The sequence below is a fragment of the Pseudomonas sp. UYEF17 genome, assembly GCF_040546125.1.
In the GTDB taxonomy this organism is placed as follows: Bacteria; Pseudomonadota; Gammaproteobacteria; order Pseudomonadales; family Pseudomonadaceae; genus Aquipseudomonas; species Aquipseudomonas putida_Z.
The window spans coordinates 1-57,671 of the sequence record NZ_JBEPNE010000018.1 but is presented as its reverse complement, the minus strand read 5'-3'; the positions used below and the strand labels follow the sequence as shown (position 1 = coordinate 57,671).

At 63.1% G+C, this 57,671-nt stretch carries 42 protein-coding genes and 2 pseudogenes (1 of these 44 running past the window's edge); 18 read left to right on the top strand and 26 right to left on the bottom strand.

The window, feature by feature from the left end:
• From ABIB24_RS21970 to ABIB24_RS21960, 3 genes are all read left to right on the top strand, one after another.
• A protein-coding gene (locus ABIB24_RS21970; protein ID WP_025340287.1) for a ribonucleoside-diphosphate reductase subunit alpha crosses the window boundary here: on the top strand, window positions 1-2,262 show its 3' portion. The gene continues 618 nt to the left of window position 1, outside the view; 2,262 of the gene's 2,880 nt are visible here — the last part of the coding sequence; its start codon lies beyond the left edge, outside the window; it ends in the stop codon at window positions 2,260-2,262.
• Between the two features lie 245 nt (window positions 2,263-2,507).
• Window positions 2,508-3,758 (top strand): ribonucleotide-diphosphate reductase subunit beta, encoded by a 1,251-nt coding sequence (locus tag ABIB24_RS21965; RefSeq protein ID WP_024087598.1) that lies wholly within the window; start codon window positions 2,508-2,510, stop codon window positions 3,756-3,758.
• 66 nt (window positions 3,759-3,824) lie between these two features.
• Entirely contained in the window at window positions 3,825-6,422 is a 2,598-nt protein-coding gene (locus ABIB24_RS21960; RefSeq protein WP_354317231.1) for an HD domain-containing protein, read from the top strand.
• Between the two features lie 124 nt (window positions 6,423-6,546).
• Here the strand turns inward: ABIB24_RS21960 and ABIB24_RS21955 are convergent.
• Window positions 6,547-6,801 (bottom strand): annotated as a pseudogene (locus tag ABIB24_RS21955) (hypothetical protein); the annotation flags it as partial.
• 312 nt (window positions 6,802-7,113) lie between these two features.
• Window positions 7,114-7,728: a hypothetical protein gene (locus tag ABIB24_RS21950; RefSeq protein ID WP_354317229.1), complete on the bottom strand. Its 615-nt coding sequence runs from the start codon at window positions 7,726-7,728 to the stop codon at window positions 7,114-7,116.
• Window positions 7,729-8,407: 679 nt separating this feature from the next.
• On the opposite strand from ABIB24_RS21950, the gene ABIB24_RS21945 reads away from it, so the two are divergent.
• Window positions 8,408-8,944, top strand: coding sequence for a BRO-N domain-containing protein (locus tag ABIB24_RS21945; protein WP_354317227.1), 537 nt, complete (start codon window positions 8,408-8,410; stop codon window positions 8,942-8,944).
• 342 nt (window positions 8,945-9,286) lie between these two features.
• Here the strand turns inward: ABIB24_RS21945 and ABIB24_RS21940 are convergent, their stop codons facing one another.
• The 15 genes from ABIB24_RS21940 to tagH form a co-directional block, all read right to left on the bottom strand.
• Window positions 9,287-9,748: a hypothetical protein gene (locus tag ABIB24_RS21940; protein WP_354317225.1), complete on the bottom strand. Its 462-nt coding sequence runs from the start codon at window positions 9,746-9,748 to the stop codon at window positions 9,287-9,289.
• Between the two features lie 31 nt (window positions 9,749-9,779).
• Complete coding sequence (locus tag ABIB24_RS21935; RefSeq protein WP_354317223.1) at window positions 9,780-10,220, bottom strand: hypothetical protein; 441 nt, start codon at window positions 10,218-10,220, stop codon at window positions 9,780-9,782.
• Window positions 10,217-11,110 carry an Ssp4 family T6SS effector gene (ssp4, locus tag ABIB24_RS21930; RefSeq protein ID WP_038408275.1) on the bottom strand — a complete coding sequence of 298 codons (894 nt, stop codon included), beginning with the start codon at window positions 11,108-11,110 and terminating at the stop codon, window positions 10,217-10,219. The genes ABIB24_RS21935 and ssp4 overlap by 4 nt, the downstream gene beginning before the upstream one ends.
• Before the next feature lie 125 nt (window positions 11,111-11,235).
• Window positions 11,236-12,141 (bottom strand): type VI secretion system-associated lipoprotein TagQ, encoded by a 906-nt coding sequence (gene tagQ, locus ABIB24_RS21925; protein WP_025340301.1) that lies wholly within the window; start codon window positions 12,139-12,141, stop codon window positions 11,236-11,238.
• A gap of 71 nt (window positions 12,142-12,212) precedes the next feature.
• Entirely contained in the window at window positions 12,213-14,009 is a 1,797-nt protein-coding gene (locus ABIB24_RS21920) for a formylglycine-generating enzyme family protein (RefSeq protein WP_354317221.1), read from the bottom strand.
• Entirely contained in the window at window positions 14,002-15,204 is a 1,203-nt protein-coding gene (locus tag ABIB24_RS21915; RefSeq protein ID WP_025340303.1) for an ABC transporter permease family protein, read from the bottom strand. Before ABIB24_RS21915 ends, ABIB24_RS21920 begins: the two co-directional genes overlap by 8 nt.
• A complete protein-coding gene (locus ABIB24_RS21910) occupies window positions 15,204-15,908 on the bottom strand; it encodes an ATP-binding cassette domain-containing protein (RefSeq protein WP_274079071.1) in 705 nt (234 codons plus the stop codon). Before ABIB24_RS21910 ends, ABIB24_RS21915 begins: the two co-directional genes overlap by 1 nt.
• Window positions 15,908-18,907 carry a serine/threonine-protein kinase gene (locus tag ABIB24_RS21905; RefSeq protein ID WP_354317218.1) on the bottom strand — a complete coding sequence of 1,000 codons (3,000 nt, stop codon included), beginning with the start codon at window positions 18,905-18,907 and terminating at the stop codon, window positions 15,908-15,910. The genes ABIB24_RS21910 and ABIB24_RS21905 overlap by 1 nt, the downstream gene beginning before the upstream one ends.
• Window positions 18,908-18,921: 14 nt before the next feature.
• Window positions 18,922-19,641 (bottom strand): PP2C family protein-serine/threonine phosphatase, encoded by a 720-nt coding sequence (locus ABIB24_RS21900; protein WP_274079073.1) that lies wholly within the window; start codon window positions 19,639-19,641, stop codon window positions 18,922-18,924.
• Window positions 19,638-20,294, bottom strand: a complete 657-nt coding sequence (tagF, locus tag ABIB24_RS21895) for a type VI secretion system-associated protein TagF (RefSeq protein WP_354317215.1) — start codon at window positions 20,292-20,294, stop codon at window positions 19,638-19,640. Before tagF ends, ABIB24_RS21900 begins: the two co-directional genes overlap by 4 nt.
• A complete protein-coding gene (gene tssM / locus ABIB24_RS21890; protein ID WP_137164679.1) occupies window positions 20,291-23,800 on the bottom strand; it encodes a type VI secretion system membrane subunit TssM in 3,510 nt (1,169 codons plus the stop codon). The genes tagF and tssM overlap by 4 nt, the downstream gene beginning before the upstream one ends.
• A complete protein-coding gene (locus ABIB24_RS21885) occupies window positions 23,797-25,104 on the bottom strand; it encodes a DotU family type VI secretion system protein (protein ID WP_085692538.1) in 1,308 nt (435 codons plus the stop codon). Before ABIB24_RS21885 ends, tssM begins: the two co-directional genes overlap by 4 nt.
• A gap of 6 nt (window positions 25,105-25,110) precedes the next feature.
• On the bottom strand, window positions 25,111-26,445 hold the full coding sequence (gene tssK, locus ABIB24_RS21880) for a type VI secretion system baseplate subunit TssK (protein ID WP_025340310.1): 1,335 nt from the start codon (window positions 26,443-26,445) through the stop codon (window positions 25,111-25,113).
• Window positions 26,446-26,460: 15 nt separating this feature from the next.
• Window positions 26,461-26,958: a type VI secretion system lipoprotein TssJ gene (tssJ, locus tag ABIB24_RS21875; RefSeq protein WP_274079077.1), complete on the bottom strand. Its 498-nt coding sequence runs from the start codon at window positions 26,956-26,958 to the stop codon at window positions 26,461-26,463.
• 39 nt (window positions 26,959-26,997) lie between these two features.
• Complete coding sequence (gene tagH / locus ABIB24_RS21870) at window positions 26,998-28,356, bottom strand: type VI secretion system-associated FHA domain protein TagH (protein WP_274079078.1); 1,359 nt, start codon at window positions 28,354-28,356, stop codon at window positions 26,998-27,000.
• 396 nt (window positions 28,357-28,752) lie between these two features.
• Here tagH and tssA point away from each other — a divergent pair, with 396 nt between their 5' ends.
• The 14 genes from tssA to ABIB24_RS21800 all read left to right on the top strand — a co-directional run bounded on the left by tssA (window position 28,753) and on the right by ABIB24_RS21800 (window position 46,954).
• Window positions 28,753-29,790, top strand: a complete 1,038-nt coding sequence (tssA, locus tag ABIB24_RS21865; protein WP_137164681.1) for a type VI secretion system protein TssA — start codon at window positions 28,753-28,755, stop codon at window positions 29,788-29,790.
• Between the two features lie 72 nt (window positions 29,791-29,862).
• Entirely contained in the window at window positions 29,863-30,378 is a 516-nt protein-coding gene (tssB, locus tag ABIB24_RS21860) for a type VI secretion system contractile sheath small subunit (RefSeq protein ID WP_025340314.1), read from the top strand.
• An 11-nt stretch (window positions 30,379-30,389) separates the two neighbouring features.
• Window positions 30,390-31,886 carry a type VI secretion system contractile sheath large subunit gene (gene tssC, locus ABIB24_RS21855; protein ID WP_085706379.1) on the top strand — a complete coding sequence of 499 codons (1,497 nt, stop codon included), beginning with the start codon at window positions 30,390-30,392 and terminating at the stop codon, window positions 31,884-31,886.
• Between the two features lie 185 nt (window positions 31,887-32,071).
• Window positions 32,072-32,560, top strand: a complete 489-nt coding sequence (locus tag ABIB24_RS21850) for an Hcp family type VI secretion system effector (RefSeq protein WP_025340316.1) — start codon at window positions 32,072-32,074, stop codon at window positions 32,558-32,560.
• Between the two features lie 70 nt (window positions 32,561-32,630).
• On the top strand, window positions 32,631-33,071 hold the full coding sequence (locus ABIB24_RS21845; protein WP_025340317.1) for a type VI secretion system amidase effector protein Tae4: 441 nt from the start codon (window positions 32,631-32,633) through the stop codon (window positions 33,069-33,071).
• Entirely contained in the window at window positions 33,068-33,508 is a 441-nt protein-coding gene (locus ABIB24_RS21840; RefSeq protein WP_354317209.1) for a hypothetical protein, read from the top strand. Before ABIB24_RS21845 ends, ABIB24_RS21840 begins: the two co-directional genes overlap by 4 nt.
• On the top strand, window positions 33,502-34,017 hold the full coding sequence (gene tssE / locus ABIB24_RS21835; RefSeq protein ID WP_025340319.1) for a type VI secretion system baseplate subunit TssE: 516 nt from the start codon (window positions 33,502-33,504) through the stop codon (window positions 34,015-34,017). Before ABIB24_RS21840 ends, tssE begins: the two co-directional genes overlap by 7 nt.
• Complete coding sequence (gene tssF / locus ABIB24_RS21830; protein ID WP_085600961.1) at window positions 34,014-35,876, top strand: type VI secretion system baseplate subunit TssF; 1,863 nt, start codon at window positions 34,014-34,016, stop codon at window positions 35,874-35,876. Before tssE ends, tssF begins: the two co-directional genes overlap by 4 nt.
• Window positions 35,840-36,889, top strand: a complete 1,050-nt coding sequence (tssG, locus tag ABIB24_RS21825; RefSeq protein WP_502945832.1) for a type VI secretion system baseplate subunit TssG — start codon at window positions 35,840-35,842, stop codon at window positions 36,887-36,889. Before tssF ends, tssG begins: the two co-directional genes overlap by 37 nt.
• On the top strand, window positions 36,882-39,557 hold the full coding sequence (gene tssH / locus ABIB24_RS21820; RefSeq protein WP_354317204.1) for a type VI secretion system ATPase TssH: 2,676 nt from the start codon (window positions 36,882-36,884) through the stop codon (window positions 39,555-39,557). The genes tssG and tssH overlap by 8 nt, the downstream gene beginning before the upstream one ends.
• An 11-nt stretch (window positions 39,558-39,568) precedes the next feature.
• Window positions 39,569-41,506, top strand: a complete 1,938-nt coding sequence (locus tag ABIB24_RS21815; protein ID WP_354317202.1) for a type VI secretion system Vgr family protein — start codon at window positions 39,569-39,571, stop codon at window positions 41,504-41,506.
• An 11-nt stretch (window positions 41,507-41,517) separates the two neighbouring features.
• Window positions 41,518-41,952: a DcrB-related protein gene (locus tag ABIB24_RS21810; protein WP_085692535.1), complete on the top strand. Its 435-nt coding sequence runs from the start codon at window positions 41,518-41,520 to the stop codon at window positions 41,950-41,952.
• Between the two features lie 9 nt (window positions 41,953-41,961).
• On the top strand, window positions 41,962-46,362 hold the full coding sequence (locus ABIB24_RS21805; protein WP_137164687.1) for an RHS repeat-associated core domain-containing protein: 4,401 nt from the start codon (window positions 41,962-41,964) through the stop codon (window positions 46,360-46,362).
• Window position 46,363: 1 nt separating this feature from the next.
• Window positions 46,364-46,954 (top strand): hypothetical protein, encoded by a 591-nt coding sequence (locus tag ABIB24_RS21800; RefSeq protein ID WP_274079084.1) that lies wholly within the window; start codon window positions 46,364-46,366, stop codon window positions 46,952-46,954.
• A gap of 1 nt (window position 46,955) precedes the next feature.
• On the opposite strand, the gene ABIB24_RS21795 is transcribed toward ABIB24_RS21800, so the two are convergent.
• The 9 genes and pseudogenes from ABIB24_RS21795 to ABIB24_RS21755 form a co-directional block, all read right to left on the bottom strand.
• On the bottom strand, window positions 46,956-47,852 hold the full coding sequence (locus tag ABIB24_RS21795; protein ID WP_075046102.1) for a LysR family transcriptional regulator: 897 nt from the start codon (window positions 47,850-47,852) through the stop codon (window positions 46,956-46,958).
• Window positions 47,853-48,065: 213 nt separating this feature from the next.
• Window positions 48,066-50,102: a pyridoxamine 5'-phosphate oxidase family protein gene (locus ABIB24_RS21790; protein WP_137164688.1), complete on the bottom strand. Its 2,037-nt coding sequence runs from the start codon at window positions 50,100-50,102 to the stop codon at window positions 48,066-48,068.
• A gap of 27 nt (window positions 50,103-50,129) precedes the next feature.
• Window positions 50,130-50,759, bottom strand: a complete 630-nt coding sequence (locus ABIB24_RS21785) for a glutathione S-transferase family protein (protein ID WP_137164689.1) — start codon at window positions 50,757-50,759, stop codon at window positions 50,130-50,132.
• 197 nt (window positions 50,760-50,956) lie between these two features.
• Complete coding sequence (locus ABIB24_RS21780) at window positions 50,957-51,508, bottom strand: UPF0149 family protein (protein ID WP_137164690.1); 552 nt, start codon at window positions 51,506-51,508, stop codon at window positions 50,957-50,959.
• 91 nt (window positions 51,509-51,599) lie between these two features.
• Window positions 51,600-52,589 carry an asparaginase gene (locus ABIB24_RS21775; RefSeq protein WP_137164691.1) on the bottom strand — a complete coding sequence of 330 codons (990 nt, stop codon included), beginning with the start codon at window positions 52,587-52,589 and terminating at the stop codon, window positions 51,600-51,602.
• A complete protein-coding gene (locus ABIB24_RS21770) occupies window positions 52,586-53,740 on the bottom strand; it encodes a hypothetical protein (RefSeq protein ID WP_274079086.1) in 1,155 nt (384 codons plus the stop codon). Before ABIB24_RS21770 ends, ABIB24_RS21775 begins: the two co-directional genes overlap by 4 nt.
• Window positions 53,741-53,750: 10 nt before the next feature.
• Window positions 53,751-54,647 (bottom strand): nitrilase family protein, encoded by an 897-nt coding sequence (locus ABIB24_RS21765; protein WP_274079087.1) that lies wholly within the window; start codon window positions 54,645-54,647, stop codon window positions 53,751-53,753.
• Window positions 54,648-54,791: 144 nt separating this feature from the next.
• A pseudogene (locus tag ABIB24_RS21760) lies at window positions 54,792-55,385 on the bottom strand (FAD-dependent oxidoreductase); the annotation flags it as partial.
• A 230-nt stretch (window positions 55,386-55,615) separates the two neighbouring features.
• Window positions 55,616-57,259, bottom strand: a complete 1,644-nt coding sequence (locus tag ABIB24_RS21755; RefSeq protein ID WP_025340336.1) for an acetolactate synthase large subunit — start codon at window positions 57,257-57,259, stop codon at window positions 55,616-55,618.
• Window positions 57,260-57,671 lie beyond the last annotated feature (412 nt).

The following is a 57,671-nucleotide window of genomic DNA, read 5'->3' as shown; positions in this document are numbered from 1 at the left end:
ATGACCGCCCGTACCCTGGTCGAGCGCGAGCCGAACTACTCGTTCGTTACCGCCCGCCTGCTGATGGACACCCTGCGCGCCGAAGGCCTGGGCTTCCTGAACGTGGCCGAGAGCGCCACCCACCACGAAATGGCCGACCTGTACGCCAAGGCCCTGCCGGCCTACATCGACAAAGGCGTCGAGTTCGAGCTGCTGGACCCGGCCCTGAAAGGCTACGACCTGGACCGCCTGGGCAAGGCCATCGACCACGAGCGTGACCAGCAATTCACCTACCTGGGCCTGCAGACCCTGTACGACCGCTACTTCATCCACAAGGATGGCGTGCGCTTCGAGCTGCCACAGGTGTTCTTCATGCGTGTGGCCATGGGCCTGGCGCTGGAAGAGAAAGACAAAGAAGCCCGTGCCATCGAGTTCTACAACCTGTTGTCGTCCTTCGACTACATGGCCTCGACCCCGACCCTGTTCAACGCCGGCACCCTGCGCCCGCAGCTGTCCAGCTGCTACCTGACCACCGTGCCGGACGACCTGTCGGGCATCTACCACGCGATCCACGACAACGCCATGCTGTCGAAATTCGCCGGTGGCCTGGGCAACGACTGGACCCCTGTGCGTGCACTGGGCTCCTACATCAAGGGCACCAACGGCAAGTCGCAGGGCGTGGTTCCGTTCCTGAAAGTGGTCAACGACACCGCCGTTGCCGTCAACCAGGGTGGCAAGCGCAAGGGCGCCGTGTGTGCCTACCTGGAAACCTGGCACCTGGACATCGAAGAATTCATCGAGCTGCGCAAGAACACCGGTGATGACCGTCGTCGTACCCACGACATGAACACCGCCAACTGGATCCCTGACCTGTTCATGAAGCGTGTCTTCGATGACGGCAAGTGGACCCTGTTCTCGCCTTCGGAAGTGCCAGACCTGCACGACCTGACCGGCAAGGCCTTCGAAGAGCGCTACGAGTACTACGAAGCCCTGACCGAGTACAACAAGATCAAGGTGTTCAAGACCATCCAGGCCAAAGACCTGTGGCGCAAGATGCTGTCGATGCTGTTCGAGACCGGCCACCCGTGGCTGACCTTCAAGGACCCGTGCAACCTGCGTTCGCCGCAGCAGCACGTGGGCGTGGTCCACAGCTCGAACCTGTGCACCGAGATCACCCTGAACACCAACAAGGACGAGATCGCGGTCTGCAACCTGGGCTCGATCAACCTGCCGAACCACATCGTCGACGGCAAGCTGGACACCGCCAAGCTGCAACGCACCGTGAACACCGCCGTGCGCATGCTCGACAACGTGATCGACATCAACTACTACTCGGTGCCGCAAGCGCGTAACTCGAACTTCAAGCACCGCCCGGTCGGCCTGGGCATCATGGGCTTCCAGGATGCGCTGTACCTGCAGCACATTCCGTACGGCTCCGATGCTGCCGTCGAGTTCGCCGACAAGTCGATGGAAGCGGTCAGCTTCTACGCCATCCAGGCGTCCTGCGACCTGGCCGACGAGCGCGGTGCGTACGAGACCTTCCAGGGTTCGCTGTGGTCCAAGGGCATCCTGCCGCTGGATTCGCAACAGATCCTGATCGAGGCCCGTGGCGCCAAGTACATCGACGTCAACCTGGAAGAGTCCCTGGACTGGGCCCCGGTGCGCGAGCGCGTCAAGAAAGGTATTCGTAACTCGAACATCATGGCCATCGCGCCGACCGCGACCATCGCCAACATCACCGGCGTGTCGCAGTCCATCGAGCCGACCTACCAGAACCTGTACGTGAAATCGAACCTGTCGGGCGAGTTCACCGTGATCAACCCGTACCTGGTCCGCGACCTGAAGGCCCGTGGCCTGTGGGACTCGGTAATGATCAACGACCTGAAGTACTACGACGGTTCGGTGCAGCAGATCGAGCGTATCCCGCAAGAGCTGAAGGACCTGTACGCCACCGCGTTCGAAGTCGAGACCAAGTGGATCGTCGATGCCGCCTCGCGTCGCCAGAAGTGGATCGACCAGGCCCAGTCGCTGAACCTGTACATCGCCGGCGCCTCGGGCAAGAAGCTGGACGTTACCTACCGCATGGCCTGGTACCGTGGTCTGAAGACCACCTACTACCTCCGTGCCCTGGCCGCGACCAGCACCGAGAAGTCGACCATCAACACCGGCAAGCTCAACGCCGTTTCCAGCGGTGGCGACAGCGCCCCGGTCCAGGCAGCCGGCCCTGCGCCAGTGCCGAAGGCCTGCGCGATCGACGAGCCTGACTGCGAAGCCTGCCAGTAAGGCCAGGCCGAGGCTTCCTGCGGGAAGCCTCAACGCGTTTTCCGCACCACTGCGGACCCTGTGGGAGCGGGTTCACCCGCGATGAGGCCGGCACTCCCGCCGCCTCTCCACAGCCAGACACAACAAGCCGTGGCTACAAAGCCGCGGCCAGCCCTTTCGGGCACCTCAGATTTGCGTGCACCGCACCGCAACCAAGATCCACCGGCCATACTTGATAGATGGCCCTCAAGCAGGAGAATCTCACCATGCTGAGTTGGGACGAATTCGATAAAGAAGACGGCGAAGTAGCCGCCAAAGGCAACACCCCTGCGCAGGCCGCTGCCGCCGCCACCCTCGACAAGCTCGACAGCGCCGGTGGTGCCGCCGCCCTGGAAGCCCGTGCCGCCACCGCTGACGACTCCGACGCCGTCAAGCGCGCCAAGGCTGCCCTGAACGACCTCGACATCGCCGAAGGCCTGGCCGAGCTGGAAGGCTCCGGCGCCCGCGTGCGTGTTGACGAAAAGCGCATGATCAACTGCCGCGCCGACCTCAACCAGCTGGTACCGTTCAAGTACGACTGGGCCTGGCAGAAGTACCTGGACGGCTGCGCCAACCACTGGATGCCGCAAGAGGTCAACATGACCGCCGACATCGCCCTGTGGAAGAGCATGGACGGCCTGACCGAAGACGAGCGTCGCATCGTCATGCGCAACCTCGGCTTCTTCTCCACTGCCGACTCGCTGGTAGCCAACAACCTGGCCCTGGCCGTGTACCGCCTGATCACCAACCCGGAGTGCCGCCAGTACATCCTGCGCCAGGCCTTCGAAGAGGCGATCCACACCCACGCCTACCAGTACTGCATCGAGTCGCTGGGCATGGATGAAGGCGAGATCTTCAACATGTACCACGAGATCCCGTCGGTAGCGAAGAAAGCCGCCTGGGGCCTGAAGTACACCCGCGCCATCTCCGATCCGGAATTCAACACCGGCACCGTCGAAACCGACAAAGAGCTGCTGCGCAACCTGATCGCCTACTACTGCGTACTGGAAGGCATCTTCTTCTACTGCGGCTTCACCCAGATCCTGTCCATGGGCCGCCGCAACAAGATGACCGGCGTGGCCGAGCAGTTCCAGTACATCCTGCGTGACGAGTCGATGCACCTGAACTTCGGTATCGACGTGATCAACCAGATCAAGATCGAGAACCCGCACCTGTGGGATGCGGCGATGAAGGAAGAAGCGACCCAGATGATCCTGCAAGGGACCCAGCTGGAGATCGAATACGCCCGTGACACCATGCCACGCGGCGTGCTGGGCATGAACGCAGCGATGATGGAGGACTACCTCAAGTTCATCGCCAACCGTCGCCTGACCCAGATTGGTCTGAAGGAAGAGTACCCAGGGACTACCAACCCGTTCCCGTGGATGAGCGAGATCATGGACTTGAAGAAAGAGAAGAACTTCTTCGAGACCCGCGTGATCGAGTATCAGACTGGTGGGGCGTTGAGCTGGGACTAAAAAAAGGGAGCTAACGCTCCCTTTTTTATTACAAAATATTAGCCAAAACATAATGTAGGGACGCAAATGCTAGAGCTATCCACACTAGTTGAGAACTCGACTATATGGAAGGAGTGCTTCACACAAGATGAGTTCAAAGCTGATAGAGACCGTCTAAAAAACTCTTTCCTCAAATTTCGTGAAAGGGCAGCACAGCTCGCCGCTGAAATCCGAGCAGACCTTCCAGATCTAACAATCCATGATATCTCTCATCTTGACTCATTATGGGAAACTGCATCTCAAATAGTCGGTAGTGGATATTCACTCACACCGACAGAGGTCTATGTTTTAGGTGGAGCCATTCTACTTCATGACCTTGCAATGTCCATAGCCGCAACTCCAGGGGGGCTTGAAGAATTAAAAAAATCACAAAAATGGATCGACACTACCCACGCTAAATACAAGCAGAGACATGGTCGTTCGCCATCCCCTGAAGAAGTCATCTCCCCCGAAGAAATAATTTTCAAAGAAGTTGTCTTCGAAATACTTAGAAAGATACATGCCGAGAGTGCTGAAAAGCTTGCACTCACATCATTCAAGTACAAAAAAGAACATCTCCACCTAATCGAAGATGCAGAGCTAAGATTGGCTTATGGGGGAATAATAGGCGAAATTGCTCATAGCCATTGGTGGAGCATCTCTGAAATTGAGCGCCGCTTTATTGGATCAATTGGCAGTCCACCGTGGGCTACCGCGAGTGACTGGACTGTATCTCCACTTAAAATAGCCTGTATTTTGAGAGCTGCAGATGCTGCTCATTTGGACGCTAGACGCGCACCGATTTTCACTAGAACATTCAGAAAATTAAATAAAATATCAGCTCAACACTGGGACTTTCAAGAGAAGTTACTTAAACCATATCTAAAGGAAGATGCTCTGATCTTCACTAGCGGCCAAAGCTTTCCATTTATTGAAGCAGAAAGTTGGTGGGTGTGCCTTGACAGCCTGCGCATGGTAGATAATGAACTGAGAAGCATTGATGCCCTACTGTCGGATCAAAATATTGAAAGATTTGCAGCGAGACGCATTGCAGCCATCGACAACCCAGACCGCCTAGCAAAATATATTCGAACCGACAAATGGCACCCAGTAAATGCCACCGTTCAAATCTCGGACATTCCAAGTATTGTCAAGAGTATCGGAGGAGAAGAGCTCTATGGCGCCAACCCAGCAGTACCTCTGCGAGAGCTCATACAAAACTCATGTGATGCCATCAGAGCCAGACGGAGCTATGAGCAGAGAGACGCAACCTACGGCAGTGTGATAGTTTCATTAAAAACCGTTGAAACCGAGCACTACTTGTGCATAGAAGACAACGGAACAGGGATGTCAAAGCATGTTTTGATAAATTACCTATTGGATTTTGGGAAAAGCTTCTGGACATCTTCAGCCGTCCAAGATGAATTTCCCGGACTTATATCATCAGGGTTCTCTTCCACGGGAAAATACGGCATAGGCTTCTTCTCGGCCTTCATGATATCCGATCATATAAAAATTATTACGCGGCACGCAGATAAAGCAAAATCAGAGACAATTGTAGTCGAATTTGGTAGCGGCCTTTATGGACGCCCAATTCTACGTCCAGCAACTCAAGATGAATTTATCAGAGATGGCGGAACAATAATCAGCCTTAAACTTAGGGTTCCGCCCTCTGAGCGCGGAGGGATTTTGCATGTAACAAATCAGCCAAAGCCAATGAAGCTTTCTGAACTTTGCCTTGCTCTTGCCCCAGCGATTGATGTGGATCTATACATCGAGTCTCTTGAAAAACGTGAAAAAATAATATCAGCCAATGATTGGACGCACATCCCAGAGAGCGAACTCCTCAATAGAATCAATAAAATTATAAAGTTACAACGCAATTCGGACAAAGAATATGATCTGACCTGCAGCACCAACGTCCGCCCTATCTATGGGCAACACGACGAGATACTTGGAAGGGCCTGCATAACAACCAACAGGTTTCACGGAAACTCATTACCAGGCATACTTACTGTCGGCGGACTAGACTCTAATTATCTGAGTGGCATTACTGGAATCTTGTCGGGAAAAGCATTAAGAGCCTCAAGAGACTCTTCTGACGTTGCCATACCCCCGAAAAACTTAGCCAAGTGGGCAACAGAACAAGCTAATCTAGTCCCCAATATATATTTAACTCCGCAACAACAGGCTGACTGCGCAGGCTATATATATGCCTGCGGCGGAGACCCGAAAAACCTGCCACTAGCAGAACTAAACGGCAAATGGCTGAATATCGAAGAAATAAGAAAAACACCGAAACTTGAGAAGATTTATCTGGTCTCTCCTTATGAAGTTTATGGCGCAACGAAGAACCTAGAAAATGTCAAACTAAATTACGACATAATGATAATTGACATTTCCTCTTCGTACATAATCAACAATCGCTTGCGCTTCCACTTCAATAGCGAAAACACTCTATTTGACGACAATTCATTAAATTTTGCCTCCGACGTTTTTAATGCCTTAGGAAACGCATGGGATGTTGATCCAGAACAACTGTTCGATCAATATATTGAAAGTGACGAAGAAGAAATCCCTTTAGGAACACATGATCGAGGCAGCATAGTCTGCGACGGCATAATAATAATTAACCCCTCATTCTAATTCAACCTAACCCCTGGGGCTCTATTAATAATAGCGCCCCAGAAGCTTACTCAAATCCTACTTCCATCTCTGGCTTCAGCCCCACCCGCATAAATCCGTTTGAAATCTCGCGCTGAAAAACGTGTTATTTCGGGATGGTGCTAGTGTAGTGTTTCAGAAATACCGCTGAAAATAATTTGCCCAGCGCTCGTGCAGCGCGAGCGACTGAGGCAAGGATGTCCTTGGCTTTCTTATGCCACCGAAATGGCTTCGGGTTTTGGTTGCAGGTTTCCATGTGGTGTTCGATCGACGCCTCAAGATCCTTAACGCTGACATGTGCCTGGCCCTTGATCTACTTGTTGCTCAGCGTTGAGTAAAACCGCTCAACCAGATTCACGTAGCATCAGTCAATTGCTCCATCTCCATCTCTAGGTTCCGCTTTAAGCGGAGCCTTCTGAATAGTATCCCTCGTCAGCCGCCTTTGCGCTTGGAGCAACCGCGGCTGCAAGCATGTGAGTTTTGAGTTGGCGCCCTTTCCAACACAAAGTTAAAACTGACTAGAGATTTCAAAAATTATAGAAAATTAGTTCAACCCCTATGAACTTAGTGAAGCATCAAGCGGTCCAGGGCAATGGATAACTTCACCGAATACTAAAAAATCACGCTTATAGAGCGCCCTCAAGAGAGAGGCCATAAAAATAGATCAAAATTGCTAACGCCCACATTTATTCTCGCTGAAATTCGTGATAGCCACTCGAATAAGATATTGCAAGTCTTCAGAATATAAATTCATCATGCCTTTTTGAAAATCAGGGCTCTGCAGATATAATGCATGATATGTAAGCTGAGCAAGAAGCACACTTTCCCATTTGGCATCGTAATCAGTTAACGCACCTATTTGTTCTGCAGAAAACAAAAGAAATGCAACGTAATTTTCGTACTTTTCGTATCTGATTTTATTTTTCTCGAGCCGTTCCAATCCCTTTCTTCCGCCATAGCAGGACTGTGCGGAAAATTCAGGATTATCTATTGCGAGAGAAATATATTCTTTATAGATTATTTTTGCGGACGCGTTTTTTGATTCACGCAGCTGAATTCTTGACGACTCCTTTGATTCTTGCAATTGAACCCATGCAACACAGGCCGCAGCTATAGCAACTATTACAGTCAATAAAGCGCAAACAGCGCTGAGTTTTTCCGGAACTCTACTCGTGGATTGTAGCTTTAACACAGCAATCACGATATAGATCAGAAAAACAACAAAAAGAAGTCCAACAGAACCACTCAATAATTCCAAGCAACTCAAATTCCCCTCCAGCAATTTCACGCCCATACACTTTTATAAAGTAGCTTTAATAATCTAAGTCTATCTGTCTTTTGCCAGTTCTTGGCATCAGATCATCGAGCGTTACTCGACTAAACTGGCCAGATCAAACCCATTCATTTTCGACAACCACATGTCATCTGTACGATTATTGCGATGCGAATTATCGATACGTGAAATTTACCAATAAGCAATTTTCTTTATTTGTGAAGGCGTTATAAAACACCAACTGACGCAATAGCAGCATAATGATGTCACAGAAATAGTCGATAGAAAAGCCAGCCATTTAGCGTTACCAAAAATATTTGATCGCCTATCGAGTTTTTCAGAATGGTCCTACACTGTTATCAGTTGACCTTCTGCAGCCATCAACCTAAAGTCATTGCGGCGCCTAAGAAACGCCTCACGTAGCGGTCAATCCGCCCCGACAGATGCGGCTTTTTTCTGCCTGTGGTCTAATCCTGCGCGCAGAAAACGTGTTATGTCGGGAGCGGACTAATACAACACCCGCAAGGGGAATACGTCCGGTCCGCTACGTGGGATTTCTTAGCTCCCGACACCCAGCCCTAAGAAAGCTGAAATCACGTAGAGGTATTGGAAATGCCTACCAAATCCAACAATTCTAGGCGCTTCGCACATGCGTTTCGCCTGATCAATTCTCAGAGGATCACGGAGGCCTGCCATGACTGACCTTCAGACTCCCACCCTTTTCACCCGCCACAACCGCCCCCTCCACACCCTCTGGCTCGAATCCCAAGCCTGGTTCTGCGCCCACGAACTCGGCCGGCTGAGTGGTCACTTCTACGACGAACACTGCATGCGCAAGCTCGACCCGGATCAGTACCGCTCCGTGCAGTTGCTGCGCTATGGCAAGTACCAGGAAACCACGATGGTCAGCGAATCCGGGGCTTATACCTTGTTGGCGCATCACCATGTACCGGAGAACCGGCATTTGCGCTGGTGGCTGACGCATGAGGTGGTGGCGGTGCTGCGTGATCGGCAGGAGGACGGGGTGAAGGATGTTCCGCGACTGGGGCAGATGTGCTGGCCTGGGGGGCGGAGCGCGACGTTGTTGTATTGGCAGAGTGAGCCTTGGGTGAGGATGCGGGATATGCCGGTGGTGCTGGCTGGGGAAGTGCAACAGCTGCCGCCGGTAGAGAGGCCGAAGTTGAGTTGGCGGGAGTGTGCGCAGCGGGCGCTGCGGTTGCATGGGGTTTAAGCGGCGGGTTTGCCTGGGCGGGCCTCTTCGCGGGTGAACCCGCTCCCACAGGTACTGCGCTGGCTTCGAGCTCACGCTGTACCTGTGGGAGCGGCTTTAGCCGCGAACACCGGCGCAGCCGGTGCCATGCACCGCGTCGCCTGCTTCGCGGGCTTGCCCGCTCCCACAGGTACTGCGCTGGCTTCGGGGTCACGCTGTACCTGTGGGAGCGGCCGTGGCCGCGAACACCGGCGCAGCCGGTGCCATCCACCGAGGCGCCTGCTTCGTGGGCTTGCCCGCTCCCACAAATGCCGGTGACATCCACAGCTAGTTCATTTGCTTGCCTACAACACCACTGCCCTGCTACTTCCCCTCCCCAACCGGCTCCACCCGCTGCACCACGATCTGCATATGGCTCGCCATGTCGCTCAGTATCACCTCCCCTTCCTTGTACTCCGGGGTGATCATCAGCGAGCGGACAAAATGCTCGTTGCCACCTTCGCGCTTTTGCACGTTCTCGAACGCCACGATGATCGTGTCGTTGCGCCAGTTGCTGATGTCGAAACCGCCCGCAGCAACGAACTCACTAATGTCGCGCTCGTCGTTGAACACATTGGCAGGCAGGATCAGCAGGCGGTCCTTGAGAAACACCTGATAATACTGGCGAGGCCCCACCGGCCAGTTCTGCTCCACCACGTGTTCGATGCGCCAGTGATGGACGTTATTCTCATAGACCACGACACGCTCGACCTTATGGCCATTGCAAGCAACGAGAAAGGGCAATAGCAAACCACCGAGCCAGGTACGCGTTCGGCGCAGATTCATCCCGATCCCCTCGTTACATCAGAGAAAGGTGTCATTTGGAGGTTTTAGCCGCGCGACGGTTGATTTTTCGGATGTCCCGATACTCCACCAGGCGCACGCGCATCTCGCGGTAACGCTGGCTGTTGATGATCAGCAGAGCCAGCAAACCGAACACCAGGACGGAAATGTACGCCCCCATGTGCGGGCGATAACCGTAGCTGGGCAATGCGGCGAGCAAGGCAACCACGAGGATGCCGATCACACCGCGCACGCCCCAGGCAAAGCCACGCACCATGGCGATATGCGAGGCGGCGCTCACTACACCGGCTGCCGCCAGCACCATCACCGAGAGTTCAGGGTCTGAGCTGCGCATATAGGTGGAGAACACCAGCGAGACGGTGCCGCCCAGCGCCATACAGGAAAAGAAAAACTCGGCAATGAACACGCCGAAATAACGGGAAAGAAACGCTTGCAGCTCCTGGTCACGGGTCACTCGGTAATCTCCTCGTAAAGCCCCACGGCAACCGATTGGACGAAGCTACTGCTGCCAAAGCCCGACAAGCCGCCTATCGAGTCTTTGATCAAGGTACGCGTGGCATGCTGAATTTCGGTAGGGGTAAAACGTTTGATCGCAGTACCCGCCGCTTGCTTCAGCTTGAGCTGCTTGGCAGTGAGCGACGGATGCTTGATGAGCAGAAGCTCCTCGGCCAGCGCCTTGCGTTGCTGCCGCGACAGGCTATGGAACAGCTCCCTCCAGCCCTTGCCGGTAGCCGCTTTGCGAGCCTGCAGGAACCGCACGGTGTTCAGGCTCGATGCGCCCACACCTGCCAGCGCGACGCCGTCCAGTATGCTCATCACGGTCTGGACCGTGTCGTTACTGTCGAGCCAGTCGTTCTGCCCTGGGTCGAACACTTCGTTGAACACTCGGTACCCGCCCATCATGCACTGCCCGGTACCCGCAGCCGCGGCGGCATAACCGACCGCCGTCAACACCATGCTGGCGCCGCCAGTGAACGGTACGGCAATGGTGCCACTGAACATGACGACCCAACCAAGATAGGCCGAGAGGCAACCCAGACTGGCGTTCACGGCCTCTGCCATCACCTTGCGCTCACGCGCGCCGGTTTGCAGCTGGGTCATGAACTGTTCAGGTGACTTGTAAGGTGCTGCCTCCTGCAGAATCACACGCTTGGGGGCAATGCTGCAGATAGGCTTGAATTCGCGCAGGACGATCACGTTGTACTCGGCATCGATATAGACAACACCAGCACCCACGATACCCGGGTCGGCATCGATGGCCCTGAACAGCTTCTGCTGGTCGACGGTCAGCAGCAGCCGCTGACGCGCCATTTGCTGCCGGTAGCCGCCCAGGGCGCCGGACATCAGATCAGTCACGACAACTCTCCTTGATTCGAAAAGCCGCTGCGCCGGCCCACGCACGCCCCGTGCAGGTCAGGCGACCTGCCAGGGGCTGCACGTGCACCAGCGCGAGCGCAACGGAGCGTGGGTTACACGTTCGGGCAAGGCACCGGCGCCCAGTCACCCATGTCGGGGCTGCGGCACATCTTGTTGACCTGGTCGACGCCAGCATTGGCCACCTGCTGGGCTTCGGCTTTCTTGGTAGTGGCCTTCTGCAGGGTCTTCTCGGTGGCGACCGCCTCTTGCGGCACGTTCGTGTTCACCTTGACGGCCTGGGTCTTCTTCTTGCCAGTGGTGGTCTTGGGCGGTTCAGCCACGGTCGCTACGTCGGTACGGGCCACGCCAACCTGCTTGAGGTCCTGCTCGTAGGCCTGGGTGTAGTTGTCGAGGTTTTCCGCAACGCGGCCGTTGACGGTGGCCAGCAGCTTGTTCGACTCCTGCAGGCCCGAGACGATCTCGGCCAGGCGCTTGCGCCCTTCGGTGTCGTTGATGCGGTTGGCCTTGCGGCCGTCGATCAGGCTGGTGAACTCACGCTGGTAGCAGCTCTGCGAAGCCTTGGCATAGGCCGTGGTGCGGTCCAGGTCGGCAGCGCTCTTGTCGATGTCGGTGGCGTACGAGGCAATGCGCTGCTTGTCGTCACTGATCTGCTTCTGGCGCTCGGTGTAGTAACCGGCCGCACCGCCCACCAGGGCACCACCCGCCGCACCGATGGCGGCATTGCGGCCGCGGTTGTCGCCGTCGACCAGGGCGCCGGTCAAGGCACCGCCGAGGGCCCCGATGACGGCGCCTGTGGCAACCGAGCGGGTCATGTCACCGTCGGTGGAGCGCAGGTGCTGCACGGGCTCGTAGCAGCTCGGGTAGTACTCGACCTTGGTCGTGGCACCAACCTTGGACACCGGAGAGCTGGAGCAGCCCGCCAGCAGGACAGTGCTGAAACCGGCGGCGAGCAGCAGGGCGGAACGGGCATGGGTAGCCGTGAAGATGGTCTTGAACATGTCACTTTCTCACGTGGGTGGTTAAAACGGGGGGCCTCATGCCACCCCGCGCTTGCGTCAGGCAGAAGCCACTACGAAGGCCGCGCGGCGGCCGATGCCAGGAGCTCCTTGAGGATCGTTGCCGGGTCGGCCCGCCGGTTCTGGCGGTACTCCCCAACATGGCGAACGAACAGGGTCGCGCGGCTCACCAGGCTCTTGCCCAGGACCGGTTTGCGGTTGAGTTCTTCCTTGACCCGCTGGAACTGCGCCTGGATCACCGCATCGGTGTAGCGCGTACCACTGGCCAGGTTGTCGATGTAGATCGCCACGGCGCCATCGAGGGCGGCGCGGCCGTTGGCGATGGCTGCGGCGTACATGCTCACGGTGGTCTGGTCGCCACGCGCCTTGGCCTCGGCCTGGGTGTTGCGCAGGTTGGTCAGGCGAATGTTGTAGTTGTTGATGGTCTCGGCCACCAGCGCGGCAGACTGGATCAGGTTGCCGGCAGCCTCTTCGCGCTGGCGACCGATCAGCGAAACGCTGCGCTTGAGTTCTTCGTTGACCAGCCCCAGCTCGGCCTGCTGGCGCGGGTCGGCGGTGGCGGCGATGATGCTGTCCAGGCGCTTGGTCGGGTCCTGCACGGCATCAATATCGTCGGTCAGGCTGGCCAGGCGCCCTTCCTTTTGCCACTGCTCGAACAGTTCCTGGTAACGCGAACGGGGTGCCGACAAGGCGCCGATGGCCACCCGGAAGCCTGTGGTCTCGTTGCGCTGTTCGGTACCGTCAGCGCCGAACAGCGGGTACTCGCGGCGCATGCCGGTAAACAGCGTGCCCTCGCCTTCCAGGTAGTTGCCGCCCTTGACCACGAAGCCGCCATAGGCGCCTTGCAAGCGGCCGGCATGCACCAGCTGGAACGACTCCTGAACCATTTCGGCGGCATTGCCGATCACATCGAACAGCCCCAGCGGGTTCGGCAGCCGGGTACCGATCGGCATCAGGCGTGCGGCCTGCCCGGTGCCGCCAGCCACCTGGTTGAACACTGCCCAGTCGCCAAGCGGCCCGTCGCTGTCACTGCCCTGGACCTTGCGCGGGAACAGCCGCCCTTCCAGTTCCTGGCGGCTTACCGCAGAGCCGCCACGGGCAGCGAACTCCCACTCCACTTCGGTGGGCAGGCGCACAAAACCGACCCCGCCGTCCTCGGCCTTGCTGCCCCGGCCACTGACCGGCAGCAGGTCCCGGTGATGCTTGAGCAGCCAGGCACTGTAGACCGCGGCAAAGCGCTCGGCCTCGAAACGCGACAGCTTGACCTTGGGCAGGCGCCCCGCTGCCGTGGTATCGGGCTGACAGGCCGGCGCCGCCTCGCCGCTGGCCAGCGACTGGGCCTGAGCCATCACCTGGGCATACTGCCGGGCGCTGACCTCGTACTTGCCGATGAAATACATCATCGGCTTGAGCGGACCAGCCTGGTCGAGTACGGGCAGGTTGGGGGCGACAGCCTTCTGCCAGGCGGGCGAAAGGTCCTGGAGGCTGAACTGGCCATTGATGAAGTCACGCCGATATCCGGAAATGAACGACTGTTGGTAGCCGGCCTCGCCCTCGCTGAACGGGTAGCCGAGGTTGACCTCGCGGTCGTCCAGGCTGCCCTGGGCCAGCACGTAGACGCTGCGCAGTACCAGTTCGCCGCCGCATGGCAGCGGCAGGCTGACGTCGCCCGGCAAGGGCTTGGGGTTGTCCAGCTTGCTGGTGTCGACCGGCTGTGCCGGGGCGCTGGCGGCAGCGGCGTTGGCCGGCTTGGCCGAATTGGCAGGCGGCTCGTCGGTACCCGGCGAACAGGCCGCCAGGCCCAGCGTGGTCAGAAGCAGGGCCGTAGCCCCGAGGCGAAGTTCAGACATCACGAATTCCTTGACTGGCATCGATGCGCGTTACCCGCCAGCCACCCAGGGCAGCAGCGGCTGTGCTGGCCAGCAGCACCGCAGACAACGCAACGAAGTAATGCATGGGCAACAGATGGCTGGCGTATTCGCCTGGCACCTGCGTGAAGATCCGGTTGAGGCCCTGCTCGGCCAGCAGGTACAGGGCGCCGGCAACTGCGGCCGCCAGCACGCCGCTGTACAGCGCCTGCAGCACCACGAACAGCAGCAGCGCGGCCGTGCCGAACCCCAGCAGGCGCAGCACCGCCAGCTCACGCTGCTTGCGCTGTACCGCCGCCACCGCGCCAGCGGCGATGGCTGCCACGGCACCGGCCACGGCCAGGCTGGTGATGATCCAGAACACCAGGTCAAGGTTGCGGCTCAGGGCCTGCACCTGGGCGATCTGCGCTGCCTGGGTCGATACCAGCCACTTGCGTTCGGCAAAGTAGGCGCGCAGCGTCTCGACATCAGCCAGCCCACGGGCATACAGGCGAAACGCCGGGTATATCCGCTGCGCATCATTGCCTGCGGCCTCCCCCGGCCAGCCCAGCGCCGGCACGCCGCGCCCGTCGCGGTAGTCCTCGACCGCTTCGAGCAGGGCCAGGGAAGCAAACAGGCCATCGCGCTCGAACGCCGCCAACGGCAGCACGGCAGCTACCTGCAGGCGCGTCTGGCGCCATTGCACCTGGCCGGCCTGCTGCCGGCTGAAGCTGGCCTGTAGCTCATCACCGGCAGCGGCACCGAGCTTCTCGGCAGCGGTAAAGCTCAGTACCACCTGCTGCAGGCCCTGCGGCGGCGGCACCTGTTGCAACAAGGGGTCACCGGCAGCGGTCGGCAGCATCTCGACGGTTACCGCACGCCCCTTGGCAGGCAGCAGCAGCTCTGCAGTGGCGGCGATCTGCCGGGTCCGCGCGATGGCGAAGGCGACGTCCGGTCGCTGCCCCAGGGCATCGATGAAATCGGCGCGGAAACGGCCCCCGCCCAAGGGAATGATCTCGCGTACGCTCGGGTCGCGTTGCAGCCGCTCGGTCAGGCTGCCGACCAGGCCGAACTTGAGACCGAACAGCACCAGCAACGGCGCGATCACCGCGACCAGCGCCAGCACGCTGCACGCCGACAGCCGCGCATCGTTGCGGTAGTCCTGCCAGGCCAGGCCGGCGATCAGCCACGGGCGCATCAGACGGCCTGCGCCAAGGTGGCGGTGACGCCGCCGTCGGCATCGCGCCGGCAGGCCATGCGCAGCACGCTCAACCCGGCCCGGCGCGCCAGCGCTTCGTCATGGGTGGCGAGCACGCAGGTCACCTGGCGCGCCTGTGCCTCGCGCAGCAGCAACTGCATGACCCGCTCGGCGTTCACCGGGTCCAGCGCTGCGGTAGGCTCGTCGGCCAGCAACAATGCCGGCGCATGCGCCAGGGCCCGGGCGCAGCTGACACGCTGACGTTGCCCCAGCGACAACGCGGCAGGTTTCTTGGCCAGCTGGTCACGCACGTCCAGCGCCTCGGCCAGGCGTTCGACGCTGCCGTCCTCGCCCAGCCCCAACAGCTGCCGTGGCAGGCGGATATTGCCGCGCACATCGAGGAAACCGAGCAATCCGCCGGCCTGCAGCACGTAACCCAGCTGGCGGCTGCGCAGCGCCGCCAACTGGTCGAGGCGGCGCTGGCGCCACAGGCCAGCCACATCGGTGCCGGCGAAGACGAAGCCCTCGGCGGCATCCGGCGCCAGCACCAGCGCCAGCAGGTCGAGCAAGGTACTCTTGCCGCAGCCGCTGGGGCCGACCAGGGCCACCCGTGCCCCTGCCGCCAACTGCAGCCGGTCGATCTGCAGGCTGTAGCGCTGGGCACCCTGGCCGCGCGTCTTGTGCACCGCGTGCAGGTTGATCATCACGGCAGCGTCGACAGCGGTACACGGTACAGGGCATCGCCCGGCTCGGCCTTGCCGAAGCGCACCCAGTTGGCCATGTCGTTGTGGAAGGTTTCGTACAGGCGGATCTTCGAGTCCAGCTCGTCGATGAAATCCTCCTGTTCGGCCACCGACAGCGACAGCCACAGGTCCTCGGTCATGCTCAGGGACTTGCTGCGGTATGGCAGGCCTTCGAGGTATTCGCCCAGTACCCCGCCCTGGGCCAGGTTTGCGCCCTTGCGCAGGGCACCCGGGTCGCGGCTCATGTAGGCGCTCGCGCTGGCGATCTCGTTGAAGAAATCACCCGGCGAACTGCGGGTCTTGCGCGCAGCATCGACGATCAGCTTCAGCGACTGCTGCAGGTCATTGAGCTGCAGCTTGGTCAGCATCACGCACACCTGCAGGCTCGGCAACGCCGGGTTGGCCAGGTCATGGTCGGCGGCCCAGGCGCTGACCAGTTGCGGCGCCTGGCTGGCGCCGTTACGGCCGAGGAAGTCCATGTGCATGGCATAACCGATCGCCTGGGACTTCGCCGCCAGGCTCGCGCCCGAGCCCAACTGGGGCAACGGCTGTGGCTGCTGTTCACGCACCTGGTGCACCAGTTCGGCGAACGTCGAGCCGATCTCGCGCACGCGCTCGCCAAAGGCGCCCACATCGCCGCCCGGCACAGCCACGTAAAGGTCACCGATCTGCGGGTTGCTGTCGGCGGTAAGCACGCGGTACTGGCTTTCGGCAGCGCCATGGGTTTTCGCACCGGCCGGGGTGCGCAGGTGCAGGGCGTAGATCCTGATCTGCTTGCTCAACGCAGCCTGGCGAACCTCGGCCTCGTTCATCTGTGTGCTGCTGTAAGGGTCGTTCTTGCGCAGGGCACCGGCATCGCTGACCAGCAGGACGATGCGCCCGCCATAGCCCGACCAGTCCATGCCCTCCACGGCCTGCATCACGCCGGCAAAGGCATCTTCGTTGAACGAATGGCTGGAGACGCTGGTGGCCTTGACCTGCGCGGCAGCCTTGAGGAAGCGCGCCGGGTCGCGGCCCTCCTCCAGGCTGACCAGGGTCTTGCTCAGGTAGTCCAGGCCCGGGGTGCGCTTGACGCTGTTGCGAAAGCCCACCAGGCCGAAGCTGACATTGCCCAGCTCGCCCCGTGCAGCCAGTTGCGCCTGCAGTTCGCTGACCACCTGGCGCACGCGGTCGATGTAGGGTTGCATCGACACCGACGTGTCGACCACCAGGACGATGCCGGTACGGAAGCGGTTGTCCGTTGCCACGGCCGCACCGGCAGCCGTGGCCGCCTGGCTGCGAACGCTGCTGCCGGGGTCGATGGAGGCGACGTTGAGTAACTGCACCGGCTGGCCGTCGGCGCCGAAGCTTTCGCGGTAGTCGAAGATCGGCATCAGGTAGAACTGGTTCTGCGGCACCGCGCTGGCGGCTGGCTCCAGGGCCAGCACCTGGGGCACCTGGTCGGGCTCGTTCTGCGCCTTGAGCAGGTCGGCGCGGGCCTTGCCGGTGTCGTCGAGCAGTTGCTGCAGGTCATCGGCCTGGCGCATGAACATCACCGGTGAACGGCCGGAACGCTCGGTAAACTTCAGCACCAGGCTTTGCTTCCAGTCGCTGGTTTGCGCCGCAGGCAACCAGCCGTCGCGCTGGCCGCTGCTGGAGGCGCCAACTTCCAGCCAGGGCTGGCCGTCGATGTCCTTGCGCTGGTACACGTACAGCACCGAGAACGCCGGCAGCGGTTCACCCGCGCTGTCACCGGGCCGTGCGCGCAGTTGCGCTTCGGGCTTGCTCAGCACGCGTTGGAACAGGGTTTTCTTGCCCGGCATCAACAAAGGCCGGCCGTCTTCGCTGGCCGCTGGCGGTGGAGCGGTTGGCGCCAGCGGTTCGCTCGCGGTTTGCGCCACGGGTGGCTGCACATCCGGTTGGTCGCTGCCACTGCGCAACCAGAACAAGGTCGCGCCCAGGCCAAGCGCCGCGGCTATGGCCACGGCCAGCATGGCCTTGGCCGGCATGGCCGAGGCTGGTTTCGGCGGCGCAGCGGGCCTGGGCCGGGACGGCTCCTTTGCAGGCGTGGGTGAGGCGACCGGCTCGGCCGTGGCCTGCGGAATATCGATGGATACCGGCGTCAGCCCGCCAAGGTCAGCCTTGCCCGGCATCGCGACCGGCAATGGCCGGATCACTGTGCTGTCCTGGTCATCGGCAGGCAAGCGGTCGAGTGCGGCCAGCAACGCGTCGGCATTGGCGAAGCGTTGATCAGGGTCCTTGGCCAACAGCCCGCGCAGGATGTCCTGGTAGCGCCCGTGCTCGATGGGCAGCTCCGGTAGTGGCTCGGTCAGGTGGGCCAGTGCGGTCGACAACGCATCGGTGCCACGGTAGGGCAGCTCGCCGACAAGGATCTCGTACAGCACCACTCCAAGCGCATACAGGTCGGCGCGGCCGTCGATGTCCATGCCCCGCGCCTGCTCCGGGCTCATGTAGCTCGGGGTGCCTACGGCGAAGCCAGCCTGGGTGAACTGGGTGCGGTCATCCAGCGACTTGGCGATGCCAAAGTCCGAGAGCACCGCCGTGCCGTCGGCGCGGAACAGGATGTTGGCCGGTTTCACGTCGCGGTGCACCAACCCCTGGCCGTGGGCATAACCCAGCGCCTGGGCGATCTGCCGCACGTACAGCAAGCCCTGCTCGGGTGCAAGCCCGGCGGCGATGCGCTCCTTGAGGGTGCCGCTGGGCAGGTACTCCATGGCCATGTAGTACAGCTCGCCGACGTTGCCGATGTCATGGATGGTGGCGATGTGCGGGTGCGCCAGCCGCGCCAGGGTGCGCCCTTCGCGCAGGAAGCGCTCGCAGAAGGTAGGGTCGGCGGCAAGGCTCGCGGCCATCACCTTCAGCGCCACCTTGCGCTGCAGCGAGCGCTGGGTGGCCAGGTAGACGCTGGCCATGGCGCCCTGGCCAATCTCGCTGTCGATGTCGAATCCGGGAATCTGCATGTTCGGGGTGCTCTTCATTTCGCCTTCACCACCACGGCGGTGATGTTGTCAGGGGCGCCACGGGTCAGCCCCAGGTGCACCAGGCTGCGGACCACCTGATAGGGGTCGGCGTGGCCGAGCACGTCGGCGATCTCGTGGTCTTCGGCGGTCTTGTTCAAGCCGTCGCTGCACAGCAGGTAGGTGTCGCCCGGCTGTACCTGCACATCCACCGCCTGGAGTTCGAGCTGGTCCTCGACGCCGATGGCGCGGGTGACGATGTTGCCGCGCGGGTGCACGCGGGCTTCGGCCTCGTTGAGCAGGCCGCTGTCCTGCAGTTCCTGGACATAGCTGTGGTCATGCGACAGGCGCTCGATGCGACCATCGCGCAGCCGATACAGGCGGCTGTCACCGGCCCACAGGCCTACCGCCCGGTCGCCGCGGGCGGCCAGGATCACCACCGTGCTGCCCATCATCGCCACGCCCCGGCGCAAGGTCTCCTCGCGTACGGCGCTGTTGACCTGGGCCAAGGTGTGGCGCAAGGCCTGGGTGAAATCCTCCAGCCCATCGATGAGCGGCAACTGGCGCAGGCTGTCCACGGCCAGGCTGCTCACATAGTCGCCGGCGGCATGCCCACCCATGCCGTCGGCAACGGCCCACAGGCCATCCCAGGTCAGCTCCAGGCAGGCGTCTTCGTTGATCTTGCGGACCATGCCTACATGGCTGTAGCTGGCCGCGCTGTAGTGCACGCGGCTCATGCTGGTCTCGCCTCGCTGCCCAGCAGGAACGCGGCGAACTGCTCGCTGCGCGGCAGGCCCTGGCTACGCAGCAGGCCAGGTGCGATCTGCTCGCTGCCCAGGCCCCACCACAAGCTCATGCCTTCGCAGGCACATTCGGCCAGGGCCAACGCCCTGCCCTGCGGCGTGCTGCCGTCCAGCCGCTGCAACCCGCCCACGGCTACACGTGGCCCCTGCAGCAGCGGCCGGGGTTGGTCGAAAGGCTGCAAGGCTGCCTCGAAATGCTCGAAAGCCGCATCCGCTTCAAGCGTGCCCAGCAAAGCCGCCTCGACACCTTCGAACCACTCATCGGCCCCACCAACGATGCCTGCGATCGCCACCCCGGGCTCCAGCACCTGCGCCACGCTCAGCGGAAAATACCGCCCCACCCGGTCGATGCTCGGCATCAGCACGCCGACCACCGCGTCCGGGCCACACACCCCAGGCGCCATGGCAAAGCGCCACAACGGGCTGACCAGGTAGGCCTGCAGCCAGGCCTCGCCAAGCGCCTGCTGGCTGGCCTGGATACCGGCGGCCAGCCACTGGTCCCAGGGCTGGATGAAGGTCTGTGGCAAGCCACGGCTGACGAAGTCGCCGCGGCAGGCCAGTTTTCCGTAGAAACCCACGTCGTTCACAGATGCTCCGGCAGGCTGAAACCGCTGACCACTCGGCTGCGGAACGGGTTGAAGGCGCTGCTGGCACGCAGCTCGTACGACACGCTGGCGCCATCCACGCGCAAACGCAGGTTGAAACGCTCCGGCGAGCTGCCAGCCACCAGGTCGGCCTGGTCGAGCAGGCGGAACCACGCCCATGGGCCCTCCACGGTCAGCCCCGAACGGCCGCTGGCCGATGGCGGCGCGATCGACAGGCGAACCACGCCGATGCTGTTCGGGTTGGGCCACTGCAACGCCACCGGGCGGCTCGGGCCGTGGTCGTAGCTGACTTGCTGGCCGTCGAGATCGAGCAGGAACTGGGTGATGCTCGCGTCCATCGCCACCGGCTTGAGCTCAAAACGCACGCTTGGCTGCAGGCCGTTACCGCTGCGGAAGAACGCATCGCGGATGGTCGCCGCGCGCTGGAAGGTGTACAGCACATTGCCGCTGATCCCGAGCTTCTGCGCAGCGCCCGGCTGCCAGCTCCAAGGCGTGCTGGAAGTATTGACGTAGGGCTGCAGGTACTTGCGGAAGTAGTTGTCCATCACCCCGCCGACCCCGAAGAACTGGCCGAAGTCTTCCAGGGTGGCGTCACGCGAGCTGCCGGCCACCAGCGGGTAGCGGCCGCTGAGCGACTGGCGGTAGACATTCAGTACTTCGCTGGCCCAGGCGGCATTGAGCTGGTTGCGCACCCCGCCCATGACGATGCCATGGGTCGAGCCGAGTACCGAACTGACCAGGTTCTGCACCACCCTGGGCTGGCGCGCCGCGCCGAGGGCTACCCGTTGCGCCGCAGCCTGGGCCTGGTTCTTGGCCTCGCCGAGCAAGGCGTCGCCGCTGGCACCGACCATGGCGCTGACCTGCACGTACAGCGCATTGAGGTCGGTGAGCAAGCCGTCGATGGCGGCGGGCTGGCCTTCACCGCTGCCGACCAGCGTGGCCAGCTCGGCGAAGTGCGCGGTCACCGGGTCCTGCGTGCGGGCCGCGGGGCTGTCGACGGGCAGCGGCGCGTCGCCGAGCAGCCCGCCAAGGCGCTGGCGCAGCTGGTCGACACCGGCCTGCTCGGCCTTGTCCTGGACCTTGTCGAGCGTGGTCGGCTGCGCCAGGTTGGTTTCACGGGCCACCGCCTGCAGCAGCTGCTTCATCGGCGAGGTCGGCCCGGACAGCACCCGCAGCACGTCGGCGGCTTGGCCAACGCTGGTGACAGGCACGACGTCCAGGTCGTCGAGCAGGGCATCCCAGTGGCGGATGTAATCCTGGTAGTAGAGTTGCTGCACATCGTCGGCCAGGCGTTTGGCATCGCCCGCTTCGCCCGGCGCGCGGCCCAGTACCCAGCGTTCCTCGGCCAGCGTGGTGCTCTGCGCCAGGCTGGCGGCGAGAAATGCCTGGCGGTAGCCCTGCACGGTGAACAGCCCCGGCAGCGGCTCGCTCAACGGCTTGCCGCTCTTGAAGCGAAACACCAGGGCGGCATCACGCCCGGCAGCGTCGCTGACGCGGAAGTCTTCGACCCCGCGTGGCAGCTTCTGGCGCTTGACCCGGTCGTAAACACGCTGGGCCACCGGCAACTGCTGCAGCTGGCGACGGGTGTCGTCGATCAGGCGCTGGTCCAGGCGTGCGTTCGGCGGACGTTTCTCGAACAGCGCCGCCAGGTGCTGCCCCAGGGCTTGACGCAGGTCGGGCGCAAGGTCGCGGGGTAACTGGCGCTCCCAGTCGAGGGTGATCCAGGCCTTGATGAAGTCTGGGTCGTAGTGCTCGGCATCGGCCAGCATCAGGTAGGCCTTGAGCCCTTCATAGAGGTAATCGGATGGTCCCCCGGCATACAGCTGTTCCTCGATGCGGGTGACCAGGCGCGGGGCGAAAATGGCGATCAGCAGTTTGCGGTACAGGCTCTGCGATTCGCTTTCGAGCATGTCGCCCTGGTACAGGCCCAGGCCCTCGGCCCAGCTGGGAGGGTCGTCGGCCAGGTGGCGGACGGCGTTGAGCAGCGGCAGCACGTCGACCACGTTGCGCTGCGCAGGGCTCAAGCCTTGCACGCTTTTGCCCAGTGGCTGAAGGCGGCTGTCGACTTCGGCGATGTATTGCTGGTTGGCCCGGTAACTGAGGGCCCACAAGGTCCCGACCAGCAGCACCAGCGCCACGCTCACGGCCAGCGCACCACGGGCGATCCACCGGCGCCGCCGCTCCACCTTGGGGTTGCTGCCAACCAGGCCGCGCTCGGCGAAGGCCACGGCAGTGAACAACCGCTCGATGAAATAGCTGCGCCCGCTACCGCTCTGGCGTGCCAGGTGCGCACGGTCCAGGCCCATACTCTGGGCCATGCTGCCGATCAGCCGGTCGATGGGGCTGCCTTCCTGGGTGCCGCTGGTGAAGTACACACCACGCAGCAACGCCCGTGCCTCGAAGGCGTTGGGCTTGAAGATGCCGTCGAGGAAGGCCTTGAGGTTGCCACGCAGGGCGGCGAACTGTTGCACGAAGCCGTAGACAAGGTCGCGCCGGGCCGGGTCGCGTTCCTGTTGCAGGCGCTCGACCAGGCGCTCACCGAGCCGCCGTTCGAGCAATGCGAACTCGTTGTCGAACTGCGCCAACGGGCCGTCAGCGCCCTGCTCGAGAGTATCCAGCGGGAAGGTCATGCCCCACACCTGGGCGCGTTCGTCCTTGCCCAGGTTGTCGAAGAACTCCATGAAGCCCGGCACCAGGTCGAGCTTGGTCAGCATCAGGTAAACCGGGAAGCGCACGCCCAGCTGACTGTACAGCTCCTGGATGCGCGCGCGGATCGCCGCGGCGTGGGCGGCGCGCTCGGCGTCGCTGCCCAGCAGCAGGTCGGACAGGCTGATGGCGATGAATGCACCGTCGATGGGGCGGCGCGAGCGCTGGGTCTTGAGCAGGTCGAGAAAGCCCAGCCAGGCCGCCTTGTCGACCTGGGCGTGGCTGTCCTGGGTGGTGTAGCGGCCGGCAGTGTCGAGCAGCACCGCCTGGTCGGTGAACCACCAGTCGCAGTTGCGCGTGCCGCCCACACCGCGGATGGCGCCCTCGCCCAGTTGCGCGGCCAGCGGGAAGTGCAGGCCGGAGTTGACCAGCGCGGTGGTCTTGCCCGAGCCGGGCGGGCCGATGATCACGTACCACGGCAGCTCGTAAAGGTTGCGACGCTCGTCACCGCCCAGACGGGCCTTCTTCAACAGGGCCAAGGCCTCGTCCATGCGCTGGCGCAGCGCCGCCAGCTCTTCGGTGGTGGCCACGCTGGCAGGGTCCGGGGCGGTTTCTGCGGCCAGGCTCTGCATGACCTTGGCCGCCTGCCGGCGCGCCTGCACGATGCGCCAGGCGCGGTAGCCGCCCCACAGGGCGAACAGCAGGACGATCAGCAGCCAGCGTGGCGTGGGCGACGCCAGCATGTCCAGCAACGGCCCGACGAACCAGATGATCAGGCTCAGGGCGATCAGGCCCAGCAGCGGGATCACCCAGCGAATGACAAAACTGAAAAACGCCTTCACTCGACGCCCTCCGCCAGAACGGTGATTTCAACCCGGCGATTCTTCGCCCGGCCCTGCGCGGTGTCGTTCGACGCCAGTGGTTCGGTGTCGCTCAGCCCTTGGGCGCTGAAGCGCTCGGGTTGCCCGGTGCGCGCGGCGAGGATGCCCTTGACCTCTTCGGCGCGCGCTTGCGACAACGCCCAGTTGGACGGGAAGCGCAACGTCGCGATGCGCTGGTTGTCGCTGTGCCCGGTGACCCGGACATTGCCCTTGACCTTGGCCACTGCCTCGGCGATGCGCAGCATCAGCGGCTGGAAATCGCCCTTGATGCTGGCGCTGGCGCTGGCGAACAGCTCGTCACCGCGAATGGTCACCACCGAGCGGTCGACCGCGTCTTCGACTGAAACCCGGCCGGCCTTGATGTCATCGGCGAGGAACCCGGCCAGGCGCGGGCGCTCCACGGGCTTGGGCTGCAGCACCGGGCGGTCCATGGCTTGTACCGGGATTTCGCCCAGCGCGTGGATACCCCGGAACACCGGCTCGGCATCGGCGGCCAGCTTCAGGCGCAGGCCGAACAACAGCAGCAACAGCAATGCCGCGGCCACCGCCAGGCCCACCCATGGCGGCACGAACTGGGCCAGGCGGTCACGGCTGACAGCCACCCCACGCCAGTGTGGCGAGAGTTCGCGCTCACGCTCGCCACGGGCACTGCGAATTGCCGCAGCGGTGCGCTCGCGCAGCGCTTCGAGCTGGGCGCGGCCATCGTTCATGACCCGGTAGCGGCCCTCGAAGCCGAGGCTGGTGCACAGGTACAACAGCTCCAGCAGGTTCAGGCGTTCGCGCGGGCTCTGCAGGCAATGCTCCATCAGCTGGAACACCTTCTCACCACCCCAGGCCTCGTTGTGCACCGTGATCAGCAAGCTCTGGCGGCTCCAGTCGCTGGCACTGCCCCACGGCGTGCTGAGCACTGCCTCGTCCAGCGCGGTGCATAGCGCATAGCGCGCCAGCAGCACCTCGTTGCGCACCACCCCGGCGGCTTCGGCACGGGTCTCGAACTGGCGCAGATAGGCCAGCAACTGCGCCCGCAGGCTGGCCGGCGCCGAATGAGCGATGGTGTTGCGCAGGCGGGTAAGCAAGGCCAGCAACGGCCCGGCCGCCTGCTCGAGCGGGTTGACACCCACGCCCTGGCCAGGCGCCAGGGGCTCGGCCGGTACCTGCAACGGCGGCGGCTGCGGCGCTGGCGCGGTGGGTTGCGGGGCAGCGCGGCCACCGGGACGCGGCATGAACTGGGTACGGTCGTTGGCCTGCGGATCTTCCGGGTGCATCGCGGGTTATCCTCGAATGGCCCAGAAGGCCAGGCTCAGGCCGGGGAACTCGCCGGCGACGTAGAAGGCAAAGCCACCGGAGTGTTGCAACTGCTTCCAGTGCTCGCTGCCCCGGTCGAGCTCGAAGTAGGTGGAGCCGGCATGGAACGGGATCTGCCGGGGCGCCACCGGCAACGGCAGCAGGCCGATGCCCGGCAGTTGCAGGTTGACCAGGTCGCGGATGTGCTCCACCGAGCCGATCTTGCTCTGTTGGCCAAAGCGGCTACGCAGCGTCTCGCTGGGCACATCGGCACGCACCACCAGGACGAAACTGGCGCTGTCGAGCAGGCTGCGGTCGGCAAGCATGCCAACGTGGATGCCGTAGGCCTTCTCGACGATGGGAATGGCCACCGCCTTGCTGTCGATCAGCGTCGACAAGGCCTCGCGCAAGGCTGCCATCACTGGCGCGAAGGTCGCCGCCAGGTCGTCGTGCTGATACACCGGGAAGCTGTGCGGGCGGCGGCCATCGCGGGTGAAGGTGGCGAACTCGCCAGCCAGGGCCACCAGCTCGCTGTACAGCCGCTCGGGGTGCAGCGGGCTCAGCTGGTTGAGGTGTTCGACCAGCGGCTGGGCGCGGTTGACCAGTTGCAGCAGCATGAAGTCGGCAATCTCCGACGCCCCGCCATTGGCCGAGGCGACCACCCTGCCCGCCAGCGCTTCGCCACGTTGGTGCAGCAGGCCCAGCAGCTCGCCGCAGAAGCCGGACAGTTGCTGGCTGGCCGCCACGTCGAGTACCGGCGGGATGTAGCTGTCATCCACCACCAGCGCGCGGTCGGCGCGCTTTTCGCGGATGCGCAGCATGCCGAGGGCGGCGTAGTCGCTCAGGCCGTCCTCGCTGCGCAGCAGGCGCAGGGCGCGGCTGCCGAGGGCCAGCGGGGCACGGTTCTCGAACGGCGCGTTGTCGTCACGCACCTCGCTGACACGGCTGACATAGCGGGCGCCAGCGACGGCTTCGCCCTCGTCGACGGTGTCGCGGGCCCCCGCCCGCTTGAGTGGCAGCCCCAGGTGGACAACGCCATCGCGCAGATCGTCGGGCACTTCCAGCGGCGCAGGTGGCAGGTCGTCGCGGGGGATGTCGAACGGCGTACCGTCGGGCAGCAAGCCACGGGCGCTGAGAATCGCCACCTTGCCCTGGGCAAGCAGGCCCTGGTCGAGCAGCAGCTCGGAGAACCCCCACGCGGCCACGCTCAGCGGCCGGTTGCGGGCGTCGACGAGGTGTTCGAGGTAGCGATCATGCTGTTGGAAATGCTGGGTCGTGATGAACATGCCTTCCGACCACACCACGCGATTGTTCCAGGACATGGGGACTCCGATTGCCTAGCGGGCAGGTTCAGGTTGTGGGGTGGCCACGGCGCTGCGCACGGCACGCACATCGAGGCTGATCTGATAGTCCCGCGGCGGCACCGGCAGCAGGCTGCGCCACTGGGCCTGGTCGATCTCGCGGTAACCGACCACCAGGCCGATGTGGCGAGTGGCAGGGTCGAGCGGACGTTCCAGGCGCAACTGGCCGCCGGGCTGCAACAGCACTTCGTCCTGGTCGATCAGGTCGGCGCCGAGGGTGGCCTGGGCGCGCTCGGCCAGGGCGAAGTAGTCGGCGCGGGCAAATGCGGCGCTGTTCTTCAACTCGTACAGGCGCACCCGTACCGGCGCAGGCGTGCCGCCAGGGCCCGGGTTCAGCCCCTCGGCGGCACTGAAATACAGGGTCACGGCTGCGCTGTCCGGTGCACTGTCGGCAGCGGGGGCAACCGGCGTGTCCTTGCTGCAGGCAGCCAGCAGCACCAGGCTCAGGGCTGCGACCAGTCGTATTGCTTTCATCCTTGTCCTCTTGACGTACCGTGGTCTTCCTGGGTGCGCTCAACTACGTTGCAAACGGCTGCTGTGGGCCTCGTAGGCGCGGCTGAATTCGCGGCCGAACAGTTCCTGGAAATCGTCTTCGGCTTCACGGGAGATCTGCCCGTAAAGCTCGGTGAACTGCTGCCAGCAGTGGGCCTGGCGCGAGCCACCGAACAACTTGGCCAGCCCAGCCGCAGGTGCCAGGCGCTGCTCCAGGCGCGCCGGCTGGAAACACGCGAGCAGGTGCTTGATTGCGGCCTGCACGCCCGCCATCACCGCCAGCTGGTGGGCGCGCACATCATCGAAGCTTTCGCGCACGGCCTGGTCCGGCGCCATGAACGCCTGGTTACCGTGACGCAGCAACAGCAGCAACGCCTCGTCGGCATTGGGGGCGAACTTCAGCGGGTTGTTCTGCACCGGGGCGATGGTGGTCTGCTGCATGCGAAACTCGCCCTTCAGGCTGCTGCGTGCACGCAACACGTCGATCAGGCCCTCCACCATCAAGCGGTAGCTCTGGCCGATGGCCTCCATTTGCGCTGCGGCGTCGGCGGCGTCGATGCGCAGGTGCTCGATACCGGCGCCGCGCAGGAACGCCTGCAGCAACGCATCGCTGCTTGCGGCTGGCGCAGGTGCGGCGACTGGTTCGCTTGCAGCAGGCTGTACAGGCGCTGCCGGAACGGCTGGCGCAGGCGGCGCAGTCGGGGTCGGGGCCGGGGTCTGTGCCGGTGCCGGTGCCGAGCCGAACAGGTTCCAGTCTTCCGGGATCATCCCCGGCGCAGCCGGTTCGGCGGCCGGGGCAGGCGCCACCACCGGGGTTGGCGGGCGGAAGTCGTGCTGCTGAGCCGGCACATGGTCGGGCTGGCTGACCGGCGGCACGCTCGAGGGGCCGAGGAAGTCGAACAGGTCAGGCAGCGTGTCGTGGTTCGACGCACCTTGCAGGAACGCAGCCGGCGCACCGGAAATCGGCGGGGCGGGAACGGCCGGGGCCGCCACCTGGTTGGCCATCAGCGCCTCGAAACTGTGTACCTGGGGTTCGCCCTCCAGGGCGCCAGGCAGGTTCGCCTCGATGCGCGCCTGTATCTCGTATTCCCCAATACGGATAACTTCGCCATCCAGTAACTGCTCACTGTTACCGCGACGCAAGCGAATACCGGCACGAACTAATTCCACACCGTTCGTACTGTCATCGGTCAAAAAATATCGCCCGTCCTTGAACTGGATCACACAATGCCGGGCCGATACCAACCGCTCGGGGTCAGGAAGTACCCAGTCATTATCCGCCGCACGGCCAAGCGTGATGGCACCGGTTTCCAGCCGCATCTCCGGGCATTGCCCGGGAGTAATCTTGTGGTAACTAGTGATAGTTAGGCAAAGTGCCATCACGCCTCCATGCATCCATTTAAAACATCAATCCATCCATTTGAGTTGTTTCCCCACAACCACTCAAATACAGCTGCACCCCTTGATTTACGGGGGCTTCGTGCACACAACCGAACATACGACGGCTATTCAACGCTAATGCCGAGGCTAACCGAATGGAATCGGACGAGTGGTGCTCGGTAACTGCCAACGGATTCACAGCTGGCACTCGGGGGCGCGTAGCTTACCTTGACACTCGCGAATAAATAAACCATAAATGCGCAACTTCGAAGTGCCAAAATAATATCACCATGATATCACCCCGGCACTCTTTGGAAAGTTTGTGCGCCAGTTCACACTTGCAACTTCGCACAACAACACGCCCTCACCAAGGGCCGATATGGAGATCGAATTCTGGTGAACGCATCGCCGCTGCTCGCCGCTGTTTCCGCTGACTTTCCCTGCGGCGATGACCTCGAATATGACGCCGAGTTTCTGCAACTGGAGCGTGACGCCCAGGGCCGCCCCGAGCGCGTCATGGGCGACGCCGTCCAGCCTGCCGAGCCACCACAGTGGCGCGATATCGAGCAGGCAAGCACGACCTTGCTGCAACGCAGCAAGGACCTGCGCATCACCCATTTCCTGCTTCAGGCCAACCTGGCCCTGCACGGCCTCCCAGGGCTTGCCGCCAGCCTGGAACTGATCCGCGATCTGCTCGGCGAGTACTGGCTGCACCTGCACCCACAACTGGACGCCGCCGACGACAACGACCCTACGGTACGGGTCAACGCCCTGGCCGGCCTGGCCTGCGACACCAACATCGCGCTGCTGCGTGACGCCGTGCTGGTGCGCTCCCGTGCCTTTGGCCCGGTCACCCTGCGCGCGGCACTGCACGCCGCAGGCGTGCAGCATTTCGCCAGCGAACAGCTCAGCGCCGAGGAACTGGCCGCCGCCCTGCGTGACGCCGACGCCGACCAGCTGCAGCAATGCCAAGAGGCGCTGCGGCTGGCCCGCGAGGCGGTGGACGCCATCGAGAGCCGGGTCAACGACCAGGTCGGGTCGGCCAGCGGTATCGATTTGTCAGCCTTGCGCCAGCCGCTGCGCCAGGTGCAGCAGGTACTGGCTGACTACTGCCCCGACGGGGCGGGCCCAGCCCCGCAAGCCGATGACACGCCGGCTGCCGAGCGCGATGACGAGCGGCAGGCGACCGCCAGTGCCGCCCCGGGCACACGGCCGGCTGCCCGCCCTGGTGAAGTCAACAGCCGCGAAGACGTGCAGCAGAGCCTTGACCGCCTGCTGCAGTACTACGCCCGCCACGAACCATCAAGCCCGCTGCCGGTACTGCTGCACCGGGCGAAGAAGCTGGTCAATGCCGATTTCGCAACCATTGTGCGCGACCTGATCCCCGATGGCTGGTCGCAATTCGAGAACCTGCGCGGCCCCGAGGACAACTGACGTCCTCGGCCCGCATCAACACCGACGCCCGCAACGAACAGCGCCGCCGTACCGGCGACCAGGAGGAACAACGTGGCGAAAGACAGCTCCCAGAAATTCATCGCGCGCAACCGTGCGCCGCGGGTGCAGATCGAATATGACGTCGAGCTCTACGGCGCCGAAAAGAAAGTCCAGTTGCCGTTCGTCATGGGCGTGCTGTCGGACCTTGCCGGCAAGCCGGCCGAGCCGCTGCCAGCGGTGGCCGAGCGCAAGTTCCTGGAAATCGACGTCGACAACTTCGACTCGCGCCTGAAGGCGATGAAGCCACGCGTGGCCTTCAACGTGCCCAACGAACTGACCGGCGAAGGCAACCTGAGCCTGGACATCACCTTCGAGAGCATGGACGACTTCAGCCCGGCCGCCGTGGCGCGCAAGGTCGACGCCCTCAACCAGCTGCTCGAGGCCCGCACCCAATTGGCCAACCTGCTGACCTACATGGACGGCAAGACCGGTGCCGAGGACATCATCCTCAAGGCCATCAAGGACCCGGCCCTGCTGCAAGCCCTGGCCAGCGCACCGAAACCCGTCGACAACGAGCCCAAGGCCTGAGGAGACAGCCCATGAACGATCCATTGCGCGACGCCCAGGCCCAGCCGGGAGCTGCCACCCAGGACCCGAGCGAGTTCGCCGCCCTGTTGCTGCAGGAATTCAAGCCCAAGACCGAACGTGCCAAGGAAGCGGTCGAAAGCGCCGTTCGTACCTTGGCCGAGCAGGCCCTGGCGCAGACCAGCCTGGTGTCCAACGATGCCATTGGCTCGATCGAGCAGATCATTGCCGCCATCGACGCCAAGCTGACCGCACAGGTCAACCAGATCATCCATCACAACGACTTCCAGCAGCTGGAAAGCGCCTGGCGTGGCCTGCATTACCTGGTCAACAACACCGAGAGCGACGAGCAACTGAAGATCCGCGTGCTCAACGTCTCGAAGACCGAGCTGCACAAGACCTTGAAGAAATTCAAGGGCACTGCCTGGGACCAGAGCCCGGTGTTCAAGAAACTGTACGAGGAAGAGTACGGCCAGTTCGGCGGCGAACCTTATGGCTGCCTGGTCGGCGACTACTACTTCGACCAGTCGCCACCCGACGTCGAGCTGCTGGGCGAAATGTCGAAGGTCTGCGCCTCGATGCACGCGCCGTTCATTGCCGCCGCCTCGCCGACCGTGATGGGCATGGGCTCCTGGCAGGAGCTGAGCAACCCGCGCGACCTGACCAAGATCTTCACCACCCCGGAATATGCTGGCTGGCGCTCGCTGCGTGAGTCCGAAGACTCGCGCTACATCGGCCTGACCATGCCGCGCTTCCTGGCGCGTCTGCCTTATGGCGCCAAGACCGACCCGGTCGAGGCATTTGCCTTCGAAGAAGACACCGACGGCGCCGACAGCAGCAAGTACACCTGGGCCAACGCCGCCTATGCCATGGCCGTGAACATCAACCGCTCGTTCAAGTACTACGGCTGGTGCTCGCGCATTCGTGGCGTGGAGTCGGGTGGCGAAGTGCAGGGCCTGCCGGCGCACACCTTCCCCACCGACGACGGTGGCGTGGACATGAAGTGCCCGACCGAAATCGCCATTTCCGACCGCCGCGAAGCGGAGCTGGCCAAGAACGGGTTCATGCCGCTGTTGCACAAGAAGAACACCGACTTCGCTGCCTTCATTGGTGCCCAGTCGCTGCAGAAGCCGGCCGAGTATGACGACCCGGACGCCACCGCCAACGCCAACCTGGCCGCGCGCCTGCCGTACCTGTTCGCCACCTGCCGCTTCGCTCACTACCTCAAGTGCATCGTTCGCGACAAGATCGGCTCGTTCAAGGAGAAGGACGAGATGCAGCGCTGGCTGCAGGACTGGATCCTCAACTACGTCGACGGCGACCCGGCGCACTCCACCGAGACCACCAAGGCCCAGCACCCGCTGGCAGCGGCCGAGGTTGTGGTCGAGGACGTCGAAGGCAACCCGGGTTACTACAACTCGCGCTTCTACCTGCGCCCGCACTACCAGCTCGAAGGGCTGACCGTGTCGCTGCGCCTGGTATCGAAGCTGCCTTCGGCCAAAGGGGCCTGACAGACTTCGGGGCCGCTTCGCGGCCCTTTCGCGACGCAAGGCCGCTCCTGCACAGAGGGCCGACGTCGTGTGTTGAGTGAGAGACCGACGCAGCTTCTGTAGGAGCGGCCTTGCGTCGCGAAAGGGCTGCGCAGCAGCCCCAACTGCACCAAACCGCCAACCTGACGCGTAATACCGAGGACACCATGGCTGTAGACATTTTCATCAAGATCGGCGACATCAAGGGCGAGTCCCACGACAAGGCCCATAAGGACGAAATCGACGTGCTCAACTGGAGCTGGGGCATGTCCCAGTCCGGCAACATGCACATGGGCAGCGGCGGCGGCTCGGGCAAGGTCAACATCCAGGACCTGTCGATCACCAAGTACATCGACAAGGCCAGCCCCAACCTGATGGCCCACTGCTCCAGCGGCAAGCACATCGACAAGGTCAAGCTGACCGTGCGCAAGGCCGGGGGCGAGAGCCAGGTCGAGTACCTGATTATCAACCTTGAAGAAGTCATCATCAGCTCGCTGAGCACTGGTGGCTCGGGCAGCGACGACCGCCTGACCGAGCACGTGACCCTGAACTTCGCCAAGGTCACCGTCGACTATCAGCCGCAGAAAGCCGACGGCACCAAGGAAGGCGGCCCGATCAAGTACGGCTGGAACATCCGCTCCAACGTCAAGATCTGACCGACCGCGCCCGCGCCGCCTTGGCTGGCGCGGGCGCCTTCCCCCACCTCACCCGCTCACGGTGAACCCCATGGCCAAGCCTTCTTTCATCAACCTCTGGAATGCCTACCCGACCGACTCCTCGCCTTGCGACGGCGGCTGGGACAACCAGTGCGCCATCCGCATGAGTATCGCGCTCAACGGCGAGCACACCATCAAGGTGAACGCCGGTACCTACAGCGAACCACGTTGTGCCCATGGCCATGCCCGGGGTGCCGAATCGCTGGCCAACTGGCTGTGGAAGCACCATCTTGGCGCCCCGCTGCAACTGAGCGGCAGCGCAAGCGACCGCCTCAAGCTCGGCGAAAAGCGCGGCATCATCTTCTTCAAGGACTGCTTCGCCCGTGCCGGGCAGGCATTCGAAAACCGTACTGGCGATCACATCGATTTGTGGGACAGAGGCCGGGTCACGGGCTATTTCGCCGACCAGGCCCATCGTTCCAAGGCCGTCTGGTTCTGGGAGCTGAAATGAAACGTGCGCCCAAAGCCATGCCGGCCCTGCTGGTCGCGTTCGCCCTGAATGCCTGTGCACAGCCCCCCGCTCCCTTGTCGAACGCGGCGCCTGAGGTCAGCCTTGCCGGGAAAAAGCTCGTGCTGGTGAACCACGAAGGCCGCTGCGCGCTGCGCAAGGCCGATGCCTCGCTATTGCAGCTGGAAATGCCCTGGCCTTGCCAGCTCAGCCCGGAGCGAGATGGCGGCAAGCCTCGCGTGGAGCAGTTCAATGGCGCGCAGATCATCATTGTCAGCCATGTGCAGCCAGACCCGTCACAACCCGGCCGTTGCGAAAGCCAGTACCAGGCTGTTCGCCAACTGGGCGAGCGCCTGGAGCCTTCCATCCTGGCACGTGGCGCCAGCTGCTCGAACGGCCCTGTAGACCAGAAGAACTTCGTGGGGCTGTTCGAGTGGTAGCCGAAATCGCCGCCCGCGACCGTCTGCAGCCCTCGCTGCTGGACCGCCTGACCGACGACGACCCGGGCAACCCGCAGGAAGCGCCGGACAAGCGCGTGCTCAGCCTGCACCAGCTCAAGGCCTCGGTACTGCGCGACCTCGCCTGGTTGCTCAACACCACTTCGCTGCTCGACAGCGCCGCGACTCTGGGCACCCCGGCCGGGGCTTCGGTGATCAACTACGGCCTGCCGGCCCTGGCCGGCAACAGCGCCTCGAACATCGACCTGGCCGCCCTGGAGCGCATCATCCACCAGGCCATCGCTACCTACGAGCCACGCATCCTCGCCCATACCTTGAAGGTGCGTGCCCAGGCCGCACCCGGCGAGATGAATGCCAACGCCCTGAGTTTCGAAATCGAAGGTGACCTGTGGGCCCAGCCGGCGGCCTTGCCGTTGCTGCTGCAGACCGAGGTGGACCTTGAGTCCGGCCATGTGCGCGTGGCCCCTGCCGAACGCCGGAGGCGTGCATGAACCCGCGCCTGCTCGAGCTGTACAACCAGGAGCTGCAGCACATCCGCGAAAGTGCGGCGGAGTTCGCCCGGGAATACCCGAAGATCGCCGGGCGCCTGACGCTGTCCGGGATCGAGTGTGCCGACCCCTATGTCGAGCGCCTGCTCGAAGGCTTCGCCTACCTCACCGCGCGGGTGCAACTGAAGCTGGATGCCGAGTACCCGACCTTCACCCACAACCTGCTGGAGATCGCCTACCCGCACTACCTGGCGCCTACCCCGTCGATGACCGTGGTGCAACTGCAGACCGACCCCGACGAGGGTTCACTGGCCGCCGGGTTCCGCCTGCCGCGTGACAGCGTGCTGCGCGCCAACCTGGGGCGCAACTCGCAAACCCCGTGCGAGTTCCGCAGCACCCAGGACGTCACCCTCTGGCCCTTGCAGGTAGCCCGCGCCGAGTACTTCGGCAACCCTGGCGCGGTGCTCGGGCGCCTGGCCAGCAGCGTGCCGCAAGCCCGCGCCGGCCTGCGCCTGACCCTGCGCAGTGGCGCCGAGCTGCCGTTCGCCAGTTTGCCGCTCAGCCATCTGCCGCTGTACCTCAACGGCGCCGACGAAACCCCGTTCCGCCTCTACGAGCAACTGCTGGGCAGCGCCTGTGCGGTGTTCGTGCGCCAACCCGGCGCCGATTGGGTGGAGCGTATTCCGGTCGAACAGGCCCTGCGCCCGTGTGGCTTCGATGACCGTGAAGCGGCGTTGCCGGTGGTGCCCCAGGCCTTCCAGGGCTACCGCCTGCTGCAAGAGTACTTCGCCCTGCCGCAGCGCTTCCTGTTCGTCGATTTTGCCGGGCTGGAGCAGGCCGTACAGCGCTGCACCGGCCAGACGCTGGAAGTGCTGGTATTGTTCGAACGCTTCGACCAGAGCCTGGAGAGCAGCGTCGGCGCGAGCCAGTTCGTGCCGTTCTGCACCCCGGCGATCAACCTGTTTCCGCGCCGGGTCGACCGCCTGCACCTTTCCGATCGAGTGCATGAGCACCACGTGATCGCCGACCGCACCCGGCCCACCGATTTCGAGATCCATTCCCTGCAGCGGGTCACCGGCCACGGCACCGGGCCGGATCAGGAATTCCTGCCGTTCTATGCGGTGCGCGACCCGTCGCGCTACGGCCGCGACCAGGCCTACTACATCGTGCGCCGGGAGCCGCGGGTGCTGTCCAGCGACCAGCGACGCAATGGCACCCGCTCCAGCTACATGGGCAGCGAAACGTTCATCAGCCTGGTCGACGGCCAGCAGGCACCCTACCGCCACGACCTGCGCCAGCTGGGTATCAGCGCCCTGTGCAGCAACCGCGACCTGCCACTGTTCATGAGTGTTGGCGACGGGCGCAGCGACTTCAGCCTGGCCGACAGCGCACCGGTTGCCGGCGTGCGTTGCCTGGCCGGCCCGAGCCGGCCCAAGGCCAGCCATGCCCACGACAACCGCGCCTGGCGCCTGATCAGCCAGCTGTCGCTGAACTACCTGTCTCTGGCCGAGCACGGCCAGGGCGCCGCCGCCCTGCGCGAATTGCTGCGCCTGTATGGCGACCCGCAGGACAGCGCCCTGAACCTGCAGATCGACGGCCTGCGCGACGTCAGCAGCAAGCCCTGCACCCGACGCCTGCCGATGCCCGGGCCGATCGTTTTCGGGCGTGGCCTGGAGATCACCCTGACCTTCGACGAAAACGCCTTCCGCGGGACCGGCGTGTTCCTGCTCGGCGCGGTGTTCGAGCGTTTCCTGACCCGCTACGTGTCGATCAACAGCTTCACCGAAACGGTACTGCGCACCAGCGAACGCGGCGAGATCATGCGCTGGTCGGCCAAACCGGGGCGCAGGCCGACCTTATGAACACCTTGCAGGCCATGCAGGACGAGCCCTGGGCGTACGACTTCTTCCAGGCGCTGCGCCGCCTCGAAGCGCAATACCCCGAGCTGCCACGCTTCGGTCATTCCCTGCGCCTGGCCGACGAGCCTGTGCGCCTGGGCCAGCGCCTGGACTGCGGGTTCGCCCCGTCGACCCTGGCCTCGGTCAGCGCCGACGGCAACCAGCCGGCGCGCCTGGAGCAGTTCTTCTTCGGCCTCGGAGGCCCCAACGGGCCGCTGCCACTGCACCTGACCGAATACATGCGCGAGCGCCAGCGCAACCATGCCGACTCGACCAGCAAGGCGTTCCTCGACGTCTTCCATCACCGCCTGCTGAGCCTGTTCTACCGTGCCTGGGCCGAAGCCCGACCGACCGTCAGCCACGATCGCCCGGGGGATGACTACTGGGCCGCGCGCCTGGCGGCGCTCAGTGGCCGTGGCCAGCCCGAACTGCAAGGCCAGGGCGCGCTGGCCGACACCGCCAAACTGCACTGGTCCGGCCACCTGAGCGCGCAAACGCGCTACCCGGACGGCCTGTGCAGCATCCTCAGCGGGTATTTCGGCGTGCCTGTGACGCTGGAAGAATATGTCGGCCAGTGGCTTGAGCTGCCCGAACGCAGCCAGCTCGGCGTGCGCGCCAACCGCCTGGGCATGGACCTTTGCCTGGGCCGCTACGCCTGGGACCGCCAGCACAAGTTCCGGCTGTGCCTCGGCCCGCTCAGCCTCGACCAGTACCACGCCCTGCTGCCTGGCGGACAGGCCTTCGTCGAACTGGCGGCATGGGTCGCCGAATACCTGGGCCAGGAACTGGACTGGGACCTCAACCTGATCCTCGCGCAGGACCAGGTGCCTGCGCTGCAACTCAATGCCGGCCAACGCCTGGGCTTCGATACCTGGCTCGGCCGCCCTTCGCACGATGCATGCGACCTGAAGCTGGCCCGGTACTACGCCGACCAGCCGGCCGCCGCCCACCATACAAGGAACCAGGACCATGGGTGAAATCAGCCGCGCCGCGCTGTTCGGCAAACTCAACAGCGTCGCCTACAAGGCCATCGAGGCCGCAACGGTGTTCTGCAAGCTGCGGGGCAACCCCTATGTCGAACTGGTGCACTGGCTGCACCAGTTGCTGCAACTGCAGGACAGCGACCTGCACCGTATCGTGCGCCAGTTCGATATCGAGCCGGCGCGCCTGGCCCGCGACCTGACCGATGCGCTGGACCGGCTGCCACGCGGTTCGACCTCGATCACCGACCTTTCCTCGCAGGTGGAAGAAGCCGTCGAGCGCGGCTGGGTATACGGCAGCCTGATGTTCGGCGAGAGCCAGGTGCGCAGCGGCTACCTGCTGGTCGGCATCCTCAAGACACCTGGCCTGCGCCATGCCCTGCTGGGGCTGTCGAACGAGTTCGCCAAGCTGAAGATCGAGGCGTTGAGCGAACGCTTCGACGAGTACGTGGGAGACTCACCGGAAAACCACCTGGCCGCCACCGACGGCTTCAGCGCTGCGCAGCCTGGCGAGGCCAGCGGCGCCGTGGCGCCTGCGGCGATGGGCAAGCAGGAGGCGCTCAAGCGCTTTACCGTCGACCTTACCGAACAGGCCCGAAGCGGCAAGCTCGACCCTATCGTCGGCCGTGACGAAGAGATCCGCCAGCTGGTCGATATCCTCATGCGACGCCGGCAAAACAACCCGATCCTTACCGGCGAAGCGGGTGTCGGCAAGACCGCCGTGGTCGAAGGGTTCGCCTTGCGCATCGTCGCTGGCGACGTGCCGCCGGCGCTCAAGGACGTCGAGCTGCGCAGCCTGGACGTCGGCCTGTTGCAGGCCGGCGCCAGCATGAAAGGCGAGTTCGAACAGCGCCTGCGCCAGGTGATCGAGGATGTGCAGGCCTCGCCCAAACCGATCATCCTGTTCATCGATGAAGCCCATACCCTGGTCGGTGCCGGTGGCGCCGCCGGCACCGGCGATGCCGCCAATCTGCTCAAACCGGCACTGGCCCGTGGCAGCCTGCGCACGGTGGCGGCTACCACCTGGGCCGAGTACAAGAAGCACATCGAGAAGGACCCGGCCCTGACCCGTCGCTTCCAGGTGGTGCAGGTGGACGAGCCGAGCGAAGCCAAGGCGCTGCTGATGATGCGTGGGGTGGCATCGACCATGGAGCAGCACCACCAGGTGCAGATCCTCGACGAAGCACTCGAAGCCGCGGTCAAGCTGTCGCACCGCTACATCCCGGCGCGCCAGCTGCCGGACAAGTCAGTGAGCCTGCTCGATACCGCCTGCGCGCGCGTGGCCATCAGCCTGCACGCGGTGCCGGCCGAGGTCGACGACAGCCGCCGGCGTATCGAGGCGCTGGAGGTCGAGCAGGCGATCATCGCCCGTGAAGCCGCCATCGGTGTGCCTACCGGGCAGCGCCAGGCCCAGGCCGACACCCTGCTGGCCGAAGAGCGCCAACGCCTGGCCACGCTGGAAAGCCGCTGGGCCGAAGAAAAGGCCCTGGTCGACCAATTGCTGGCCACCCGCGCCCAGCTGCGCGACCAGGCCGGGGTGGTCGACCAGGACGCGCAGGTGCCAGGCAACCCTGAACTGCGCGAAACGCTGGCCGACCTGCAACGGCGCCTGAGCGCCCTGCAAGGCGAGAGCCCGTTGATCCTGCCGACCGTGGATTACCAGGCAGTGGCCTCGGTGGTGGCCGACTGGACCGGGATTCCGGTGGGACGCATGGCGCGCAACGAGATCGAGACCGTGCTCAACCTCGACAGCCTGCTGGCCAGGCGCATCATTGGCCAGGACCACGCGCTTGAAATGATCGCCAAGCGCATCCAGACCTCCCGCGCCGGCCTCGACAACCCGAACAAGCCGATTGGCGTGTTCATGCTCGCCGGCACCTCTGGCGTGGGCAAGACCGAGACCGCACTGGCCCTGGCCGAGGCGCTGTACGGCGGTGAACAGAACCTGATCACCATCAACATGAGCGAGTTCCAGGAGGCCCATACCGTCTCGACCCTCAAGGGCGCCCCACCTGGCTACGTCGGCTACGGCGAAGGCGGTGTGCTGACCGAGGCCGTGCGCCGCCGGCCGTACAGCGTGGTGCTGTTGGACGAGGTGGAAAAAGCCCACCCGGACGTGCACCAGATCTTCTTCCAGGTGTTCGACAAGGGCGTGATGGAGGACGGCGAAGGCCGCCAGATCGATTTCCGCAACACGCTGATTCTGCTCACCACCAACGCCGGTACCGAGCTCATTGCGCGCACTTGCAGCGACCCACAGGCCCTGCCCGACCCGGACGCAGTGGCCAGCCAGCTGCGCAAGCCGCTGCTGGAAATCTTCCCGCCGGCGCTGCTCGGCCGCCTGGTGACCATCCCCTACTACCCGCTCAGCGACGCCATGCTCAAGGCCATCACCCGCCTGCAACTGGAGCGCATCCGCAAGCGCGTGGAAGGCACGCACAAGGTCGGCTTCGCCTACGACGAAAGGGTGGTGGAGCTGATCGTCTCGCGCTGTACCGAAACCGAAAGCGGTGGCCGCATGATCGACGCCATCCTCACCAACGGCCTGCTGCCGGACATGAGCCGCGAGTTCCTCACCCGCATGCTCGAAGGCAAGCCGCTGGCGAGCGTGCGCATCAGCCGCCGCGACAACGACTTGCACTATGACTTCGGCGCAGCCGACTGACAGGACGGACCATGCTGTTCACGCAGTTCACGCGCCTGGCGCAGATCAACAGCCCGTTGGGGCCGGACAAGCTGATCCTGGCCGAAATGGGTGGCAGCGACGAGCTCGGCCGCCTGTTCGACTATGAGCTGCAGCTGACCAGCGACGACACGGCCATCGACCTCAATGCCCTGCTGGGCAAGCCGATGAGCCTGAGCGTGCAGCAGGGCCTCGGCACGTCACGTTACTTCCATGGCATCGTCGCCCGCTGCAGCCAGTCGGTGGACCAAGGCCAGTTCGCCAGCTACCGGGTCACCCTGCGCCCGTGGTTGTGGCTGCTGACCCGCACCAGCGACTGCCGCATCTTCCAGCACCTGAGCGCGCCACAGATCATCAAGCAGGTGTTTCGCGACCTGGGCTTTTCCGACTTCGAGGATGCCCTGAGCCGCAGCTACCGCGAACGCGAATACTGCGTGCAGTACCGCGAGACCAGCTTCGACTTCGTCAGCCGGTTGATGGAAGAGGAAGGCATCTACTACTTCTTCCGCCACGAAGCGCAGCGCCACGTGCTGGTGCTGGCCGACGCTTATGGCGCGCACCCGCAGGTGCCTGGCTACGAAAGCGTGCCCTTCTACCCGCCGGACGGGCAGCACCGCGAGCGTGACCACATCAACGACTGGCACCTGGCCCAGGAAGTCCAGCCAGGTTCCCTGGAGCTCAACGACTACGACTTCCAGCGCCCCAGCGCGCGCATCGACGTGCGCTCGGCCATGCCACGCCCGCACCAGGCCGGTGACTACCCGCTGTACGACTACCCCGGCGCCTACCAGCAAAGCCAGGATGGCGAACACTATGCGCGTACTCGCCTGGAGTCGCTGCAGAGCCAGCACGAGCGGGTCGAGCTGCGCGGCAACGCCCGCGGCCTGGGCAGTGGCCACCTGTTCAGCCTCAGCGGGTTCACCCGCCAGGACCAGAACCGCGAGTACCTGATCGTCGGCGCACGCTACTACGTGCATCAGGAGCGCCTGGAAAGCGGCACCGGCAGCAGCGCAGCGCAATTCGAAAGCAACCTCAGCTGCATCGACGCACAGCAGAGCTTCCGCCCGCAGGGCAGCACCGTGCGGCCGATCGTCAAGGGCCCGCAAACCGCCGTGGTGGTCGGGCCCGCCGGCGAGGAAATCTGGACCGACCAATATGGCCGGGTGAAGGTGCACTTCCACTGGGACCGCCACGACCAGTCCAACGAGAACAGCTCCTGCTGGATCCGCGTATCGCAGGCCTGGGCCGGCAAGAACTGGGGCTCGATGCAGATCCCGCGCATCGGCCAGGAGGTGATCGTCAGCTTCCTCGAAGGCGACCCCGACCGGCCCATCATCACTGGCCGCGTCTACAACGCCGAACAGAGCGTGCCCTACGACTTGCCCGCCAATGCGACGCAAAGCGGCATGAAGAGCCGCTCGAGCAAAGGCGGCAGCCCGGCCAATTTCAATGAAATCCGCATGGAAGACAAAAAGGGCGCCGAGCAGATCTACGTGCATGCCGAGCGCAACATGGACACCGTGGTCGAGCAGAGCGAGACGCTGGCGGTCGGCATCAACCGTACCCAGACGGTGGGCATGCTGGAAACCATCACCATCGGCCAGGACCGCATCCGCGCCGTGCGCCGTGACGACATGTTGCTGGTCGGCGCCAGCAAGACCGATAGCGTCAGCACCAGCTACCTGATCGAAGTGGGCGAAAACCTGCGCCTGGTGTGCGGCAAGAGCGTGATCGAGCTCAACGCCAGCGGCCAGATCAATATCAGCTGCGAGCAGTTCAGCTTCCATGCCAGGCAGAACGGCGAGATCAATACCGACGGCACCCTCGACTTGAACGTCGGCAGCGGTGCGCAGACCGCGCCCGACAACCAGGGTGTGAAAAAGACCATCGACGACTCGGTGAAGGCGATCTTCTCCGGCTCCGACCAGTAACGAGACCTGTCATGAGTTATCGCGTCAACGAATTCCGCCTGGCCCTGCCCGATGCCGCCGTGCAGGACAGCAGTATCAACATCCTGCGCTTCGAGGCACTGGCCACCTCGCTGATCATCAGCCGCAGCCTGCTGGCCGAAGGCGAGACCTTGCAGAGCAATTTCGATGGCCAGTTGCAGCGCCTGCAGCAGCAGGTCAAGGACCTGCGCATGCAGCCCGCCCAGGCTGTGCAGGTAGGCGCCGGGCAGGCGATCGCCGCCATCGAGCTGACCAGCCAGTTCAGCAAGGGCCAGGAGAAGGTCTATCAGTACCAGCTGGCCCTGGTGCTGCCTGGCACGCGCAAGATGTTTGCCCTGAGCTACGTCAAGGCCAGCCCGCTGGGCGCGGCCGAAGCGGCGCACTGGGCAAGCATCAAGCAGTCGCTCGACTTCGACAGCCTGGGCTGATCGCGCACCATGTCCGACGCACTGTGGGCCGCCCGCGAAGGCGACGCGCTGATGCACACCTCGATGCTGGCCGACATCGTCGGGGGTGTGCTGGAAATCGCCGCCACGGTGGCCATCGGCGCCCTGGCCACTGCCGCAGTGGCGGCGGCATTCGGCCTGACCGTGGCCACTGGCGGCCTGGGCTGCTTCGTGCTGGGCGCGGTGGTCGGCCTGGTGGTCGGTGTGGTCATGGCCAAGACCGGAGCCGATACAGGCCTGAGCCGATTATGCGAGGGCATCGGCAATTTCCTGTTCCCGCCGTCGGTGCAGGCCAACATCATCAGTGGCTCGTCGAACACTCGCACCAACGGCAAGCGCGCGGCACGTGCTGCCGGCGTCGTCACCGGCCCGCCAGCACCGTTGGCGCAGGCCGGCGCCGAGGCTGGCGAGGCGAAGGAAGAAACCTTCCTCGACATGGCCAAGGGCTTCTTCTCGCAAATGTGGCGGCCGACCGTGGCCACGCCCGCCGCCAATACCTTGCCGGCACCGGACGACAAGGTACTTTGCAGCAAGCACCCGCCGATGCCACCGCAGTACCTGGCCGAGGGGTCCAGCAAGGTGCTGATCAATGGCCACCCGGCCTGCCGCAGCGGTGACCGCAGCACCTGCGAAGCGGTGATCGTCGATGGCGGCCTGGTGTCGAACAACGTGCGCATCGGCGGCGAGCCGATCGTGGTGCGCGAGATTCGCAGCGGCAAGACGCCGGGCATCGGCCTGGCAGTGACCGCGTTGATGCTGCTGCGCGGGCGTGGCGGCAAGTTCTACAGCAAGTTCGGCTGCATGCTGCTGGGTGGGGTGAGCAGTTTCGTCTCCGGGCAGGTTACCAATGCCATCGTTCAGGCAACGTCCGGCTCACCCAACCCGGTGCACGCGTCTACCGGGGCAAAGATCCTGTGCGGGCCCGACGAGCTGGATTTCAGCCTGCAGGCGCTGCTGCCCCTGGACTGGCAACGGCTCTACAACAGCCGCGACGAGCGCCGTGAAGGGCTGTTCGGCGCAGGTTGGAGCATCGAGTACGAGGTGTTCGTGCAACTGCACCTGGACGCCGATGGCAGCGAGCGCTTGTCGTTTACCGATGAACAGGCTCGGGTCATCGACATGGGCTACATTGCCCGCGCCGACGCCGTGTTCAGCGCCGGTGAAGGGTTGAGCGTACGCCGCTCGCAACAGGACGAAATCCTGATCGAGGATATCGACAAAGGGCTGTACCGCCTGTTCCAGCCCTCCCCTGGAAAACCAGGCCACTGGCGCCTGAGCGCCATGGGTGACCGCAACGACAACCGCATCTATCTGGACTATGACGAAAGCGGGCGCCTGATCCGGCTGCGTGACACGTTCGACCTTGTACAGGTCGAGTTGCACTATGCGCCACAGTGGCCACAACGGGTCGCCCGCCTGGAACGTCGCCATGCCGAGGGCGACCTGCAGTTGCTGGTCAGTTACCAGTACGATGCCTGTGGCGACCTGGCGGCAGTGTACGACAGCCAGGGCAGGCTGCGCCGCCGCTTTGTCTACGACGAACAACGGCGCCTGGTCGAGCATGAGAACGCTGCTGGTCTGCGCTGCTTCTACGAATGGGCATTGACCGAAGACGACTGGCGGGTGGTGCATTACAGGAGCAGTGGCGGTGATGAGTACCAGTTCGAGTACGACATCCCTGCGCGCACGACCCGGATCACCGATGGCTTGCAACGTGTCAGCACGCGACGCTGGAATGCCCAGTACCAGATCACCGAATACATTGATGCAGTCGGCGCGACCTGGCGATTTGAATGGGACGACGAGCGTCAGTTGCTCGCAGCGGTCGATCCGATGGAAGGGCGCTGGCAATACTTTTACGATGCTTCGGGCAACCTGACCCAGACCGTCGACCCGCTGGGGCGCAGCGAATCGACGCAGTGGCTGGAGCATTGGTCGCTGCCGCGCTCGACGATGGACCCCGCCGGCAACAGCTGGCAGTACCGCTATGATCCGCGCGGCAACTGTATCGGCGAAACCGACCCGCAAGGTAACGTCACGCAGTACCGCTACGACCACCGTGGCCAGCCGACCGAGATCATCGACCCCGCAGGGCATTCGCGAACCCTGCGCTGGAGCGACCTGGGACTGCTTCTGCAGGAAACCGACTGCTCCGGCCACATCACACGCTATCGTTATGACCGCAACGGCCATTTGCTGTCAGTGACCGATGCGTTGAGCGAACGTACCGAGTTCGAGTACGACAGCGATGGCCTTCTGCTTGGCGTGACACGGCCAGACGGTACCCGTGAAGGTTATCGCTACGATGAGGCAGGAAGGCTGACGCAAGCGATCGACCCCGCTGGTGGTATCACCGCGTACCGCTTCGATGCCCGTGGTGTCCTGCTCCAGTCCATCGACCCGCAAGGACGCACGCTTGGCTACCAGGTCGACCCCTACGGTCGACTGCTGTCGCTGACCAACGAAAACGGCGAGCACTTTTACTTCCGGTGGGATGCTGCCAATCGCCTGGTCCGCGAGCAGTTTCTCGATGGAACCGCCAGGGAGTACCGTCACGACCCGTTGCACAATGTGGTGCAGGTGGCCTACACCCCGACGCCCGGTAACAGCTCGGTCGAGCCGATCGTCCACCGCCTGGAACGTGATGCCCTGGGTCGTCTGATTACCAAGACGACCGCGGATGGCGTTACCACCTATGGCTACGATGAGCTCGACAACCTTACCGAGGTTCATTTCGACGATGCTGCCGGCAACAGCGAAACCCTGCAATTGTGCTTTGACGCGCTGGGACAGCTGGTCGAGGAGCACAGTGGCAACGGCGTACTGCGCCATCGCTACGATGAGTTGGGCAACCTGTGCCGCACCCAGTTGTTCGATGGCCGCTGGATCAACCGCATGTACTACGGAAGCGGCCACCTGCACCAGATCAACCTGGACGGACATGTCATCAACGACTACGAACGCGATCGCCTGCACCGGGAAGTGCAGCGTACCCAGGGCGCGCTGCTCACACACCAGGAATATGACCGCAACGGACGTTTGCGCACCCGCAGATGCAGACCCGCCAGCCAACCCGTGCAATTACCCGCACCTTTCCAGCAGCGCTTCGAATACGACCCGCGCGATGACCTGAACCGGCGCGTGCGGCAGGTAGCCGGCCGGGTGCAGCATGACCAGATAATCCAGCTTGATGCTGGTGGGCGCCTGATGGGCAGTCATGACATTGCCAACGGCAATCATGAAACCTACCGCTACGATGCCGCCGGCAACCTGCTGGATGCCACGGCCAATGCGCCAGTTCTGCACGACAGGTTGCTGGCGTACCAGGACAAGCGCTACCGCTACGACGCCTTTGGCCGCCTGGTGGAAAAGCGCAGCAGCCGGCGCGGCATACAGCATTTCAGCTACGACGCAGAGCACCGCCTGGTAGAGGTACGCACTCGCCAGGCAGGGCGGGAACGCAGTGTACGCATGCGTTACGATCCGCTCGGGCGGCGGGTGGAAAAAAGCGAACATGATGGTGCCGGGCAGCTGCTCGGCCTGACGCGCTTTGCCTGGGACGGATTACGCCTGTTGCAGGAACAGCGCCATGGCCAGGTAAGCCTGTACCTGTACGAGGGTGACGGCTATGAGCCGCTGGCACGCATCGACGGCAGCGGGCCGAACCAGCAGGTGCTGCACTTCCATAATGACCTCGGGGGGCTCCCGGAGTGGCTGACCGATGAACAGGGACGCGTGGTATGGCAGGCCAGCTATCTGGGCTGGGGTTCTACCCTCGATGAGTCCCGCCAGGCCAGTTGCCTGCAGGAACAGAATCTGCGCTTCCAGGGGCAATACCTGGATCGGGAGACCGGGTTGCATTACAACACCTTCAGGTTCTATGACCCGGAGGTAGGCCGCTTTACTCAGCCTGACCCGATTGGCCTGTCTGGTGGTCACCAACTGTACCGGTATGCACCAAACCCGGTGACATGGGTCGATCCACTAGGTTGGCTGACCTTGACCGGTTATACCAAGGGCGGTATCAAGCGAACCACCGAAGCCTGGCGCAGCAGGCATGGTCCGGCGTCAATGCGTGACCACCACATGATCCCGCAAGAAATGTGGCGGGAAGACCGCGATTTCCGTAACCAGATGAAAGCTGCCGGAATTCGCAACCCCAAACGGTACATCGACCAGCAGATCTCGCGCATTCCGAATGCATTCCACGCCGACATTCACGCCAAAGGTTGGAACGAGGACTGGAAGAAGTGGTTCAACAACAACGCGAACTTCACCAAGAAGGACCTGCAAAAGCAGATCAAGGTGATGATGCGCCAATACAATGTGCCCAAGGCGACGAGGAACCATGTGCGTCGCTACGGCAAGAATGGCAAGGGCTGCGGAGGCTGACATGAACATCTATCACTTGGACAACGCGCCGACTCCCTGGGGAGACTGGGGCGCGGTACTGCTCCAGGGCATGATCGCCTGGGACGAAGATACCGATGTAGACAGCATCAAGCGGGCCGGCCCGTACACCCCGGCCGCCTACATACGTTCGGGTTCGCTGGTGCTCACCCAGCCGGTCAAGGAAGCACTGGAAAAAAGCGGCCTGAAGGGGATCGGGCGGTACGAGCACCTGGAGAAGACCCATATCGTTCACATCGACTGGCTGCACTGGGATACCAGCAAGCCCATTACCGATTACCTCGATCTGGAAGGCGGGCCGAGCTCGATCATCGACTCCCTGCCGCATGACCCTGGGCTTGCCAAGCGCATGCCGGAGTACTGGCAGGCATTCGTAGTGGGCAAGCTCAACCTGCTCAAGGACCCACAGCATGAACCTGCCGACCTCGGCCAGTATCTCAAGGTGCTCAAGGCCGACGAGCAAGCCGATTTCTTCAAAGGGGACGTCTATCGTGGGTACTTCCTGAGCGAACGAGCCAAGCAGTGGCTGGAACAGCAGTGCCCAGGTTGCTTTACATTCACCCTGCTCGGTTGAATCAGTCCAGCTGCCGAGCCCTCAGCGCCTGCGCCAGCATGTCAATGAAGGCGCGGACCTTGGCCGAACCGTACTTGCTCTCCCGGTGCAGTATATGGATTGGCCACGGCGCCTCTTCGTATTCGGCAAGGATCACCTGCAACTGCCCACTGGCCACCTCATCCGCGACCTGATACGACAGCAGGCGGGCAATCCCCAGTCCGCCACTGGCAGCGGCGATTGCCCCGTCATTGCTGGTCACCGTCAAGCGAGGCTTCATGCGCACCAGCGTCGGCTCATCGGTTACTCCGAAACGCCAGCCGGCTCGCGGCGACAGGTTGGTGGTGCCGATCACCGCATGCTCCGCCAGGTCGGACGGGTGCTTCGGCACGCCGTGGCGCGCCAGGTACTCGGGAGAGGCGCACAGCATGCGCCGGACCCTGCCCACCCGCAGTGCTTTGAGCCCGGAGTCGGGCAAGGGGCCGATACGAACGGCCACGTCCATGCCCTCCTCGACCATGTTGACGATGCGGTCGAGGAAGTAGGCGGAAACGTCAACCTCGGGGTACTGCTGCAGGTAGTGGACGATGCACGGCATGACGAACTTCTTGCCGAACAGGATGGGTGCAGTGACGGCCAGGTCACCCTTGGGTGTGGCGTTGATGCCGGCGGCGGCTTCGTTGGCCTCGTGGATGCTGGCGAGGATATGCCGGGTGTCTTCCAGGTAGCGGCCACCGGCTTCGGTCAGGCGTACGCTACGGGTGGTGCGCAGCAGCAGCTTGACCCCCAGCTGATCCTCCAGGGCGCTGACGGCACGGGTGACCGCGGCTGGGGAGATGTCCAGGCGGCGGGCAGCAGCGGCGAAGCTTTCCAGCTCGCCTACGGCGACGAACACCTTCATCAGGTGGATCTGGTCCATGCGGGCTCCTGGGGCTATGAAGTGCCGGGATTATCTTTCATCTGAGCGTTTTGTGTTGCCTCTGTCCCGTACGCGGTCCCTTGTAGGAGCGGCCTTGTGTCGCGAAAGGGCTGCACAGCAGCCCCAGCAATTGATGCTTCACTACTGAAATCCTGGGGCCGCGCTGCGGCCCTTTCGCGACACAAGGCCGCTCCTACAGGGGACCGCGCACGATCAGATATCCAGCACCAACGCCTGCGCCCCCTCCTCCGGCCGGGCCGGCACGGCACAACAGATCAGCACCGACCCCGCCTCCGGCAACTCGGCCGGCGGGTTCGGGTAATGTACCTGACCACTGACCAAGCGGGTCTTGCAAGTACCACACGACCCACCTCGACAACTGAACTCCGGCGACAATCCGCGAGCCTCGGCCAGCTCCAGCAGCGTCCCGCCACCCGGCGCCCAGCGCGCCTCCTTGGCTGAAGCCGCAAAGTACACCGGTACCGGCTCGCTGGCCGCAGGTGGCTGTTGCAGGGTGGGCTGGTCATCGTCGGTGTGCCGCCGGAGCGTCGACGGGCCAAAGGCTTCGGCATGGATCCGCGCATCAGGCACATGCACCCCGCGCAGCCCTTCATACAGGTCCTGGGTAAAACTGCCCGGGCCGCACAGATAGAAATCGTAGTCGTCCAGCGCCAGCGTGGCCTTGACCTGTTCGATACCCAGCCGACCGGCAAACTCGTAATCACGCCCCGCCAGCGCATGCGTTTCCGGCTGGCTCAGGGCGCGGTGCACGTGCAGCAGGCCGCCGGCCTGTTGCCGCAAGCTTGCCAGCTCCTCACGGAACGGCAGGTCGGCCAGGCTGCGCGCCCCATGGAACAGATGAATGCGCCGTGCCTGCCCCTTGCTCAACTGCTCGCGCAGCATGGCCAGTAACGGCGTGATACCCACACCCGCGCCAATCAGCACCAGCGGCCGTGTGCTCTGCTGGTCCAGCGTGAAGCTGCCCATCGGTGGGCGCACGTTCAGCACATCGCCTGCCACGACGCGCTCATGCAGGTGCCGCGAGGCCGGGCCCTGGGCTTTGACGCTGATGCGCAGGTAACCGTCGGAAGGCGCGCTGGAAAGGCTGTAGGTGCGGATCAGCGCCGCCTCACCGTCGAGCTGGACTTGCACCGGAACATGCTGCCCCGGCGCAAAGGCCATCGCACTGCCAGCAGGAGGCTCAAGGTAGAACGAGCGGATATCACGGCTTTCCTGCTCCACCCGCAGCACACGCCAGGCCTGCCATTGGCGCTGCCGCTGACGTTGCTGCAGGCGTATGTCGGCCTCGGCCCAGGTGCCGGTCATCAGGCTGGTCGGCGCGTACTCCTTGAAAGCCCAACGCAGGGAAACGGCAGCCGGGCGCCACACCACCTGCTCGACCTCCAGCGTCCACAAGCGCTCGGCACCTTCGAACGCCTGGATGGCGGGGCTGTCCAGCAGCAACTCGGCATGCCCGTATAGCTGCAACACGTTGCCGTTGCTGAAATCGATGAACAGCAACCCTGCTTGCGGGTTCACCAGCAGGTTGCCCAAGGTGTTGAAGTGCAGGTTGCCAGCATAGTCGGGAATGGTCAGACGGTTGCCTTCGACCTTGACGAACCCGGGCCGCCCGCCACGGTGGGAGACATCCACCGAGCGCTGGCCATCGCCATGCTCGACATAGCTGGCGACAAAAAAGGTGTCGGCTGCCTGGATCATGCTGACAGCCGAGGCATCGAGTGTCGTCGCATCGACACGCCCTTGGGCGGGTTCCGCGACGCGGGTGTAGTCACGCAACTGGATGTACTGCGGGCAGTTGCCGAACGACTGCTCCACAGTCACCTGCAGTTGCCCGTCGCCGGCCTGGTAGATCTGGCCGTTGAGGCGGTTGCGCCGGCGGGTGTGCAGTTCGATCCCCAGCAGGCCGACCGCCTGCCCGGCAGCCAGCCCCGGGGTAGCGGGATCGTCTGCTGGCAGTTGAGTGTCGATCGTCAGCTGGCGCGGGTCCGGCGAGCTGACGAAACCTTCCGGCCCTTCCAACAGCGTTGCCCAGGGCCGCCCCAGTGCGTCCACGCTGGCGGCGACCATGAACGGCAACTGGTGATAGAAAATACGATGCTGGTCGGGCATGTAGTCACGAATGACCTTCTGCCCGAACGCCTCCATGCGCTCCGCGACACCGGCTTTTTCCTGCAGGGTCTTCTCCCCCGCATGCCAGGGCGAGGAGTGGTGATCCGGGTTCTGTTGCATGGCGGCGTTCCTCGCAGTGGCGGGATGTCAGGCGCTGGTCTGCAGGCCGATCACGGTGCGTGGCATGGGCACGAAGCCCGGCAGCGCCTCGATCCGCGCCAGCCAGCTGCGCACGTTGGCATAGGGCTCCAGCGACACATTGCCCTCCGGTGCGTGAGCGATGTAGGAGTAGTTGGCGATATCGGCGATGGTGGGCGTGCTACCGACCAGGAAGGGCGTTTTGGCCAGCTCGGCGTCGATCACCTTCAGCAGGGTATGGGCGCGGGTAATCACTTCGTCGGTGTTGAACGAGGCACCGAACACCGTGACCAGACGCGCGGCAGCAGGGCCGAAGGCCAACGGGCCGGCAGCGACCGACAGCCAGCGCTGGACGCGAGCGGCGGCAGCGGGTTCCTCAGGGAGCCAGGTGCCGTTGTCGTACTTCTTGGCCAGGTACACCAGAATGGCGTTGGAGTCGGCGACCACCGTGCCGTTGTCGTCGATGACCGGGACCTGGCCGAACGGGTTGAGGGCCAGGAAGTCCGGCTGCTTGTGCGCGCCTTTGGCCAGGTCGACGAACACCAGCTCGGTGGGCAGGTTCAGCAGCGAAAGCATCAGCTCGATGCGATGGGCGTGGCCGGACTTGGGGAAGTTGTAAAGCTTGATCGGGTTCGACATGGGCTTGGCTCCTGATCAGCACCGGGGTGGGCTGGTGGAGCACATGCTGCACCGGTTCGGCTGGCAGCAGAATCCGTGTGGCGGGGAAACCATAATTTCGCGGGGCGAAACAATGGAGATATCCAGATCCGCGTATCCCCTGTGTAGGAGCGGCCCTATCGCGACACAAGGCCGCTCCTACAAAGGCAGGTGCAAGATCAGTGCAGCTTGTTGAAATACCGGAACAACCCGCGCGCAGCCTCGATCACCTGTGGCACACAAGCCTGGATGTCCGCTTCGCTCATCTGGTCCAGCAACTCGAAGTTGTCCTCGAGCCCATGCAGCGAAATGGCCTTGAGCAGTTGGTCCTGCTCCGGCGGCAGCTCGGCCCAACCAGCGACCTGAGTGCCGCGCATGTAACCAAAGCACCACTCCTCCATGATGATCACACTGCCCTCTTCGCCTTCGCTTTCTTCGAACAGCGGCTCAAAGTGGTCGACATCGTCGCCCAACTCCTCCGCCACCTGGCTGGCATAACGCAGCATCAATGCCGTATACGCCTCTTCATGTGCCGGTTTCTTGAATTTCGGCACCTTGCCACCAGCCACCGCGGGCAGCCACTGTTCCGGGGTGACAGTGGTAGGTGAGCTGGCCAGTGCAGTGAAAAAGCCATTGAGCTCGGCCAGGTTGAGTACCGAGTAGTCATTGCCGTAGGTGATCAGCAGGTCTTCGAGGCGGTCGAGTTCTTTTTCGCTGAGTGCGGGGAGCATGGGTGAACATCCTGGGAAGCAAAAGTGTGTGCACCCTAGCACAGCAACGCCCGAAGGGCTGCCCGCGCTTACAGCTTTGCGGGCAGATTGCTTAACGTGGCAACCAGCCATGCAGCTGCTGCTGCCTGCCAATACCGATCAACAGCCATAGCAGAATGCGACACTTGCGCGGACACAACTGCCCCGCCATGTGTACCCCCTTGCTCTGCAGATCGATCTCGGCACCGGCAAATCCGTAAGAGGCCGTGGCTGTTGGGCCACTGCCTGTGCGGGTAGCAACAATCACCGGCAAGGTGGGCGTGAGATGACCAAGCACTTCGGACCAGCTACCGGAAACGTGGCCTGCACCAAAACCGGCGATGACCAGCCCCTCGTAGCCCAGTGTCGCTGTAGCCTTCAACAACGCCGTATCTGCGTCCAGGCACGCTTCCAGCATTGCAACCCGATGCTCGGTGCGATGCGGTAACGGCAGCACCTCCCGTGGGCCAGGCGGCTGACGATACATCACGGTACCTTCCACAACATCACCCAGCGCTCCGTACCCGGGTGATTCAAATGCAGCCATTGCAAGGCTTGCCGTCTTGCGAACCCTTGCAGCACAGTGAACCTGATCATTCATCAGCACCAGAACGCCGCGCCCACGGCTGCCCGGCGCCAGTGCAACCTGCGCCGCAGCCAGCAGGTTGGCCGGGCCGTCGTTGCCCGGCTGGCTGGCCGCGCGCATGGCACCGGTCATTACCAATGGCGCATCGAACGGCCAGAGCAGATCGAGGAAATACGCCGTTTCCTCGAGGCTGTCGGTACCTTGGGTCAGTATCACCGCGTGTGCTCCGCGAGCCACCTCGCCCCGGGCCCAGGCCAGCACCTCGAGCATCGCCGCAAAGCCCAGCGAGGCACTGGGGAGCAGACCCAGAGTGGCAGCTTCAAGCTGGGCCATCTCACGCAGTTGTGGCAACTCGGCCAGTTGCTCAGCGCAGTCAAGCTTGGGCATCACCCCGCATTCGCTTGCACTTGCCCGCATGCTCACCGTCCCTCCCAGGCTGGCGATCGACAACCTAGGCAGGTTTGCATGCGCTTTCATACGCCACCTCCAGCAAGCAGCCCGACCAGCGGAACGATCGCCAGTGTGCTGATGGCCATCGACACTACATTGCCGATGTAACCATGCATGCAGGCCGGCAAGCGCTGAGTGATGGCCACCGCCAACGGTGGCGCTACCAGCGCGCCAAGCACTGCACTGGCTACGACCACTTGCCAGCCTCCACCGTGGGTGAGCACAGCGGCAGGTACGATAGAGACGATGGGAATGTAAGTGGGGTACCAGCCTCGCGCCTGCCATTGGCGACGCCAGAACACGACTCCCACAAGTGATGCCAGCGCCTGCCCGGCAACCATCGGTATCAGCAGCAGCGAACCGTAGACTGGCGCAGCGGGGGCCAGCATGTATGCCAGGAACACCCCCAACAGCAGCCCGAGGCTGGCCAGTTCATTACCAAAGAATGGCGCTTCGCTGAAATCGGCCAGTACGCGCCGCAAGGTCCAGGCCACACCGTAATCGGGTTGGGCCGCAACGGGTTCAGGTGCGGCGGGCGGTTGGCTGGGCCGTACCCATGATGGAAAGCGCCGGCACAGCATGAACGCCACCACGCTTGCCAGCGCCATGCCACTTACGTTGCCGACTACCACCGGCAACTGCAGGGGGTAGCACAGGTAATTGACCATGAACAGGCTGGCTGGCGTTACCAACAGCGCTCCCAGCAGTGCGCCGCTGATGGTCACCTGCCAACCCGCACCAAAAAACAGCACCATGGCTGCTGGCAACGATACGAAAGCAACGAAGGTTGGTTGCCAGGTGCCACTGGCCAAGGTCCATCCCCACAACGCGTGACTGAGCAACAAACCCAGCAGCGAACTGGTGAACACCCACGGCCATAATCCGCTGCCGTAGCAGATGGCAAAGCCGTGCCAGCGATACCCATGCACATGGGCCCAGTGCGCCAGGCAAGCTCCCAGTAGCAAGCCCAGGGCGGGCAACTCATGCTTGTAGAAGGCCACTTCGCTGATATCACCAACTATCCAGCGCAGGCGGCTTAACGGCTGATCGAGCGTCGCGGCCAGTTGCGTGTAGTCCGGCCATTGGCCCTGTACGAGGCTGGCAGCCAGGAGCACCAGCAGGCAGGCAAGGATCAACACCAACGAACGCTGCCGGTTGGGGAAGAGTAGCGTTTTCATGTGCAACTCCTCAGCGGGGCATAGGTGCATGAAGGCGATAGCCAAGCGTCGCATCGTAAAGGTCGGTGCGCCTGTCTCGCGGCAGGTCGTTGAGGCTGTTCCAGATCGGCGCCGAGCGGGCGCTGCTGAGGTCGACATCGGCGTAGAGAATGCCCTCCTCCTCTGCACTGGCCACCTCGCCGATGGGCCAGCCATTGGTACCGGCAATCAGTGAACAGCCCAGGAAGCGACCGCCCCGCTCGCTACCTATGCGATTGGCGGCAGCAATGTAGACGTTGTTGGTGTGTGCCGCCGTCATGGTCAGGTAGGACGCCATGCAGCGCCCTGATTCATCGAACAGTGGTGGTGGCGTCCATACCCAGTTGTTCAGGCTGCAGATGATGTCGGCGCCTTGCGCAGCCATCAGCCGCGGCACTTCCGGGAACCAGATATCCCAGCAGATCAGCAGGCCGATACGGCCGATCGGTGTCTCGAACACTGGGAAGCCCAGGTCGCCAGGGGTGAACCAGAGCTTTTCCTGGTTCCACAGGTGCGCCTTGCGGTAATGCCCGAGCAAGCCTTGTGGACCGAACAGTACGGCACTGTCGAAAAGTTTCAGTCCCTCGCGTTCGGCAAAACCCGCCGCCAGATATACCTGGTACTCCTTGGCGAAATCCGCCCAGGCTTTCAGGCTTCGCCCACCCTCCAGCGTTTCGGCGTGGGCATAGGCCTCTGCACGCGTGTGGAAGGTGTAGCCGGTGTTGGCCAGCTCGGGTAGCACGATCAGGTTGGCGCCTTCACGCGCCGCGCACCGGGCCAATGCCAGGCCCTTGCTCAGGTTGCCATCGCAATGCTCCAGCCCGACCTGAGGGTCGTACTGGATGACAGCGATACGTACGGGGCTGACGGGCGTGCAGTGATCAGACATGGCGGCTTCCTTTTATGGTTGTTGTGGAAGGGCGCCAGTAAAGCGGGGTTGGGCGGGGGAATGACAGTCGGGGAGTTCCTATGGGATCGAAGGACAAGAGAAGTGTGCCAGTAGGAAATTTCCCACAAAAACTCCCGGATGCAGCTATTTCCCAGCTTGATAATGTGGGTAGTGGTTCAGGGTAAAGCCACCATTGAACGAAGCCGATGTTCTGTTGCACAGGTTGATGACCACATCAAGCGCCGTGCGTAAACACGGCTCGGTCCAGCCGGCGTCAACAGAGAAGGACTCTCCAGCCAGATACAACCCTGAACTGGCACTCAGATCACGGTTGTACTTCATCAGGCTCACTGCATCGTAATAGGTCCCAGCCCGATACAACTTTGCGCAGCCAAGCGCGTTTCGATCAGTCATCCAACGCTGTATGCGAATGTTTCGGGTATCGATGTAAGGCGATATGGGTTCAGCCACGTTGCTGCAGCGAAGGAGGATCCGATCGAGTTCCTTCACGCACTTGTCGCCCAGTTCTTCATCTGAGAACGCGGCCAGTTTCGTTGCATCGTCTTCCCAGGTGTAACTGAGCAAGATGCAGTCATCAGCGTAATGGTCGTTGTAGCGGTAGGCATAGACATCGTGAACGAAACTGTCAGTGACCAGGATTTGCGGAAAAGCTGGGTTGCGGTCCAGGAAGCTCTTCTTCAGAGGGGCATAGACCTTGCAGCTTGTCTCCCAATGAGCGGGTAACGCGCAGCCCACGGCTTTACGGACAGGGATGGCTCGATAGCCAGATCAGCAGGATGGTTGTGTGTTGAGCCGATGGTCATGGTCTCGTGTTCTCAATGAGTTGGGAACATGAGAATGATCAATCAAGAGATGCGTGAGGAGGTTGTTAATTAGCACCAACCGGCCACCACAGGATCGTGAGATATCTGTGGTGGCCGGGTTGATGTCAATAAAGCCGTTACGCCTTACACCGCCAGCGCGCGCTCACGCAGCTCGCTGTTGAGGATGCGGTCGTTCTCGCTGTAATCGACCGGGCAGTCGATCACGTGCACGCCCGGGGTCTTGATGCAGTGCTCGAGCAGCGGCAGCAGGCCTTCGGCGCTTTCCACGCGGTGGCCGTTGGCACCGTAGGCTTCGGCGTACTTGACGAAGTCCGGGTTGCCGTAGTCCAGGCCGAAATCGGTGAAGCCCATGTTCGCCTGCTTCCAGCGGATCATGCCGTAGCCGTCGTCACGCAGGATCACCACGGTGATGTGCATGCCCAGGCGTACCGCAGTTTCCAGCTCCTGGCTGTTCATCATGAAGCCGCCGTCGCCGCAAACCGAAATCACCGGGCGGTCCGGGTGCACCAGGTGCGCGGCCATGGCCGATGGCAGGCCGGCGCCCATGGTCGCCAGGGCGTTGTCCAGCAGTACGGTGTTCGGCTTGTGCGCCTTGTAGTTGCGGGCGAACCAGATCTTGTAGATGCCGTTGTCCAGGGCAACGATGCCTTCGGACGGCAGCACGCGACGGATATCGGCGACCATGCGCTGCGGGTAGACCGGGAAGCGGTTGTCGTCGGCACCTTCGGCGATCTGCGCTTCATTGGCTTCACGGATCGCCATCAGGCGGGTGAAGTCCCAGTGTGTGGTGTCGGTCAGCGCTTCGCTGATCTGCCATACGGCGTTGGCGATGTCGCCGATCACTTCCACCTGCGGGAAGTACACGGCATCGACTTCGGCGGAGCGGAAGTTGATGTGGATGACCTCGGTGCCGCCACGGACCATGAAGAACGGTGGCTTCTCGATCACATCGTGGCCGATGTTGACGATCAGGTCGGCGGCTTCGACGGCGCGGTGCACGAAGTCACCCGACGACAGCGCGGCGTTGCCCAGGAAGCGCGGGTGACGCTCGTCGACCACACCTTTGCCCATCTGGGTGGTGATGAACGGGATGCCGGTCTTGTCGATCAGCTGCTTGAGGACCTTGGCGGTCATCTTGCGGTTGGCGCCGGCGCCGATCACCAGGATCGGGCTGCGGGCTTTCTGCAGTTTTTCCACGGCGGCTTCGATGGCCTTGTGCTCGGCCAGCGGGCGGCGGCTCAGGCTAGGCGGAATCGGCAGGCTTTCGGTCTGCTCGGCAGCGATGTCTTCCGGCAACTCCAGGTGGACCGCACCCGGCTTCTCTTCTTCGGCCAGGCGGAAGGCTTCGCGCATACGGGCCGGGATGTTGTCGGCGGAGGCGAACTGGTGGGTGTACTTGGTGATGGGGTCCATCATGCCGCACACGTCGATGATCTGGAAACGGCCCTGCTTGGACTTCTTGATCGGCTTCTGGCCGGTGATCATCATCATCGGCATGCCGCCCAGGTAGGCATAGGCGCTGGCGGTGACCAGGTTGGTGGCGCCAGGGCCGAGGGTCGACAGGCTGACGCCAGTCTTGCCGGTCAGGCGGCCGTAGGTGGCGGCCATGAAACCTGCGGACTGCTCGTGACGGGTCAGTACCAGCTTGATCTTCGACTTGCGCAGGGATTCGAGCAGATCGAGGTTTTCTTCACCGGGAATACCGAATACATACTCGACACCTTCGTTTTCCAGGCATTGCACAACGACATCGGCGGCCTTGGCCATCTTGCTTGCTACCTCAAGTGATGGGACGGTGGAAGTCCGGAAATGCGCAGCACGGTACGCTGGCATCGCTCAGCCCGGGGCCAGGAATGCCCCGAACCAAAGTCTTGACGTAGGGTGGGCGCGGGAAAGTCACGTGAATGTGACGGGAATATTGTCGCAGCCTGGGTATTGCGCGCTCAGAGTGGGAGTTGTGGGAGCGGGCGAGTCGAGGCGTCGAACCGCCGCGAAACAGGCGACGCGGTGGATGGCACCGGCTATGCCGGTGTTCGCGGGTGAACCCGCTCCCACAGAGAAGGGTTGTGCAGGTCTGGGGTTTAGGCCAGAAAGACAAAACCCCTACCTGCATGCGCAGATAGGGGTTTTGCGAAATGAATCTTGACGATGACCTACTCTCACATGGGGAAACCCCACA

What these genes read in the sequence shown, in the direction of transcription:
- ABIB24_RS21965 (WP_024087598.1), top strand. Translation starts at nt 2,508, where the DNA reads ATGCTGAGTTGGGACGAATTCGATAAAGAAGACGGCGAAGTAGCCGCC.
- ABIB24_RS21960 (WP_354317231.1), top strand. Translation starts at nt 3,825, where the DNA reads ATGCTAGAGCTATCCACACTAGTTGAGAACTCGACTATATGGAAGGAG.
- ABIB24_RS21945 (WP_354317227.1), top strand. Translation starts at nt 8,408, where the DNA reads ATGACTGACCTTCAGACTCCCACCCTTTTCACCCGCCACAACCGCCCC.
- ABIB24_RS21940 (WP_354317225.1), bottom strand. Translation starts at nt 9,748, where the DNA reads ATGAATCTGCGCCGAACGCGTACCTGGCTCGGTGGTTTGCTATTGCCC.
- ssp4 (WP_038408275.1), bottom strand. Translation starts at nt 11,110, where the DNA reads ATGTCCGGCGCCCTGGGCGGCTACCGGCAGCAAATGGCGCGTCAGCGG.
- tagQ (WP_025340301.1), bottom strand. Translation starts at nt 12,141, where the DNA reads ATGTTCAAGACCATCTTCACGGCTACCCATGCCCGTTCCGCCCTGCTG.
- ABIB24_RS21920 (WP_354317221.1), bottom strand. Translation starts at nt 14,009, where the DNA reads ATGTCTGAACTTCGCCTCGGGGCTACGGCCCTGCTTCTGACCACGCTG.
- ABIB24_RS21915 (WP_025340303.1), bottom strand. Translation starts at nt 15,204, where the DNA reads ATGCGCCCGTGGCTGATCGCCGGCCTGGCCTGGCAGGACTACCGCAAC.
- ABIB24_RS21910 (WP_274079071.1), bottom strand. Translation starts at nt 15,908, where the DNA reads ATGATCAACCTGCACGCGGTGCACAAGACGCGCGGCCAGGGTGCCCAG.
- ABIB24_RS21905 (WP_354317218.1), bottom strand. Translation starts at nt 18,907, where the DNA reads ATGCAGATTCCCGGATTCGACATCGACAGCGAGATTGGCCAGGGCGCC.
- ABIB24_RS21900 (WP_274079073.1), bottom strand. Translation starts at nt 19,641, where the DNA reads ATGAGCCGCGTGCACTACAGCGCGGCCAGCTACAGCCATGTAGGCATG.
- ABIB24_RS21885 (WP_085692538.1), bottom strand. Translation starts at nt 25,104, where the DNA reads ATGCACCCGGAAGATCCGCAGGCCAACGACCGTACCCAGTTCATGCCG.
- tssK (WP_025340310.1), bottom strand. Translation starts at nt 26,445, where the DNA reads ATGTCCTGGAACAATCGCGTGGTGTGGTCGGAAGGCATGTTCATCACG.
- tssJ (WP_274079077.1), bottom strand. Translation starts at nt 26,958, where the DNA reads ATGAAAGCAATACGACTGGTCGCAGCCCTGAGCCTGGTGCTGCTGGCT.
- tagH (WP_274079078.1), bottom strand. Translation starts at nt 28,356, where the DNA reads ATGGCACTTTGCCTAACTATCACTAGTTACCACAAGATTACTCCCGGG.
- tssC (WP_085706379.1), top strand. Translation starts at nt 30,390, where the DNA reads ATGAACGATCCATTGCGCGACGCCCAGGCCCAGCCGGGAGCTGCCACC.
- ABIB24_RS21850 (WP_025340316.1), top strand. Translation starts at nt 32,072, where the DNA reads ATGGCTGTAGACATTTTCATCAAGATCGGCGACATCAAGGGCGAGTCC.
- ABIB24_RS21845 (WP_025340317.1), top strand. Translation starts at nt 32,631, where the DNA reads ATGGCCAAGCCTTCTTTCATCAACCTCTGGAATGCCTACCCGACCGAC.
- ABIB24_RS21840 (WP_354317209.1), top strand. Translation starts at nt 33,068, where the DNA reads ATGAAACGTGCGCCCAAAGCCATGCCGGCCCTGCTGGTCGCGTTCGCC.
- tssF (WP_085600961.1), top strand. Translation starts at nt 34,014, where the DNA reads ATGAACCCGCGCCTGCTCGAGCTGTACAACCAGGAGCTGCAGCACATC.
- tssH (WP_354317204.1), top strand. Translation starts at nt 36,882, where the DNA reads ATGGGTGAAATCAGCCGCGCCGCGCTGTTCGGCAAACTCAACAGCGTC.
- ABIB24_RS21815 (WP_354317202.1), top strand. Translation starts at nt 39,569, where the DNA reads ATGCTGTTCACGCAGTTCACGCGCCTGGCGCAGATCAACAGCCCGTTG.
- ABIB24_RS21810 (WP_085692535.1), top strand. Translation starts at nt 41,518, where the DNA reads ATGAGTTATCGCGTCAACGAATTCCGCCTGGCCCTGCCCGATGCCGCC.
- ABIB24_RS21805 (WP_137164687.1), top strand. Translation starts at nt 41,962, where the DNA reads ATGTCCGACGCACTGTGGGCCGCCCGCGAAGGCGACGCGCTGATGCAC.
- ABIB24_RS21800 (WP_274079084.1), top strand. Translation starts at nt 46,364, where the DNA reads ATGAACATCTATCACTTGGACAACGCGCCGACTCCCTGGGGAGACTGG.
- ABIB24_RS21795 (WP_075046102.1), bottom strand. Translation starts at nt 47,852, where the DNA reads ATGGACCAGATCCACCTGATGAAGGTGTTCGTCGCCGTAGGCGAGCTG.
- ABIB24_RS21790 (WP_137164688.1), bottom strand. Translation starts at nt 50,102, where the DNA reads ATGCAACAGAACCCGGATCACCACTCCTCGCCCTGGCATGCGGGGGAG.
- ABIB24_RS21785 (WP_137164689.1), bottom strand. Translation starts at nt 50,759, where the DNA reads ATGTCGAACCCGATCAAGCTTTACAACTTCCCCAAGTCCGGCCACGCC.
- ABIB24_RS21780 (WP_137164690.1), bottom strand. Translation starts at nt 51,508, where the DNA reads ATGCTCCCCGCACTCAGCGAAAAAGAACTCGACCGCCTCGAAGACCTG.
- ABIB24_RS21775 (WP_137164691.1), bottom strand. Translation starts at nt 52,589, where the DNA reads ATGAAAGCGCATGCAAACCTGCCTAGGTTGTCGATCGCCAGCCTGGGA.
- ABIB24_RS21770 (WP_274079086.1), bottom strand. Translation starts at nt 53,740, where the DNA reads ATGAAAACGCTACTCTTCCCCAACCGGCAGCGTTCGTTGGTGTTGATC.
- ABIB24_RS21765 (WP_274079087.1), bottom strand. Translation starts at nt 54,647, where the DNA reads ATGTCTGATCACTGCACGCCCGTCAGCCCCGTACGTATCGCTGTCATC.
- ABIB24_RS21755 (WP_025340336.1), bottom strand. Translation starts at nt 57,259, where the DNA reads ATGGCCAAGGCCGCCGATGTCGTTGTGCAATGCCTGGAAAACGAAGGT.